The sequence below is a fragment of the Flammeovirga agarivorans genome, from assembly GCF_012641475.1.
In the GTDB taxonomy this organism is placed as follows: domain Bacteria; phylum Bacteroidota; class Bacteroidia; order Cytophagales; family Flammeovirgaceae; genus Flammeovirga; species Flammeovirga agarivorans.
In genome coordinates, this window is the sequence record NZ_JABAIL010000001.1 from 1038086 (window position 1) to 1095756 (window position 57671).

Here is a 57671-nt window from a genome sequence, read left to right on the forward strand (position 1 = left end):
CTTCTTGATAAGAAAGTGAAATTAAACTCTCAGATGACTGTGATTAGCAGATTTGCTGAACACTATGATGACCAGTTTAACTTTGCTGAAGGTTCTTTCGTTGATCATGTATTAAGAATCAATAAGCATGAACCAACTAAAGAGTTTGCTGAAGTATACTTCTCAGAAGTAAAAGTTTTCTTAAACGATATTGATAAAATCAGAAAACAAGATTTAGCTGCTGAAGAAGCATAATATATAAAAAGGTAAAAGCACAAGTAGTGTGTGATTTGTGCTTTTACCTCAATAATATTCTAAACTAAAAAGCATCGATCTCATGACAAAGACTATACAACCAGAATTGACATTAGTAGGAGCAGGAATTGGCGATCCAGATTTGATTACTATGAAAGGAATCAAAGCTTTACGCCGTGCGGACGTGGTTTTGTATGACGCTCTTGTTTGTGAAGAATTATTAGAATACGCACCTCAAGCGAAAAAAATATATGTTGGTAAAAGAGTTGGACAACACTCCTTTAAGCAAGAAGATATTAACCGTTTGATTGTTTCTAATGCCTTTGCAGGTGGTCATGTTGTTCGTTTAAAAGGTGGAGATCCTTTTGTTTTTGGCAGAGGTCATGAAGAAATGATTTATGCTCAAAAACATGGAATTAGAGTGAATTTAGTTCCTGGAATTAGTAGTTCAGTAGCAGCACCAGCCTTACAAGGTATTCCTGTTACAAGAAGAGGTGATAGCCAAAGTTTTTGGGTAATCACTGGAACAACTAAAGAAGGAGAAGTATCTAATGATATCGCTTTAGCAGCACAATCATCTGCAACAGTGATCATTTTGATGGGTACTAAAAAAATTGACCAAATTATGGATAGTTTTAAAGCTGCTGGAAAAGAAAATACTCCTGTAGCAATTATTCAGAATGCATCTACGCCGGAAGAGAAAATTGGTTTAGGACAAGTACACAATATTGCAGAAGTAATGAGGGAAAAACAATTGGGTTCTCCAGCTGTTATTGTAGTTGGTGAAGTTGTAAAACACCACGCTGAATACCCTCAGACTTTATCAAAAGTTGTAGTTCATGCACTAGCATAGAAATTATTTTACAATCAGTGAGTACGTGGCGTTTGTGTGTTTTTTTGAATTTTCATCAAATTAGCATTCATTCGGTTAGTGGTTCAACAGATTTCGTTACGTACCACTGATGGTAAAAATAAATTCAGTTTGCACTATATTTATGAAGAATGATATGCTAAATATCATTCTTCAATTTTTTTACACCACTTCCTAAAAAAATACTCTTATGAATACAATGTTCCCAATTTTCTTGAAAATGTCTGAAATCACTACGCTTATCGTTGGTGGAGGGAATGTAGGACATGAGAAATTAGCAGCAATATTAAAGAATAGTCCGGATGCAGTAGTTACCGTTGTTTCTATTGAATTTGGAGAAGAACTATTAGACCTAGCAAAAGATTTTCCTAGTGTGACATTGGAAAAAAGACCTTTCGAAATCAGTGACCTAGATGATCATCATATCTGTCTTTGTGCCACTGATGATTACGATTTACATGTTAAAATTCAGGAAGAGTGTAACAAAAGAAAGATGATCGTTAACGTAGCTGATACACCTCCATTATGTGATTTCTATTTAGGTTCTGTTGTCACAAAAGGAGATTTAAAGATTGGTATATCAACAAATGGAAAATCACCTACATTAGCTAAAAGAATGAGAGAGTTTTTAGAAGATGCTCTTCCTAGTGAAACTCAATCCCTACTAGATAATTTGAAAGATATTAGAGATAAATTAACTGGAGACTTTCAAGATAAAGTGAAGCAGTTAAATGATATTACTCAAAAAGTTTTCGATAAGAAAGAATAAAAAAAGCACAACTGAGAAAATCAGTTGTGCTTTTTTATGAGGCTGGAAAAAGGTATGAATTAATCCTTTTCCCATTCTACCAAGTTTCTCTTGCTACTTACAACCCCATCTTCATCGACATATACGTAGTGACCATCAATAAAATCTACACCAGCTACTTCTGCATGGTAATGGATTTCAATAGTGTCTTCTTTTTCTTTCGCTTTTTTGGGGTAGGCGTGTTTTGCTACGATTCCAGTTCTTAGCTTTGAAATAGTTTCATAGTGCCTGTAATTTGCGTTCGTAATAATTCCTTCCCATTCTTGGTGGAGTAGGGCAAAGGCTATCTCATCATCGATTAGGGCATCATGTTCTTCTGCTTCCCAATCCACGATAAGGACTTTACCTTTTCCATTCTCTTCTTCAATTCGATCAAGAATAAGTTTTACACTATTAGTCTTATAACAAACAGCCCTACCATAAAATGATTTCCGTCTACTTAGGCTTTGTAGATAGAAGGGACGGCCAATTTCTACTTCATCAGGGTAACGATCACATAGATTAGAAGTTTTAATTTTAGCACCACTATCAAAAGCTTCATTCTCCAAGAAATTAATGGTGTCTTCAACCGTTTTATCTGGAATTTCTTCCATTGGTATATGACCCACTTCTTTATATACAATAAGTGTTGAGTTAGGTAAGTTGAAATTAAAACGATATGCATTGGATAATGGAATCCATCGATCTTTTTCTCCCCAAAGAATAAGAGTTGGTGTTTCTAAGTCTTTTAGTCGGTCAGAATGATCTTGATGGCCACTTGTTGCTATATTTAAAAATGCTTCTTTATTCCCTTTCCTAGAAAACATCTCATGATACCTCGTCAATGTAGTTGGCTCAATACGTTTGGGGTCACCGTATGCATTTTTTAGGAAGAATTCATTAATTGTTTTAGGTGCTTTTACATATTCTGCCAACCCATGAAACATCTTAAATTCTTTGAGAATTGGATTTTGAACAACTTTGTAAATAAGAGGTGTTGAATCTTTATCATTAAAACCTGCAGCATCTAATAAGACAAGTCTTCTTACTTGTTCTTTATAACGGTAAGCATATTCCCAAGCAAGCCATCCACCTAATGATGAACCAACAAGGTAAAACTTCTTAATATCTATTCTTTTGAAAAAGGTTTCCAAAAACTTTAGGTATATCTCTACAGAGTACGTTCGATCTGGCCTTGGGCCAGTTAAGCCAAAACCGGGTAAGTCTAAGCGTATTACCTTATATTTTTTGGAAAGCACTTCTGTCCATCGATCCCATGTATGTAGTGAGGCAAACGTTCCATGTAGTAATACTATTGGAAATCCTTCCCCTTCAATCTTATAATGAACTTTCATTTCATCGATATCTAAGAAATGGGATTGTTCATCTGTATATTTTTCAAAAAGGTCTATTGCCATGATTTTATTTTTCTCTCGTTTTTTTAGTGTTAGTTAAATTTAATCAAAAAAATGTAAGAGCATGAATATTCATTTATTGAAAATTCACCAAGTTAAACCCGTTGCATTAATTAAAAGAGCATTATTGAAGTAATATTGATGATTGTGTCTGAAAATCACTGATTAATAGATTATTCTAAACAAATTTAAACTATTTTGGTAACAATGTAACTTATGTAGTATGTTTACAGCATAGAAAATGAAAAAACAATTGCTACTGATCAATTAAAAATGAGAAAGAATTACTGTTATTATCAAAAATCACAATCAAGAAATTAGTTTACTTCTTTATACCGATTGAAGAAGTTTACACTCCAATTGATGGACGAATAAAGAGTTCAAAATAGTTGATTTGCCCACTTGCCTTGATATTTAACTGTAGGCTGTGATAGAATTAATATTGAAAATACAGGAACTCAATGTGGTGTGTAACTATAAGGTTTAATAACTCCAATTCAGTTTTTTTCGCATTCAAATAATCCAGGAGTATTTGCTCCTGGGTTTACTTCTCAAAATTTGATTGATTATTTGTGTTACAGTCTCATGACCTATTTTCTACTATTAAAGAAACAATAATTAGGTGTTAGTTAATTGTATATGATTCTTTACAAGTGAGCGACTAATAAGTGAAGTATGGATGTCAAAAAAGGCATACATCAAGTGTAGTGTAACTTTATTAGTTTGATTGAGTGTTATTACGTTAAGTTTTATTTGTCAATAGAGATATCTTTATGAGGTATCTCTATTTTTTTATTCAAAAGGTATAAACTTTGGTTTAGTTGGCCTGAAATCTTTTAGAGGTAATGTGATCTCAGTATATACATTAAATCCAATTTTGGAACCATTATTTACGGTATTGGGGTAGTATTTCATATCTGCAGCGATAGTGTTGAAAACAAGGTTTTCATTTCTTGTTCTCACTCCTAAACCGAATGCTGAGAAAATATTATCAGATGAGAAAGAAACATTGTCATTATCTCTCATTAATCCTATTTCTGTTGTTTGATATATTGAGAACTTAAATCCATAAAAGTACCATGGAGTAAACCAAACATTTTCTTGTGCGATTTGAATTCTACTACTTCCTTTTTTGGTTAAAGGATTGATATTATAATCAGTGAAAAACTCGTTGTTTACAAAGTACAAATAGTCACCTGGTACCATGTCTTGGCCTTGTGTCAAATCAACATAAAGAAACATTCTTAGGAAGTTCCTATTAATTGCGATGAGATTTGTAAAGTATTGGAAGCGAACATTGACAATCTGCTGTTGGTATTTTGAATTGTAAAAAGTTCCGTAATTACCGTTGATTCTAAAGTATCCAATGGGTGTAAATTGTCCAACATCTAAAGAGGCACCAATGTAGGGCCGATTACCATAATACTCATTGTCTTCAAAGCCTGCAGTTACATCAAAGAGCCATCCATATGGAACGTCCTCCGTTCTACCAAAACCTTGTAAATAACTAAGCTTTCTATAATGCCTTTCATTTACTGTAATTGTGCCTATATAATGTGTCTTATCTTGGTAGTTATACAATGTGTCAGCAGAGACGTCAGCAGGTCTGTCTTTAAATTTTAATTTGTCGACCCCTGCACTAAAAGTAAGGTTTCTATTTTTTGACTTATTGAGTTGGATAGAATTACCAGCCCAAAAACCTAGGTAACTATAATGATGGGACTCCCAAAAGTTATCATAATTGACGGTGTCACCTAAGTCCATAAAAGCACTATCAGAGGTTGCATAACCATAGCGATCCCTGTTGTTATGATACTCTAATTGTCCTGCCCATTTCGTAGCAGAAGTAATGAAATCTCTTTTGGTCGATACTTCATAGAGACTTCGATCGTAACTGTCTACAAAAGATCCTTCAACATCGATAAAAGTACCTGATATATTACGGTAATTGTATTGTACGTCAAATCCTAATTTTCCTTTTGGAGAATCAGGTTGGTAAATTCCTCCAATGGCAACATATTGACCCATACCAAGGAAATTGGAATTGTAAACACCTGCACCAAAATCATTTCGATTATAAGTACCACCGGTTACACCAATCGTCCATTGATCTTTCGTAACGACATAGATATCTATGAGATTATTAGGCAATTCACAACCATAAATTTCAGCGTCCTTGATAAAGGGTAATGTACGGAGAATACGTTCACTTTCAGAAATTTCATTGTCAGAAATGAGATCACCCACATTGAAAATCAAGTTGTTGTCTATTACATATTCCTTGGTACGGTTATGAATACCATTGGCATACTTAGTGACCTTCGTTGTGATAATTGGATACGGCTGCTGAACATCTCCACCGAAAGGGGGAAGACGAATAAAGGTGATACTCCTAACAATTTTTTCATCAAAACACATTCCTGTGTTCAACAGATCTTCTTCTAATTCATCTGTTGTATCTGCAACAGCATTGTTTACTAGTAGTAGGTTAGAAAGTTCCCTAGTTAAACGTCTTTTTCCTAGAATTTTCTGTAGGTTGTTATAAAACTCAGTAGAATGTTGTCGGGAAAGGGAATCTTCCTCAAACATACCTTTTGGTATAAAAACAACTGTATCTTTTTTGTATTTGTATACAGAGTCTCCAACAATAAAAGGAACATACGCTTTTACCTTTATTTTTTGTAAAGACGTACTATCTTCTGTTTGTGAAAATGAAACCTTTGATATTGTAAGGAATAAAAAAGTAATACAAATTAGCCTTAGAGTCTCTCTATACATGAATTGAAATAGATACTATCACCGCAATTTACTAAAATCTTATCTGTTATTTTTTAAAAGTGATTTAAAATACAAAGATGAAATTTGTATATTGTTAAAAAAACTCTAACTCTACTCATGAAGAAACAACTGATATTTATTGATGATGATGAGCTACTCATTGAAATAGCTAAAATCATACTAAATAGCCTGGAAGTACTAAGAGAAATACCCACACTATTTTTTAGAAGCGGTGATCACTTTTTAAGTGAACATAACTTTAAAGAAGATACCCACAAAAACATCTTATTCTTGGACCTTAATATGCCAGGTTTGGATGGCTGGCAAGTAGTAGATAAATTGGTAGAGTCTGGGAATATAAAGAATTACACGATCTATATGCTGAGTTCAAGTATTCACCCTATGGATAAAGAGAAGGCAGATAACAATCCAAATATAGCTGGGTATATAGAAAAACCACTTTCTAAGTCTAAGGTGTTGGAAGCTACAGACTTAAAAAATGGTTAGTATGTTTTTAATGTACTTAACTAAACAATAGTTTAATTAGGCTTGTACATTACTTCAGCAATTTTCTCTAACATTCTGTTAATCTTTTCAATAGATTCATCTTTGGTAAAAAAACTATTGTTGATTGTAAAGAATGCTGTTTCTAATAATTCATGAAAACCAATTTCAATTAAATCATCAAAATCAATATATCTCATATTCCAATTTTCAAAAATTCGATCTGGTTTCTCGAAATACAACTCATTGATAAATGTATGTCGATCATCCCTTTTTAAGTTTTGAATTAATTGATCCAATTGACTTTTTGGACCTTCAATATATTGTATAAAAATACCCTGCTTAAAAGTAAGGTATCCCGTAATTCTGTGTTCTTTATTCTTTCTAGAAGAATGTTCCTGTAGCTTAGTTAAGCTTTCGTGGTCAAATGGTTCTTTGCTTTCGCTGCTATATATATATCCGTGAATCATATCTTTTCTTTAGGTATCGTAATCATAAATTTAGTGCCTTGGTTAACCGTAGAGTCTACAGCAATTGTACCTCCTGTAGCTTCAATTTGGTTTTTTGTAAGGAATAATCCTAAACCTCGGGCATCTTGGTTAGCATGGAATGTCTGGTACATACCAAATATTCTATGACTAAATTTATCTAAATCAATGCCAATTCCGTTATCCTTTATTTCAATAAATACGGAATGATCCTTTTCGTAAGCCTCAACTTCTATAATTGGGAGTCGCTCATTAGATCTATATTTAATAGCATTACTCATTAGGTTTAAGAAGATACTTTTCAGGTATTCTTCAGGGTAATTAATCCTTAAACCTCTTTCTATATCAAAGCTTACTAAAACACCATATTTATTGATTTGACCAGATAACACATCCATCACTTTCATCAATTCCTCTTTAATCAGCATGTCTTTACGTTCAAGACTAATATTTTGCTGTACTTTTATGGCATCTGATAAATTATTGACTGTTTTTTCTAACTGATGAAGTGCTTTTCTAAATAGATCAATAAAGTTCTCTCTTTCTTCTGCACTCTTCTCATTTTCGTATAACTCCATAAGAGCTAATAAGTTTGAGAGAGGTGAACGAATGTTGTGAGAAGCGATGTAAGTATAGCTTTCTAATTGCTCGTTTTGTAAGGCAAGGGTTTGTGTAGTTTTTTCTGCAATATTTACCGTTTCTTTCCATTGCATTTCTAGCGACTTACTATCACTAATATCAAATACAATGGCAAGTAGCATGGTTCTGTCTTTCTTTTCTAAAGTTTTATTGACTCCCTCGAACTTAAGGAAAAGAGTCTTTTTACTTTGAGTAATGAAACGAACGACTATACTAAATTTTTTCTGTTGAGTGATTTTAGCAAATTCACCTCTGTCTTCTGGATGGATATGTTCGATGATATCATCAAGGCTGTAGTTGTGTTCTTGAGAATTAAACTCAAACCAGTTTAACAGAGTATCATTGATTTTTACAGACTTTTCAGCGTTAGATTTCATCTTAAAAGTACCAAATTGATCTAAATCTGATAACTCAAGATATGTAGAAGCGAGTTGCTTTAGCTTCTTTCTATTTAATTCAGATTGAGTATTGTCTTTAATGGTACCATATAAGTGAGAAACTTTACCTTTGGTCATCTTAGCCATACAGGTAAATTCAATAATATATCGCCCAACTGATAGGCTCATAGTAAAGCTACTGCCATCTTTTATACTATTATTGATTTTACGGGTAAACTCAGTTTTATGGTATTCAGATAACTGTTCTTCGAGACTTCTCCAGAAGAAAGTTTCATATGAATTATAGTTGATGAATTTTTTAGCTTTTTCATCAATATGAAAACTGTTGTTGTCCTTTTGCCAACTCCAAGAATAAATCTGTTGATATTCATATAGTGCTTTAGTTCTTTCAATCACTTTACTATACAATTCAACATTTTTATTTAATTGAATAATAGGACTAAACTCACTTATTGGAATGAACGACAAGATGATGCCATCGCTCTTAGAATTATATGAACCAATTGGAGAAACTCTAAGTAAATAAGATAAGTTTTGTGCATTCTTAATTTCAATTTCCTGGATTTCTTTGCTCTTGATAGCTCGGTCAATAATAGAAATCAAACCATCTTCAATTTCAAAGAAAGTATTAAACTGAAGAATACTTCTACCAATATCTTCCTTTTCTATCCCGAAAAATTTGGATGCATTAGGAGCAATCCTTCTAATCTTTAAGTCTTTATCCAAGTATAGACTGGCAATACCGGCTGACTGGAATAAGTTTAAAAAGTCATCATTAAGGATGGAAATCTCATCCAGTTTATCTTTATATTCTTGGTTAACCGTATAAAGTTCTTCGTTGACGGATTGTAACTCTTCATTACTACTTTGCAGTTCCTCATTTGAAGACATCAGTTCTTCATTGTTTACCTGATAATCTTCGTTGATCATTTCAATCTTCTTATTGGCTCTTTTTAGTTCCAAGTGAAGTTGTTTGATCTCATTTTTGAGGTTATTGATATTATTGTCTTGATCGATAATATCTTCTTCTTTGTCATCATTACTGGTTGAGAATTCAATAATGATTAAGTTTTCGCCATCTGAAGTCCTCATCCTTCTGATAATAATATCAGATTGGTCCTGACTGTTGGCATTTATCTTTAACTTCTTCAGTCTTCTTGTATTACCATCAGCAATTACCTTTTTCACCTCTCTGATAATATCGATATAGATCTCGAATTCTAATGTTTCCTTAAGGACTAATTCAGATTTCGGAAACTTTAAGTATTTGCCTATATCATCAGTTGAAAAGATAATATTCTCATCTGTATCTAATACGATAAAAGAGTTACAGAAATAGTTGATAAGCCCTCTTTCTAATTCTGAAAAATACTTAGTTGGTAGAGGGGCAACTTTTTCCGTTTTCTGGTCTGCTTTTTTTACTTTTTTATTGATTTTTGAAGTGTTATCCATATCAATAATTTTGAACTTTTCTTTAAGTCTGAAGAACTTTCTTTTTACGTTGATTTCTTCTAAATATTTATCAGAGAAGTTTTTCTCCGAAGGGCCTAGGAAGAGGTAACTTCCTTTGTTCATAGAAAACTTAATGGTATTCAGAATTTTATTCTGAGTTCTTTGATTAAGATATATCAATAAGTTTCTACAAGTAATTAGGTCTATATTTAAAAAAGGAGGGGTAGATAGAATATCATGTTGAACAAAAGTGATAATGCTTCTGATATCCTCTTTTACCTCATAATATTTACCATTGAAGTCAAAATACTTTTCTTGGTATTTCTTTGGCAGATGTTGTATTTCACTATCAGAGAAAAAGCCTTCAGATGCTCTGTGAATGGCATTTTCATTAATATCTGTAGCAAATATTTTTATATCTTTAACTGCTGCATTATTACCTAACAGTTCTCTTACTAAAATTGCAATAGAGTAAGCCTCCTGACCAGTACTACAGCCGATAGACCAAATTCTAATAATATCTTTTGTGAGTATTTTTGGCAGAACAACTGCTTCTAAAAATTCCCATTCTTCAGGGTCTCTAAAGAATGTCGTCACACCAATCATAAAGCTATTGCATAGCTTTTTTACATCTTGTGGATGGTATTGAAGGTGATCGTAGTACTCTTTGATAGAATGAATGTCCTGGTATTCCATCATTTTCAAGATCCTTCTGTATAAAGTCTGACTTTTGTACAGGTTGAAATCGATACCTTCATTCGTAGAAACTAAATCAATGATATCCTCAATATTTTTGATGGATTCTTCTGAGGAATTACCATTTTCAATAACCGTTAGATCACTTAAAAGATTTGACATTTCCTTTGTGCTTAAGATATAGTCCGGGTTAGCTGCTTGAATTGCAGAAAAAGGCATCCCATTGAATTTAGCTAAGTCAGGGTGTTGTACCATTGTGATACCACCATAGTCTTTGACAGCTTTCAAACCTTTAGATCCATCACTCCCGGTCCCTGAAAGGACTATTCCAATAGCTTTTTTCCCGATTTCTTTTGCAAGACTATCAAACAGTAAGTTGATAGGATAAGTTAGCGTCTTGTTTTTATCAGATCTTTCTGTAACTACAATTCTATTGTTCTTGATTTGAAGTGTAGTGTGGTTATTGATAAGATAAATATGGTTTCTGAGAATAGCGTGATCTTGGTTTACCTCTACGATTTTTAAATGAGTTACTTTTTCTAAAAGCTCACTCATTAAGCTTTTATGATCTTGAGATAGATGTTGAACAACAATAAAACTTAAGTCATTGTCTGCATGGTAATTGATGAAGAAATCTTTGATGGCCTCTAAGCCTCCAGCAGACGCTCCAATTCCTACAATGTACTTTGGTTGTTCAGTTATCATATCAGTTATCTAGTAAACCGGTTTAAATGCACAAAAACTAAAAATACACTTTGTAATACCTTTTACCTAAATTTATAAAGAAAGAATGTAAAAACTATATTGAATTGATGATAAAATTTCCATTAATTTTGTCATCAAAATAATAACTAAACAATGAATGTAATTAGATCATTTTCTTTAGGTGTATTTTCTATTCTTGTTCTATTTTTTGGAGTAGGGTTATTCCTTCCTTCACATTATGAAGTAAATGAACAAGTACTGATACAATCTAAACCTTCCAAGATATTTTTTTATATAGATAATTTACAAAAGTGGGAAAAGTGGGCTTTTAAGTTAGAAGATCCAGAGAGTAGAGTAGACCCACAGTTTTTAGGTCCAGAAGAAGGAGAAGGAGCAGTACATTCATGGTTTGGAAATGATGGGTCAAAGGCACAATTGAAGATTTTATCTTCGAATCCTTATGATGAAATACAACTACAAATGATCACAAATGACGGGGCATTTATTTCTGATATAGTGTTCACACTAGAAGGAGGTGATCAAGGAACATTAGTTACTTGGAATGAGAAAGGTGATTTTGGATTTAATCCAATGGTGAGACTTGTAGCCTATATGTCTGACTATAACAAAAAAATAGCCACTCAATATCAAGTGGCTTTAGAAGAACTAAAACTGGTAGTTGAGTCTAGTAAAACTACCTCAATACAATAACTCCACCGAAACGCCCTGTTTCCATAGGAGCAGCTTTTCTTGCAGAGTAGAACCTATGATCTGTGTAAGTATCAAAAGGTAGAAATTGAATGTTTTCTGAAGGAATATTGAAAGCATTACACTGTGCCAGTTGAGCTGCTTCTATATTTAAAAATGCTTTGCCTTCAATTGGATGAGGTAAAATAACTTCATCTATAATTTCTGGATATGCATTTTTGAAAAGTTCAATAACGTCTTCACCTATTTCATAAGATTCTTTTTTGATGAATGGTCCAAAACAAATAAGAATATCTTTTGCTTCCGATTCAAACTCATCCATCATTTTTTGTAGTGCTACTGAAAGAATTTTTAATTCAGTACCTTTCCAACCTGAATGTACAACACCAATGACCTGTTTTTGAGGGTCGAATAATATGATTGGGGTACAGTCTGCAGCCAAGGTTAATAAACCAATGTTTTTGACATTAGTAATAATACCATCGGTTTCAGGAAAAGGGTTTTCTTCTTCAATTAAAGAAGGTAAGTGCTCTTCTTTTACGATGGCAACTGTATTCGTATGTTTTTGCTCTCCAACAAAAAGTCGTTCGCAACCAAGAATTTCTTTTACAATTTGTCTATTGGCTAAAACATCTTCTAATCTATCTTTATTGATGTTTCCCAAGTTTAAAGTATTGAATGGTGGTTGACTCATTCCACCTGTTCTGGTGGTTATAAAATGATTTATTTGGTGCTTATAGGGTTCAAGTAAATCGAATTGTAATTTGGGGATCATAGGCTTTTAATGGAGGTAAACAGTGGCCATGATAGCCACTGTTATAAATATTTTTATTTGCTGTTGTGTGCGTAGATCTGTTCGATCGATATTGTGCCTTCATAAATGGCCTTACCTACAACAACTGATGGTATTTTTGCTTCTTCTAAAGCGACTAAGTCTTCATATTTACTAACGCCTCCACTAGCAATTAATTCCATATTTGGGAATTGTGCTATAATTTCACGGTAGAGTTCAGTATTGGGACCTTGCATCATACCGTCTTTAGAAATGTCAGTACAAAGTACTTTAGTAATTCCTTTAGTAGTGTAATCTTGAAGATAATCAAAAAGTGGGACTTTCGAATCTTCTTGCCATCCACTAACAGCAATCATTTTATTTTTTGCATCTGCAGCAAGAATCATTCTTTCTGCGCCAAACTTCTCAATCCATGAAGTGAACTTCTCTGGCTCTTTAACAGCAATACTGCCACATGTTACCATTTCAGCACCATGATCAAATACTTTTTGAAGATCTTCGTCCGACTGGATACCTCCACCGAAGTCAACAACTAAAGAAGTATTGGAAACAATTCTGTCTAAAACACCATAGTTTACCACATGTTTCACTTTTGCTCCATCAAGATCAACTAAGTGTAGACGTTTAATTCCTGCATCTTCAAACTGCTTAGCAATGACTAAAGGATCGTCCGCGTAAACAGTTTTTTGAGCATAATCACCTTGTGATAATCTTACCAATTTACCATCAATTAGATCAATGGCAGGGATGATATCAAGTTTGTGAGACATGTTAGAAGTTTGTTATAAAGTTTTGAATGATTTTCTGTCCAACATCACCACTTTTCTCTGGGTGAAACTGTGCTGCAAAGAAATTATCCTTATGCAATGAGGCACTGTATGGATTAACATAATCTGTTACAGCAATAGTGTTTTCACAAAGTTCTGCAAAATAACTATGTACATAGTAAACATAATCATTTTCATGAATGCCTTTGTAAAGATCTGTTTTTAGATCATGAATATTATTCCACCCCATATGAGGAACTTTCAAAATTTCACTTTGGAATTTCTTTACGTTGGTATCGAAAATTCCTAAGCAATCAGTATCCCTTTCTTCTGAATGATTACACATTAATTGAAGTCCTAAACAAACACCTAAAGTCGGTTGTTTTAGGTCTTTAATTAATTGATCTAACTTACGTTCTTTCAAGTAATCCATTGCAGACTTTGCTTCTCCTACACCAGGAAAAATCACTTTGTCTGCTGATGTTATTTCTTCAGGATTGTCTGTTAGGATAGGATCAATTCCGATACGTTGTAATGCATAACGCACAGATTGAACGTTTCCTGCGTTGTATTTAATAATAGCAACTTTCATTCAACAGTTTTTTTGTTGGTGCTTGACAGCGTTTGATTTTACTTCAAAATTAAGATTCTTTCGACAGAATGAAAACACCATTGATAATTTTAATAAAAAAGGAGGGAATCAATGATAAATTTTCATCAATTCCCTCCCTTGTTAAAGCAAAGTGCCTAACTAAAATTCAATATAGTAAGCATCATTAGCTGGAATCGAAATACTAGTACCGCTTTCATCAGCACTGTTAAAATCAAGCTTAATGTTTTTGCCAGATATTAAGTCTTTAGCATCAATCACTTCATTACCTTTTAATCCTATTGCTTCTTGAACAATCGTAGGAATGATTACTTCTGTTGTAATTGCCTGATTCTCAAAATTGGCAACAACTAACACTCTTTGGTTTCCAACGTATCTGATAAAAGAATAAGTTTTTTCAGAGTTGTAACTAGAATTAGTATTATTGAATTGCTGAAGATCTATAAGTTGACCTTTTCGGATAGCAGCATCATTAGTAGATGCATGAAGGATTTGCTTGTATTTATTTCTTAAAGCTTTTTGAGCATCAGATAATTTTCCACCATCATATTTATGGTCATTGACCCACTTTTGATGTTCTGGAACACCCCAATAATCAAAAATGGTTGTTCTACCATCATCTCCACTAAAACCAGACTCACCAGCACCAGGTTCACCTACTTCTTGTCCAAAATAGACCATTACCGGACCACTACCTAGTGCTGCACTAACTGCCATGCCTGGAATACCTGGGTAAGGGTTTTTAGAGAATTCTTTTGATGCAATACGTTGCTCATCATGGTTCTCTAAGAATCTTAACATATGGTTGTTGAACCCATCCATATCTTTCCAAACCTTAGTTAGGTGTGCAAGTGAAGAGCCAGGACGGTCTTCCATTACAGCTCTTAAAGTATCGTAAACACCAACTTTATCATATAAGTAATCGAATTTACCAGTGAAGATATAGTTGCGGTATTCTTTAGGATTATAAACTTCTGCAATAAATCTAATATTAGGATTAATAGCTTTGATTTGAGGAATCATCCAAGCCCAATATTCAACAGGGACCATTTCTGCCATATCACAGCGGAAACCGTCAACACCTTTTTCTGTCCAATATTTTAAGATAGCAAGTGTTTTTTTCCAAGTTGAAGGCACATCTCCATTAATATCAAACACTTTTTCGCCATTTCCAGATAGGTGATTGACACCATAATTTAAACGCACAGTTTCAAACCAATCATTTACAGAAGGTGTATTAGTAACAGCTCCATTACCAGATACCTTAGCTGGGTTTTCGTTGAACTTGCCGTCTGCAGTTGGGAATTTATCCCCACCTAATGGAACATATCCTGAAGGAACAACAAATGGTTTTCCAGGGATATAATAGAAATTGTTGTTGGCTTCAAAGCCTACTTTTGTATTGTCATCAGCTCCTAGGTCTACAACACCTTTAGGCTTTTTGTCAGAATGATATTTTCTTGCTACATGATTGGGAACAAAGTCAATGATTACTTTTAAACCATTTTTGTGCGTTCTTTCAATCAATGATTCAAACTCTTCTAAACGGTTGTTGACTTTGTTGGATAAGTCTGGATTTACGTCATAGTAATCTTTAATGGCATAAGGAGACCCTGCTCTACCTTTTACAACATCGGCATCGTCAATATGGATTCCATATTTTCTATAATCAGTGATAACGGCATGCTCAATTACCCCTGTATACCAAACGTGAGTAGCCCCCAAGTCTTTGATGCCTTGAAGTGCATCGTCATTAATATCATCAAATTTACCAACGCCATTATCTTTCAGTGTACCCCAAAGTTTATTGGTAGAATTTGTGTTACCGAATAACCTTGTCATCATTTGGTAGATGATGATTTTATGATCTTGAATGTCTTCTGTGGAAGTAGAAATTTCGAATGTATGTTTCAATTTTTGTTCTTCTTGTTGCTGATTAGAGGAACAGTTTACGAATAAACTACCCATAAAAAGGTAAACGAATACACGTAAAAAGCTGTAGAATTTTGTCATTATTTACAATTTATGATAGGGTTAAAAAAAGCAAAACTCTTCCAAGTGTTTCTTAGAAGAGTTTGTTTGTGTTGTTAAAGCGTTATGATTTTTTGTTGTAAGGACGCTTTTCATTTAATTTTGTGGCTATTTTATACAAATCTACTTTTGATAAAATTGTATCATAAATTCCCTGGTGTTGATCTACTTTCTTAAGATCATCTTGCATTTGAACGGCAACTGTAAACGGATTTGTGTCTTTCAGTTGTTTTTTCAAAACGTTTAGATAATCCTTATCTTTTTTGATCGCATTAAATACAATTTCTTCGATTTCGTTCATTACGAGATTGATTTAAAATTTAAAGTAAAATTGGAAAATATTCTATGCTATATTAATCAAAAAATGTCTTGAAAAAAAATTCTTGTTATACAATTTATTCTGCAAAAGTCATTTTATTTAAGCATGGATAGTAAGGAAAATAGATACATTGGTAGTAAAGGTTCAACTCAATTGATTAATGGCCGAAGATTGAGAGAAATGATTTCCTTTTTTTATAAAAAAATGATTAAATTCAATTCGAATTAAAAAGCAAGAATAATAACAATAAACCAGATCAATGAAGACACTATTACTAATAAGACATGCTGAAGCGGAATCACCTTATTTTGGAGTAGAAGATAAATTAAGAGTATTAACCCAACAAGGATATATGCAAGCCATGCATACCTCAAAAAGGATTAAATCTGGCACATATATACCTGAAATAGTATTTTATTCTGATGCTGAAAGAACTAAGGCAACCACTCAGGTATTGTTAGAACAATTGGAAATCCCTGAAGAGGCATCTTTCGCAGAATCAGACTTTTATGATGCTACAGTGGGTAGGCTATTAGATTTTGTCAATGAAAGAAGTGATGAAGCAGATTGCGTGGCTATCGTTGGACATAATCCAACATTGTCGTTTTTTGCGGAGTATTTAACCGGAGAGGAAATTAATTCACTGTCGCCTGCAGATGCTTTGGTCATTACATTTGATTTTGACTCTTGGGCACTTATTTCACAAGCGACAGGACAATCTTTGGTTAGATATACTGGTCGCTAATTTTAAGGTAATAGGTCTTTTAATTCATTGAAATCATTAACGATTATATCAGGCTGAATGATCGCATTCTTCGTTAATTCTTCTCTGTATTTTCCCGTTTTGACTTGTATAGCGGTGAGATTTGCTTCTTTTGCACCCTGAATATCACCAATAATATCATCGCCAATCATTAATAAGTTATTCGGAGATATATTGATTTTTTTTATTGCTGATTCATAGAATTCTTTTTGTGGCTTACCAATACAAATAGATTCCTTGGATGTGGCAAACTCTAATCCTTTAATGAAGGCTCCAATATCAATTCTAAGCCCATCAGAAGACTTCCAAAATTTTCCTTTGTGAAGCCCAATAATATCGCTTCCATTTAATATTTTATTGAATAATGAATTCATTAATTGATAATCCCAATTCTTACCAATATCTCCCACAATAATTGCTTCTGGGTTGTCAATATCTTTTTTTAAGTCTTTGTAGAATAATTCTTTTATCGAGTGTCCACCTAATACTTCTACCGTATTATACTTTTTTTCTTTTACATAATTCAATGCAGCTAATGGAGGACTTAGAATTTCATCACTCGAGACAGGTATACCCATATTCGTTAATCGAACAAATAACTCGTCAGAAGTTACTCCAGAAGTATTGGTAACAAACAGGAATTTATACCCTCTATTTTTTAATGTGTTGATACTTTCGATTACTCCATCAATGAGTTGAGAGTCATTGTACAATACGCCGTCAAGGTCGCATAAAATACCTTGTATATCTTGAAGTTTCATGGTCAAAAAGGATAATTAATTTATTAGTTGAAATACATTTTAAATCGTCGAATTAGCTAACAGGCAGTGGCTTCTACATAAGTAGTTTTTTCTTGGATACCTTAATCATTGACTTTTGTCGCTATTTTTAACTAAACATAACACCTATTAGAACATACAAACAATGATAGTACTTACCTATGTATTACTTTTGTACTTAATAAAATTAAACTAGTATGAAGCTGTCATCTTCAAAATATCGGTTTTTCCTTTGTTTTGTTGGTGTTTTACTACAATCCTGTATCTCTGCAAATTTTAGAGAATATGAAAATGCTACTGTGAGGTTTATAAGATCTACACCTCTGCCACAGCCAAGAGCATATATGGGTTATTGTAGCAATGGGACATCAACGTTTGTAATAGGAGGGGAAAATAAATCGGGAGAAAACTTCGATAATATCTTACTATTTAATATAGATAGAGAAATATGGAGTGAATTGACTCCTATACATATACGTGCTGAAAAGAATATTAATGCAACGACTGTCAACGGTTCAATGTTTCTATTGAATGGAAATGAAAGTAAACACGACGAAAATATTGACGACATAGATATCAACGTTAGAGAAGTCAACTTTAACGCACAAATACCATTTTTAAAGGACGTATCAGTAAATCCTCAACCTTTATACAAATCTGGGTTGGCGGTATCAAAGAATATCATCTATGCTTTTGGAGGGATGTTAGATGAAGATACCTATTCAAATACCTTGTATTCCTTCAATCCGGAAAACAGTACTTGGAAACAATTGGCAAGTATGCCAAAGCAAATGATTACCTATGGAGCTACTGTTGATGGAAAAATATACACTTTTGGTGGTAGAAATGAAAAAGCAGTAGACGATATCTTTATGTATAATATAAAGGTGAATCGATGGGTAAAAGTGGGTAAATTACCAGAACCAATTGTCGACGCAGCTGTTACACAATACCGTCACTATATCATTCTTTTTAGTAACGAGCAGATTTTTATCTATGATACTTTAAAGGGTAGTTTGAAAAGATATCAAACAAATATTGGCAAGTTAAGAGGAATGGGAGCGACTATTTCTAAAGATAAATTGGTTATCTTTGGAGGTATCAAGCAAAATTCATCAGGAAAAGAACAATATTCATCAACAGTGTTTGTATTAGGTATTGATAAACTGTTGAATTAGTGTGCTATTAATACTGTTTCAATTGCAATCCAACTATGGAAAAAATTACTACTGATATACAAAAATTAATTAGAAATCACATTAAAGAAATGGAACCCTATTCGTCTGCAAGAGACGAATTCGAAGAAGTTTCAGATCAAAATGTATTTTTAGATGCCAATGAAAATCCATTTGGCACAGCTACAGGTGAGCCTTACAATAGGTATCCAGATCCATATCAAAGAGCAGTAAAGGAAAAGCTTTCGGTGCTTAAAGGTATTCCAACAGAAAATATTTTCTTAGGAAACGGAAGTGATGAGCCGATCGATTTGCTATTCAGAGCATTTGTTGAGCCTCAAAAGGAGAATGTTGTTATTCTTCCTCCTACTTATGGTATGTATCAAGTAAGTGCTGCATTAAATAATGTAGAATTAAGAAAAGTGGCTTTAACTTCAACATTAGATTTAGATGTTGAAGGTATATTAAATGCAGTTGATAATAATACTAAGATCATCTTTGTATGTTCTCCGAATAACCCTACAGGTAATGCAGTTTCATCGGATAAGATTATTCAACTATTAGAGCAATTTAAAGGTATTGTAGTGGTTGATGAGGCTTATATCGATTTTTCATCTGAGCCTAGTTTTATTGGAAAATTAGAGGAGTATGAAAACCTTGTTGTATTACAGACCTTCTCTAAAGCTTGGGGTATGGCAGGTCTAAGGTTAGGTATGATGTTCGCTAACAAACAGGTAGTAGATATCTTTAATGTTATCAAACCTCCATATAATATCAATCAACTGACACAAGAGAAAGCATTAGAGGCACTTGATAATGTTGATAAGGTAAAAGAGATGGTAGCTACTTTGCTTTCTGAACGTCAACGTTTAGAAAAAGAACTTAGTGAGATTTCAAGAGTGAAAAATATCTTCCCTTCTGATGCTAACTTTATTCTAATTCAAGTAGAAAATGCTACAGACGATTATAATAAATTGGTAGAGCAAGGGATCATAATTCGAAATAGAGCAAAAGTATTATTATGTGACGAGGGGCTGAGAATTTCTATAGGTACACCTGAAGAAAATAATCGATTCCTTGAAGCATTTAAAGCATTGTAGCTAGAATTACTTGCAAAAAATAAGCCACTGAAATTAAGATTTTCAGTGGCTTATTTTTTATTTGAAGTGGAATCTAATAGTGGTAAACACTTTCAAATACCTGTCTCCAACCATTTTTACTTTTATAGACTGTTTCGCCAATAGATTTAATTGTACTAACGCCAGTAACGTTGGTAGAGAGTACAGCATCAGCGTCAGCAAGGTCAGCTTTTCTTGCAAGTACCCTTTTTACCTTGTACCCTTTATTTTCTAAATCAGCGATAATATTCTTACGACTAATTCCAGAAACACATCCCACAGAAACTTTTGGAGTAAATATTATATTGTCTTTTACCCAAAAGATATTTCCGCTAATAGTCTCAGCTATAAATCCTTCTTGACTTAAAAGGATAACATCATCAAGAGACTTCTTTGTTTTTTCTATCCCTGCTAATGTATAAGTTAGAGAAGATAAGGTTTTACAAAACGAAACCGGCGAAGCTGCTACACAAACAGTTTCAGCAAAGTCTGTTTCTAAACCACATCGAGGAGGGGTTGGAATATATTCATCAACAATTAATGCAAACTCACATTCTTTTGAAGTAGGGGTGTATAATCCTCCTTCACCTCTCCAGAGCATCAGCTTTATTCTGCATTCTTCAGGTAAGTTATTTTTCTTTTTGAGTTGAAGAACTTGTTCGTTGATGTAGTCTGTAGTCAGAATATTCTCAGGAACTTCAAAAAGTAACTCTTTCGCACCTTTTGAAATTCTATCCAAATGATCTTGTAAAAAGCGGATGTTTCCATTGTTAGTGATCATGGTTTCAAAGATGCCATCACCATATTGTAAACCTCTATCTGTAATAGAAACTCCTGCTTTACTAGTTTTTATTATTTCATTATTTAGAAGGATATAACTCATCATCCTAGTAGTTTGTTAGTACCTTACTTTAGACATTTCCCTCGACTGGTCCTTTGCTTTTAAGTCCTGTCGTTTGTCATAAAGTTTTTTACCTCTAGCTAAAGCAACTTCAATTTTAGCTAAACCTCTGTCATTAATAAATAACTGAGTAGGAACAATTGTAAAACCGTTCTCTTTTACTTTTTTATCTAGTTTAGTTAGTTCTTTTCTAGTCAGTAAAAGTTTACGATCTGCTTTGGCTTCATGGTTATTATGACCTCCCATTTCATAGGGAGCAATATGCATACTTCTTACGATCAATTCATCACCTATAAAAAGACAGAATGCATCTTGCAAACTTACTTTTTGCATACGAATTGATTTGATCTCTGAACCTTTTAAAGCAACACCTGCTACGAATTTTTCAATAAACTCGTATTCATGTGACGCTTTTCGGTTCTTTATTTTAACCTTTTGTTTTATGTCTAGTTTTTTTCCTCCCATCACTAATTCTTCTTAATCGTAATTGCTTCTCCATTAAGGATAGGTAAGATACTACAATAATCCTCTTGTGCACAAAATGATAGATCAGATTTTGCTTTTAATCCGCTTAATCTTTTCGCGTGTGAAGCATAATTTTGTATTACGTCTGCCACCTTACCATTGGCTTGTTGGTATTGAGCTAATGCCATAAAGCTAGCATCGTCTGTTAACTCTGCTTGGTCTTGTAATCTATGAATTAAAGCACCAGCAAATAATGTGTCTTCTAAGCTAGGATTGCCTTTCCAGCCTGCACATATAATGACAATATCTTGGTTTTGTTCCTTGAGATATTCAGCAACAGTACCTACATTCAATAAAGCACCAATAATAACTTCTTTGGCAGTCTTCTTTGCTTCAGTAATAGCAACCGTTCCATTGGTAGTTGTCATGCAAATATCTTTACCATGATACTCTTCTTGCATATGCTCAAAAGGAGAGTTGCCAATCGTAAACTCTTCTACTTTTACACCACCTCGTTCACCGGCAGTGATAAAGCCCTTTTTTTGATATTCCAATGCTTCCTCTACTTTTATAACAGGAATAACACTATTCACACCAGCATTTAAACCGGCAACCATGCAAGAAGTGGCTCTTAAAACATCTGTAACTACGGCAATTTTGCCTTCTAATTGATGTAAAGATAATATTTCAGGTGTGAGACAAGTCTCAATTTTAATCATAACTAACCAATAAACTGTTGTCTGAATTCATTTGCTTTTTGCAATTCAAGTAAATTTAAGGTAGGAGTGATACCTTGGAAATCAGACAGTGCTTTAACTAAAGATTCTGTGGCAAGATTCCCTGTAAGGTCATCTTTTGCCATTGGACATCCCCCTAAGCCTCCTAAGGCAGAATCAATTCTTTTGCAACCTACATTCAAAGCGGTTTGAGCAAACTGATAAGCTTCAGACGGATGACAATGCAAATGTACACCCAATTCAGATTCTGACAATATTTTTGAGGCTTTTTCAAACAATACTTCAACATCTTTCACAGTTGCACTACCAATTGTATCAGCAAACGAAATAATTTTAACCCCCATATTGTGGAGTTTCTTCGCCATTTCTAATACCATATCAGCATTACTGAACTCTTGGTAGGGATTTCCAAAGCTCATAGACAAGTATACAACAAATTGTTTTTGATGTGAGTGACAGAGCTTTAAAATGTAGGCCACCTCATCCAGCGCCTCATTGATAGATTTATTTGTGTTTCTACGCTGGAACGTCTCAGATACAGATAAAGGAAAACCTATATATGAAATTTCTTTATGTGAAATTGCTTCTTGTGCACCTCTAACATTAGCTACTATAGCTAATAATTTTGTAGCGGTGGTTGATAAGTCTAGTTGAGATAATACTTCTTTGGTATCTCTCATTTGTGGAATTGCTTTTGGAGAAACAAAACTCCCAAAGTCTAAAGTGTGAAACCCTACTTTCAGTAACTTATTAATGTATTCGGCTTTAACGTTAGTAGGGATGAAGTCTGATAGTCCTTGCATTGCATCACGAGGACACTCAATGATGTTTACCATGTGTTTATTTATTGGTGATCAATTTTCTTTTTTAGGTGTTTTTTATAAAGCCATTCTCCAAGGAAACAAGTTCCGAAAATAGAGAAAGCGATGATAATGCCTGTTGCGTTTTCTTGAATTTGTTGAATGGTTAGTATGATGAAAGCTAGAATGCAACATATAAATCCAATGATTGTGATGGATTTATTAGCAAATATAGTTTTTCGTTTTTTAAAAGCTATGAAATTTACAATACCGAAAATTACAAGAAAGCCTGCAGAACCTGAAGTTGAAATACTTTCAAGGTCGATTGTGTTCGCAATAACCAATGTAAAAATGGATATGATTAGTAACCCTAGAGGCTTGCCCCATAATTGTTTGGTGAACTCTTCTGGTAACTCATGATATAATGCTACCTCATAATTCGTTCTGCTTCCACCTAATAATGTTGCATTGATAGCAGAGAAAGTAGAAATCATTGCAGCAATTGATATAATAGTAAATCCAATTTGCCCAAATTTTGGTTTTGCAGCCTCTGCTAATGCATAGTCCTGCGCTTTTCCAATATCAGCAAAGTCAAGAGATCCGACAGTAACAACAGCAATGGCAATATAAAGGAGTATCACAAAAATAACCGAGTAGTAATAGGCCTTTGGTGTATTTTTCATTGGATGTTTTATGTCTGGAGCAGAGTTAGCAATTAACTCAAATCCTTCATATGCGACAAAAATAACCATTCCGCCGGCTATTAATTGTACAGGACTTTCCCAGTTTTCTGGTGAAAGCTGTATAAAATTGGGGTTCTCTGTAATTCCCCAAAAACCTGCTGCTACAAACGCCAATAGAATAATCAGTTTAATGATCACAGCAAAGGACTCAACTTCCCCTACGACTTTAATACTGTAGTAATTGATAAAGGTAGAAAACAGGATGATAGCTGATATGAAAATATGTTTATCTACAATATGATCTCCGGTGATATCAAACATTCCTGAGGCATAAGCCCCAAAGGCACTAGAGTATAGTGAAAGCATAATAATGTAACTTACCCAAAGCATATTATTTAGCCCACCACTTAAAACGGAATACCCAAAACCTTCATAAATAAAACGAACAGTACCTCCTTCATCTGGATAGGCGACAGAAAGTTTTGCATAAGAGTAGGCTGTCATTAAGGCAATACACCCTGCTACTAAGAATGATATCGGAACACCTCCTTTAGCTAATTCTACAGATAAACCAAGTACGGCAAAAATACCTCCACCGACCATTCCTCCAATACCAATTGAAACTGCGTCTTTTAAGCCTATTTGTTCTTTTTCTTCTTTCTTGTCAGTCATTTATTGAAGTTTTTTAGAAATGTTGATTATATAATATAAAGGAAATTGTCTATGAAATACAGAATTACTTTTCGATAAGGAATAAGTTCTTGTTTAAGAAAAGTATTTTTTAATAATAGTTATATTTTAAAAACTAACTCAACTATTTCTATGTCATACTTAAAGGCTAATAACCAAGAAATTTACTTTGAAGACAGAGGGGAGAATAGTGCTCCTGCTGTTATTTTTTTGCATGGTTTTCTTATGGATTGTACCATGTTTTTATCACAAATGGAAGCATTGGAAGATGAATACAGAGTGATAGGTATTGATGCAAGAGGATTCGGAAAGACACAATGGGATGGCAAAGCATTTACACTATACGATACTGTGAATGATACTATTGCTGTGATGGATCATTTAGAGATTGAAAAAGCATCGATAGTTGGTATGTCTCAAGGAGGCTATGCTGCATTAAGAATGGCATTAAAAGCTCCGAATAGAATTAATTCTCTTGTGTTAGTGAGTACATCAGGGCATCAAGACTCAAAAGAAGTGAAAGCGGGGTATTTAGAAGTGAGAGATACTTGGCAATCAGTGGGATTGGTACCTCCATTAAAAGAGGGATTGATGACAGGTATTTTAGGGCCACAAGAAAAGTATAAAGAATATTGGGACATGTGGTCTGATAAATGGGAAAGTAGGACTGCTGAACAAATCTTTCATGCCATGAACAACTTAATTGAGAGGGATGATATTCTACATATAATCGAAAAAATTAATATCCCATCTTATGTGATACATGGAGAGTTAGATAATGGTGTTCCTTTTGAACAAGGAGAATATTTAAGTAATCATTTACCCAATTGTAAGGGGCTGTTGATTGTAGATGGAGCAGCTCATGCCGCTATTATGACAGATGCTAAAAAGATAAACCCAAGCTTGAAATCATTCTTGCATAAGACCAATATGGTGACTTTGTAAAGAGTAGTATTATGTAGTGTGAATAGTAAATTTGTGAAGTAAAAAAGGCCATCTATGAAAATAGATGGCCTAATTATTTATTCTTTAATAGAAAGATTAGATTACTCCGTACGCTAATAATGCATCAGCAACTTTAACAAAGCCACCAATGTTAGCACCTTTTACATAATCTACCCATCCGTCTTCTTGACCGTATTTTACACACTTAGAGTGGATTTTCTTCATAATATCTTGAAGCTTCTCGTCCACTTCTTCAAAACTCCACTGTAAACGCATAGAGTTTTGTGTCATCTCAAGACCAGAAATAGCAACACCACCAGCGTTGGCTGCTTTACCTGGGCCATACATGATGTGATGTTTTTCAAATACCTTAATTGCACCAATTGTAGAAGGCATGTTCGCTCCTTCACAAACTAGGATACAACCATTTTTCATTAGAGTTTCAGCATCGTTTTCATCTAACTCATTTTGAGTTGCAGAAGGGAATGCTAAGTCAACTTTTACACTCCAAGGTCTCGCATCTGCTGTATATGTTGCAGAAGGATATTTTTTTGTGTATTCAGCTAATGAAGCTCTTTGAACATTTTTTAAATCTTGAATATGAGCAAGTTTCTCTTCGTTGATACCTTCTGGGTCATGTAAGAAACCGCCTCTATCAGACATTGTTACAACAGTTGCTCCTAATTGGATAAGCTTTTCAGCTGTATATTGTGCAACATTACCTGAACCTGAAACCGCAGCAATTTTACCTTTAAAGTCATCGTTACGTACAGCTAGCATTTCTCTAGCGAAATATACTGACCCATATCCAGTTGCTTCAGTTCTTGCATTTGAACCACCAAAAGCAAGGTTTTTTCCAGTAAGTACACCTGTAAATTCGTTTTTAATACGACGGTATTGACCGTACATATAACTTACTTCTCTACCACCAACGCCAATATCGCCAGCAGGTACATCGGTGTCTTTACCAATATGTCTGTAAAGTTCTGTCATAAAAGCTTGACAGAATCTCATGATTTCTCCATCAGATTTTCCTTTAGGGTTAAAGTCGGAACCACCTTTAGCTCCACCCATCGGAAGTGTTGTTAATGAGTTCTTTAGTACTTGTTCGAACCCTAAGAATTTAAGTGTACCCAGAGTAACAGATTTGTCAAAACGTAATCCGCCTTTGTATGGACCAATAGCTCCGTTAAACTGAACACGATGTCCACGGTTAACACGAATGCTACCTTCATCATCTTGCCAAGTTACCCTAAAGCTGATTACTCTATCGGGTTCTGTCATACGCTCTAAGATTCTAGCGTCTAAATACTTTTGGTTTTCGTTGATGAAAGGAATTAATTTCTCAGCTACTTCTTCCACTGCTTGATGGAATTCAGGCTGCCCAGGGTTTCTTCTTACAAGACCCTGCATGAAGCTTTGTAATTCGAGCTTTTGCATTTAACTAATAATGGTTAGTAATAATTCTAATATATGTGTTTATTTCCTACTTTTTTGAAAGATCCACCTTACAAGATAATAAAGTTATATCATCTGCATAGGCTTGGTGACCTTTAAAAGTGTTTAATAGAGCGATCAAATTTTTGTGCATTTCTTTCTGCTGAAAATCAATATTAGCAGTAAGGAATTCCTCTAATTTGTCATCTCCTAGCTCTTCGTCCTCGTCATTGTAAGTCTCCGTAAAGCCATCTGTAAAGCCAAAAACGAAGAACTCTTGCAAGTTATTAATTTCTCCGACTTCTAAGAAAGGTAATTCAGAAAAAGAACCTAATATTGTTGTACCATCTTCTAACCTAGAGAATTTATTTTTATGGTATAGAAAAGGAGGGTTATGTCCAGCATTAATAAAACGGAGATTGGATGTCTCCATATCATATTCCATAAAGAAAGCAGTGATGAAATTTTCACCTTCCGCACTTTCTAAAATCTGATAGTTGGCCTCATGTACTATACTTTCCAAATCAGTACCTCTTCTTGCCATTGCTCGAATTGTTCCTTGGAAATTGGACATCAAGATTGCTGCAGGTACACCTTTACCCGAAACGTCAGCAATAGACATTAAAAACTTGGTGTCTGATAATGGAATATAATCGTAGTAATCTCCTCCAATAGAGTGGTGAGGCATATAACTTGCATGTACCGAAACAGGAACATCATTCCCGTAAGGTAATTCTTTTGGGAAAAGCATTGTCTGAACATGAGAAGCAATTGTTAATTGTTTCTTCATTTCCTTTTGCTTTTCTTCTTTTCTAGCAAGCTTTTTATTTTCTATCGCTACAAGTATAATGTTACTTAAAGCTTCTGTAAAACCTTGGTCAATAAAGTCACTATGTTGATCTGCAGTACCTACCAATGCATAAGCCAATACTTCATTTTTATGTTTGATTGGTATGATAGTATCAAATTTTTCAAATCCATCAGGATGATTGATAATATTTGTAGTACTGATATAATCTTTAAATGCTTTTGGGAAATTGACAGTTTCATCATGGTCATGCGAACCATAGTTAACAAACCTCTCAAATTCTTGTGATTCTTCATCGATTACAAACAGAATAAGATTGGTGATACTAGGGTTAGACGATAATGTAAGTTTGTAGATAGTATATAAATCCTCTTCAGATTTATTGGCGTTAATGGCACTTATAGTCTCAAAAAGAGATTCTAATTGCATTTCTTTTAGCATTAAGCGCTTTTGATCAGGATTCGCCATTGTTGTTAATATAAATTGTCTTAATTGTTCGAATTTGAATGTGGATCATAGGCATCACGTAACCCATTTCCAATCAAGTTAAAAGCCAAAACAGTAAGGCTAATAGCAAGACAAGGGAAAATAATAAGATGCCAATGTCCGGTAGGGGTTAATTCACTTAAACCCTCTTTAATCATTGTTCCCCAAGATGGCATAGTTGGAGGTCCTCCTAAACCTAGGAAACTTAATCCTGCTTCAATAAGGATCGCAGAAGCAAAATTTGATGCACATATTACAGCTAAAGGCCCCAAAATATTGGGTAAAATATGGTGCATAATGATTTTATAGTTGGAGAAGCCTAATGCTTTAGTTGCTTCGATATAGTCTTTCTGTTTTATAGAAAGAATTTGCCCTCTTACAACTCTGGCCACATCGACCCACATTGTAATACCAACTGCTACAAATGTGACCCATATATCTTCACTTTGGATGGCAAGGCGAACAGCAACTACTAACATAATAGCAGGAATAGACCAAGTGATGGTCATTAACCACATTGCAATTCTATCAATCACTCCTCCAAAGTAACCTGAAGTAGCTCCTATTAATATACCAATACTAAGTGAAATAATCAGCGAGATAAAACCTATGGTCAGGGATACCCTTGTGCCGAAAATTAGTCTACTAAGGACATCGCGACCAATTTTATCGGTACCCAAAACAAATGTGCGCATTTGCAAACATTTCTCATTGAACTCATTCAAAAGTTCTTGTTTACTGACGGTCCTAACATTCTGTAATCCATCTAGGTATATCACGTCATCTTTTCGAATGACATAATTGTGAGCCAAGTTAATACCAAGCTTTTGTGAAGGTGATGCATAAATTGATTTTACAACATCAATCAGTGGTAAACTTAATTCTAGGCGAGTGGTTGTATGTAAAGATCTTTTTTCCAAGCCAGGGTAGACGATAAAGAAAACGGAGTCTCTTTCAATTATTGGATCACCTACAATTGGAATATCTTGATAACGATTTTCTTCACCTTCTATAATTTTTTCAAAAACTGAAGGTGTAGGAATATGTATGTTTTTGCGTTGTTTTAAAACCTTCACTGTAAACATTGGAGGTTTCTTGGGTACTTCAAGTAAGCCGTCATTAGCGAAATGCGAATCATCGGGCATAATGAGATAACCCAACACTGCAACAAAGCTCAAAGCAATAATATATATTGTTGAAACTACAGCAGGTTTGTTTTTCTGAAATCTCTTTTTGATGAAGTGAGAAGGTGACTTATGTACTTCGTATATACTCATCTATGCGTTTTCGATCCGTTGGTTATTGAGCGTTGTGTGCGAATAAACCTTTTTTTGATGCCAAATAAAAAAAAGAAGTATAATGTTCTTCAAAATCATCCATAGTGATTTCTATTTCTTCTTCTGGGCTGTTAAAACATCTTACCCAACCTTTTTCAATAGTTGTTTTTAAGGTCAGTTTAAGTGATTCCTCACTCAAATTTGTTTCTTGCTTTAAGTTGTCAAAAGAAGTGACAAAATATAATTCATCAAGAACAAGGTATTCTTCTTCAGTCATAAAAAAATAATTCTGCTTTACTCACTCAAAAATAGTAAAAAGTCTATTAAACACTAAATTTTCTATCTTTCCATGTATAATTTGAGAAAGTAGCCATTAAACCAATAATAACGGCATATAAAGGATAGAAAATTGATATTATAGGCACAAGCCAAAGATTATTTTGATCTCCTTGCCATTTTAATATTCCTTTCAAGTAGTAAAGCTCTATTCCAATTCGAAGCATAAAAGTAACAAAAAAGAGCATTAAATTACCATTAAAAAAGAATGTTGAAGCTGCTGAAAGGTAAAAAAATAAATGAAATAGAAAAATAAAGATACTCGTTAGTTGTGGTCCTCTATTTTTATAGTGCTTCCACTTACTTGCCCAACGTACTCTCTGCTCAATGAATGTCTTAAGATTATTTGGTGGAGGTGTATTGACAATGGATTCTTTATTTTTAAGAAAAATGATTTGATTTGGGTTGTTTCGAGCAAGCTGATGTAAGAAAAACTCATCGTCACCAGTTGGAATATGTGCATGCTCTTTATAGTTGTTTTGTGATAAAAAAGCCTTTCTCTCAAAGCATAGGTTAGCCGCATTACACATATTGGCTCTCTTTCTGCGTATACTAGCAGCTCCTGTGATGATCAATGATGAAAATTCAACATTTAATATTTTTTCCCATAGAGAATTCCCATTTTGGAATCGAACAGGACCAGAAATCATTTTTGCACCAGTTAACCTATGTGCAGAGACAAATCGATTGACCCAATGCTGATGATGAAGGCAATCAGCATCTGTGGTGATAATCAGCTTTGTTTTTGCCTTTTCTACAGCAAGTCGTATAGCTTGCTTCTTTCCTGATAGTTTACTTGGGAGACGATAAACTTTTAATCTTTCAGATTCAAAAGACTGAAGTAGTGTATAAGATTGATCTGTGGAATGATCATCAACAATAATGAAATTTATATACTTGTAGGTCTGATTTTTTAAGGACTGAATAAGTTGAGGAATGTTTTTTTCCTCGTTTCTAACTGCAATGACGACAGTAACATCTGTTGAAGCACCTTCAATAGGTGTATCTAAATCATAAGGATAATTTCGGTTCCATCGTAATCTTAATTGAAGTAGTCCAAAAATATAAATGATTACAAGAATAAAAAAGATATTTTCCAATAGATGTGTTTGTCTATGTTTGATGAAAGATGCAATATTGTAAAAGAAATTATTACATCATCTAAAAGCATTGAAAATGTCATTAGAAATAGGACAAAAAGCACCTGATTTTAAAAGTGTAGATCAGGATGGAAATGAGATTACTCTTTCTCAGTTTAAAGGGAAAAAAGTTGTTTTATACTTTTATCCAAAAGATATGACTCCTGGTTGTACAGCTCAAGCTTGTGATTTAAGGGACAATTATGAAAAACTTCTTGCTGAAGGATATGTAGTGCTTGGTGTAAGTACTGATTCTGCGGAAAGACACCAAAAATTTATCGCAAAACATGAACTTCCATTCCCTCTAATTGCTGATACTGAACACGTAGTACACAATTTATACGGTACTTGGCAATTGAAAAAAACATTCGGAAAAGAGTATATGGGGACAGTTAGAACCACTTTTGTAATCGATGAAGAAGGAAATTTAACGGACATTATAAAAAAGGTGAAGACTAAAGAGCATACTAATCAGATAATTAATTAAGTTTGCATTCGGAAAAAAATTAAGGAGAAATCCTTATCATACATAAAACAATAGCTTACGTCAAAAAAGATGGCAGAGATTGCAGAATTGAAAAGAGTAGCGTCCCAAGTGAGACGTGATATCGTTAGAATGGTTAACGCAGCAGGAAACGGTCACCCAGGTGGTGCACTAGGTTGTGCTGACTTATTTGTTGCTCTTTACTTCAAGCACATGGAACACAACAAAGAGTTCAAAATGGATGCTAAAGGTGAAGATGTTTTCTACCTTTCAAATGGTCATATTTCAGCTGTTTTTTACAGTACGTTGGCTAGAGCTGGGTATTTCCCTGTATCAGAGTTAGCTACTCATAGAAAAATCGATTCAAGATTACAAGGTCACCCGACTCCATATGAGCATTTAGAAGGTGTGCGTATGGCTTCAGGTTCATTGGGTCAAGGTCTTTCAGTAGCAGCGGGTACAGCGTTAACTAAAAAGCTTAACAACGATGACAAGTTAGTTTACTGTCTAATGGGTGATGGTGAGCAACAAGAAGGTCAAATTTGGGAAGCTGCAATGTATGCTGCTCATAACAAGATTGATAACTTAATTGGTGTGATCGATTACAATAACCGTCAAATTGATGGTGACGTATCAGACGTATTAAGCTTAATCGATATTGAAGCGAAGTATAAAGCATTTGGTTGGGAAACTATCGTAGCTGATGGTAACGATATGGAAAAATTGGATGCCGCTATTACGAAAGCAAAAGAGCTTTCTGGAAATGGTAAGCCAATCATGATTATCATGAAAACTGAGATGGGCTTCCCTATCGACTTTATGGTAGGTACACACAAGTGGCATGGTGTTGCTCCAAATGCTGAGCAAACTGAGTCAGCTTTATCTCAATTAGAAGAGACTTTAGGTGATTACTAATCACAAAAAGCAATAAAATAAAAAGCCTGTCCTTTGCATTTACAATCGACAGGCTTTTTTATTTTGTACTATTTATAGATTGAAAGTCAGTAGTTTATATTATTGTTTTTTGAAAAGATAATGTTGTAGTATTCAGATAATTATTAGTCAGCTGTTATAGATATTAGTATTATTATATAAACTAATAATTCTTACTAAACTGTAACGGTAACAATGAGTTTTGCTGAAAAGAGTCAGACATTGGAAAATGTGCTGACAAACCAATTCGATATATATTATAATACTTTTCCAGACATGTTAGTATCAATCAACCCATTTGATGCTACAGTGGTAAAATGTAATGCAACCTTTGAGAGAATGATGGAGTACGAGAAAGGAGAAGGAAGCAATAAAAGTATTTATGAAATATATCACCCATCATGCCACTTACAAGTCTCTCAATTAGTCAATAAATTTGCTGAACAAGGATTTCTCCAAAATGAACGATTAAAACTGATCTCTAAAAGAGGAAAAACGATTCCTGTGCTTCTAAGTTCTGAGGCGATTAGAAACGATAATGGAGAGATACTCTTTAGTAACTCTTGTCTTCGTGATATTTCTACGATCACAGATCTTGAAACTTCATTACAACAAGCGAATGAAGAACTTGAAGATAAAATTGACAAGCTAAAACAAAAGAATCAGGAATTAGAGCAATTTGCTTACATCGTATCGCATGATCTTAAAGAACCTGTGAGAAATATAGATGGAGTTCTAGACCTTGTTTATGAAGAGTGTGATGAAAAAAATGATCAACTCAATCAATATTATGAGTACATCAAAAGGAGTACAACGAGAATGAGTAAGTTGATTCATAGCATTCTTGATTTTAGTAAAATTGGTAAAAAAGGAAACTTCCAAATTGTGGATCTAAACAATATCATGAAGAATGTGCTTGATGATATGTGTTTAAGGATAGAAAATGAAAAAGTGAAAATTTACTGTCCAGAGTTGCCTGTAGTTTATGGTTTTGAAATAGAGTTACATATGTTATTTCAAAACATAATTTCCAATGCAATTAAATTTAAAAACCGGAGAAGATTGCCCGTAATTAAAATAGAAGTAGACGAACAAGAAGATTTTTGGCTGTTTCGTATTACTGATAATGGAATTGGAATAGAGAAAGGTCATGCAAAACGCATCTTTTCAATCTTTAAAAGAGTACATACCAATATTGAAGGTACCGGAATAGGCCTTGCGGAATGTAAAAAGATTGTTGAGCTCCATAAAGGAAGAATATGGCTAGATCATAGTGATAAAAACGGAAGTGTATTCTGTTTTACACTTACAAAAAAATACTAATACTACTAATATTGCCCAGAATCAGATAAACTTGAATTACTATATTTAATCTTCATTTTATTAAATCCCCTTTAATTCTTCACCTTCGGGAGTTGTTGTTTACTTCCTTTAAAATAATTCGTTTATTTTTGCAGCAGAAAAACGAAGAATTATATGTCAAAAAAGAAAACTATTTTAAGAGTAGATGGCTTCAGTAAATCTTACGAAGAAGGGAAAATGGCTGTAGACCATCTTTCTTTTGATGTAAAGGAAGGTGAAGTATTTGCACTTATTGGACGAAGCGGGTGTGGAAAAACAACAACTTTAAAACTATTATCCGGACAAATGAGACCTGATGGCGGATCAGCTTATATCTTTGGAGAAAGAATTTTAGGTCCTCATGAAAGACTGTTAGCCGGTCATGATAAAATAGCATTAGTAGAACAAGATTATAATTTATTTGATTATCAGACTGTTGCGGATAATATTAAATACCCAATTAGAAGATCAAGTAAAAAATATCAAGAATATAGATTAAACGAACTCTTAAGAATTTGTCAACTAGAAGACTATAAGGATGTACGTCCGAAAGAATTATCTGGTGGACAAAAACAAAGAGTAGCGATTGCAAGAGCGATTGCCGATGAACCTCCTGTGTTATTACTAGATGAACCATTTTCTCACTTAGACATGGCACTGAGAAGTGATCTAAGAAGAATGGTGAAAAATATTGCAATTGAAGCAAATATTTCTGTTGTATTTGTTACGCATGATACACATGATGCACTTTCTATGTCAGATAGAATTGGTGTGATGTCAGCAGGTCAACTTATTCAAATTGCTACACCTGAAGAAATCTACAAAAAACCATTAAACAGGTATGCTGCACATTTCTTCCCTCATTGTAATGTTCTTACTTCAGATCAATTAAAAGACCTTGATGTGAACGTTGAAAAGGGACATTATATGGCAAGACCAGAATGGGTAAAGGTTGTGGATGCTGTTGAAGGAGCTCATGAAGCTACTTTAATACATATCGATTATTTTGGAAATGCGAGTTACGGAGAATGGAAAGTATCTGATAAGTGTCATATTTGGGTACATCATGATAGTTTCTCAACTTTCCAATTAGGAGAAAAAAGAAGCATTATTCTAAAAGACAATGTAGAGTGGTGGAAATTAGATGACTAGTTCCATTACGACCAAAAAATAACAAAAGATAAATAGAAAATTACAGGAACGTATTCCAACCTTTTTCCTGTAATTTTCTTCTATACTAGAGATAATCATACGCTAACTTATTCAATATTTAACCTAACAAAATGCATTTTATCAGACTACTATTAGTATCTATTTTCATAATTTCTATATCATGTTCAAGCCCTACAAAAGAGGTGAAGGAGGAATTAAAAGTATCCAACTGGAGAGCTTTAATTGTTAATGATCATGGTAAGGAAGTACCTTTTTATCTTCAAGTGGAAGGAGAAGGCAAAGACCAAGTTTGGACAATCATTAATGGAGATGAAAGAATGAGGTTGGATGACAGTTATTATGAAAACGATTCATTGCATATACCATTATTGATCTATGAGGCAGAAATCATTGTAAAAGAAAGTGATACGACTTTAAAAGGTCAATTTTTAAGAAAAGGGGCTTACCGATTACCATTTATTGCAGAGAAAGGCAAAGCTCCTCGTTTTGTAGATTATGAGAAAGCAACGGTAAATTATACAGGAACCTATGCAGTGAAGTTGGGTGAGACCGATGCCATTGGTTTATTTAATCAAAGTGGAGATTACCTTACAGGGACATTCCTTACGGCAACTGGAGACTATAGATATTTGGAAGGCGAAGTAGATGGAAACAAGATGTTTTTATCATCATTTGACGGAGTTCATATCTTAAGATTTGAAGCAGAGTTGGAGGGAAATAGACTTCTAAATGGTAAAATGTGGTCAGGTCAGAAATCAACAAAAACTTGGCAAGGAATTAAAGATAATAGAGCAGAGCTACCTGACCCTAAAACCTTAACTCATCTAAAAGAAGGGTATGATAAGGTGAGTTTTACTTTCCAAAATGAAAAAGGAGACACGATTTCTTTAGATGATCCAAAATACCAAAACAAGGTAGTAGTGATACAAATTATGGGTTCATGGTGTCCAAACTGTCTGGATGAAAGTAAGTTTATGGCTCCTTTCTATGAAAAAATGAAGGATAAAGATTTTGAAGTGATTGGTTTGTCTTATGAAAGATCAGAAGATCCTGAAGTAGCATACAAGCGTATTAATCGTATGAAGCGTAAGTTGAATATAGGTTACGATATTTTATATGCAGGTACACCTTCTAAAGCTTCAGAATCTTTACCGATGTTAAATAAGATCATGTCTTTCCCAACATCGATTATCTTAGATAAAAAAGGAGAAGTGAGAGAAATACACACAGGTTTCTCCGGACCAAGTACAGGCCATTATTACGAAGAACATATTAGTGAGTTTACTTCTCTCGTCAATAACTTGTTGATGGAGCATGAAACTTCTAAATAAATTAGAGATATAGGAGAACAAAAATCGAAGTAATACATAGGTGTAGGACTTCGATTTTTGTTTTTTAGTGAAAACTGAAATAAATGCAATTTCACTCCATGTATAATATTTCTTTTTTAACGATATTTGCCCCATGTTAGCATCAAGTTTTACAGAAGATAAAATAGAAGCCGGATTAGATGAAGCAGGTAGAGGATGTTTGGCAGGGCCAGTAGTGGCAGCTGCAGTAATTCTACCAAGAGACTTTTCTCATCCAGATTTAAATGACTCCAAGAAACTATCTGCCAAAAAAAGAATGGAACTTCGAGAAGTAATTCTTAAAGAAGCCATAGATTATAAAGTAGTGGAGGTACAGGCAGAAGAAATAGATAAAATTAATATTTTACAAGCTTCATTTACCGCTATGCACAGATGTGTAGATGGGTTAAAAGAGAAGCCAGAATTATTATTGATTGATGGTAATCGTTTCAGGCCCTATAAAGGAATTGAACATGAATGTATCGTCAAAGGTGATGGAAAGTTTTTGAGTATAGCAGCAGCCTCAATTTTAGCAAAAACTCATAGAGATATGCTGATGGAGAAACTTTCTGAAGATTATCCACAGTACGGTTGGGAAAAAAATGCAGGTTATCCTACCAAAGCACATAGGGCAGCTATCGCAGAATTTGGAACAACGCCATGGCATAGAAATTCTTTTAAGTTGTTGCCAGAACAAAAGACAATAGACTTTTCATGAAAATAAGATCTCATATATACCTACTTCTACTTTTTTTATCTTTTGCATGTGAAAAACCTACTCCATATGGGGATTTATATGTACAGGTAAGAGATGAACAAGGTAAAGAAGTAGCTGGTGGTAATGTTATTCTTTATGGTAATGAAGAAGACTTCGTAGATCAGATAAATCCTATATCTGTACCTCAGCAAACAGATGAAAACGGTTTAGCTTTTTTCCTTAATCTGGATTCAGGTACCTATTACGTAGCGGCTTCATATACCAACCAAGAAGAGGGCATTGAAAAGAATAATTTCTTAGTAAATACTTCAGTGAAAGTAGTTGCCACAGAAATTGGTTACAGGAATTCTATCACAGTAATTATATGGGATTCATTTATTACACATTTAACGGCTACAAACGGTAAAAAGTGGCAGGTGTATAAAATGATAGAGGTGACAACAGAAGAAGAAATAGAAGTACCAGAATGTATTCAGGACGATCAATGGGTATTTTATCGTAATGGTAATTTTGAATACCTAAGTGACTCACTGAACTGTGAAGAAGGCCAAGACGATAATTTTACAGGAAGTTTTGCTCCCGTAGGAAACGGTTCATATATCGTTATTCAAGACCTTGATGATCAGATTAGGTATGGATTATATATTATTTCTGTATCCTCTACACAAATGCTGGCTCAGTACGGGCCTCATTTAATGTATTTTAAAACAGTAAATTAAGAAAAATGAACATTGGAGATAAAGTAAGAAGTTTACATGACAACATGGATGGTATTGTTGTAGGCTTCAAGAAGAATAATATTATAGAAGTTGAGGTAGATGGTTTCAGAATGGATTTTGTTGAGGGAGACCTAGCCATTGTTTCTCAAGTAGAGTCTGATGAATTCGGAAGCGTTGAAGAAGAAGAAAGAGTGGTTGTTCCATCACAAAAGAAAAAGTTAAAAGCTAGACCTCAAGCAGCATTACCACTAATTTCAGAAAGAGGTTTATTTATTGCCTTTGTTCATCAAAATGATAAAATTTTAGATGTTTACGTTTGTAATAACTCAGATCTTACGATACCATTTGTACTTGGTACGGAAAGAAAAGGGGAATACAAAGGGGTGCATGCTGGAGTACTAAATACAAGAACTCAATTAAAAGTAGATCAAGTATCATTACAGAATTTTGAAGAATGGCCAGCTTATGTTTTTCAATCTTTATTCTTTTATTCAGGTCCAAGTGTTAATCATGAACCATTAGTTAAAAAGTTAAGATTCAAAGCATCAACTTTCTTTAATAATAAAAAAGAAGTGCCTGGAATGAATGCAGATGGTTATGTATTTCAATTAGACGTTCAAGCGTTAACAGAAGTAGATGCATCAAAACTAAAAGATGGTATTCTTGATAAAAGTGCTGTAGTTGAAAAGGTAGAAAAAGTTGTTCAGAAGCCGGCATCAGAAATCGATTTACATGCTGAAGCATTAGGGTTAGACCCAAATATGGGAAACTCTACATTGAGCATGCAGATTCTTCATTTTGAAAAGGAATTAGATGCAGCTATTGTTACTGGAATGGATCATATCACTTTTATCCATGGTATCGGAAGTGGTAAATTGAAAAATGAGATCCAAAAACGACTTTCTAAGCATAATGATGTAGATTATTATGAAGATGCCAGAAAGGAAAAATTTGGTTATGGGGCAACTTATGTGAAGCTAAAATAATGAATGTTAGATTAGTTATAGGAATTATTCTTACCGGAATTGCTCTAACACTTTATGGTGTTGGTAAGCCTAAACTGTCCAAAGAATCGGATTACCTCACAGAAGCATTACAAGGCTCTGAGAATAAATATATTGTTGAAGGAGTAGTCGCAGATGATAACCCAACAGTGGTTGACTTTCTGGTATTAGCTTCTAAGGAAGAATTTACGGGCGCTGGAAAACACAATGGTTTTAAGTCTGTAGAAACGAAGCTTCAACCCATTAAAGTGAAAACACCAAAAGGTATCGAAACTTTAATTTTTGAAGATGTTCCTTGGAGAGGAGAAAAAGTAGCTCATATTCTATTAGATGAGAAAACACAATCGAATGCACCAATACAATGGTTAGGTTTAAAAAAAGGGGTAAACATTATTGCCCTTGGAGAAAAATCTAATAGTGAGGTACATGTTAAGTACGCCTATGTTGGTACTTTGCCAGACTATCTTACTCTATTGGAAGAAGGAGGAACTTGGTTAACTTACATCTGTTTAGGCTTGGCAGTAATCGGTATTCCTCTATTGATTTGGGGGAGTGTAAAAAAATAAATAGTCACTTTTTCTTAGCCTTATTTAGATAGAGAAAAGAGAATGACTTAATTGTCCCTTTGTTAGTAAAATAATAAAGGGACTTTTTTATGGAGAAAAATACTTTACTGTTGGATGGTGGACTTTCTAATGCATTGGAAGACCTTGGATATGACCTGAACCATGAATTATGGTCGGCAAAATTATTAATTGAAAACCCGCAAGCGATTATAGATGCTCATCTTTTGTATCTAGAAGCAGGGGCAGATATTATTATTACTTCAAGTTATCAATCAACAATTGAGGGGTGGGAAAAGCAAGGTTATACTTACCAAGAAGCTATAGAGTTGTTGGAGAAGTCAACGACATTGGCTTTGGAAGCTCGAAAGGTGTACCATCAAAAATATAATAGCGATAAGCAAATTTGGATTGCAGGAAGCATTGGACCTTATGGAGCATATTTGGCAGATGGTAGTGAATACAGAGGAAATTATTCTTTATCTATTAAAGATTTAATTGAGTTTCACACCGAAAGAGTAAAGGTAATAGACCATACTAAAATAGATCTGTTAGCTTTTGAAACTATACCGAGTTTTGATGAGGTAAAAGCGATATCAAGCTTATTGTCAACAACACAGCATAAAGGATGGATTACAGTTTCCTGTAAAAATGAGAGAGAATTGAATGATGGAACACCTATCAAAGAGGTTGCGGAGTATTTAAGCAATCAAAAGAACTTATTTGGTTTTGGAGTGAACTGTACAAAACCTGAATTTATCCTTGAATTAATCCAAGATATTACTTCAACAACATTATCAACAAGAGTGATAGTTTATCCAAATGCAGGACTAGTTTATGATCCAAATGAGAAAAAATGGAGAGGAACTGCAGAACCTTTAGGCTGTGAATTTATGGCAAAACAATGGAAAAAAGCAGGAGCTAATGTAATAGGAGGGTGCTGTCAGATGGGGCCAGACCATATATCATCCATGAAAAAAGGATTAAGTTGAGAAATAATATCAAATTTCTAATAGAATTGAAGTGCTTAATATTTTTGTAAAACCATAGCCTAATTTTTGCCGTTTCAAAATTAAGATTTGTTAATATTGCAAAATATTTGCATTTTAAGGACTGCTTTATGTGATAGTTTGGTTTTGGATCATTAATTCAAATCAAACTTACTTTATTCTTAATTTGCATTACATCAACACTTTAAATTAGACACTCAATACAAGCATGAGTTTTATTTCGGCTTTAGACGCATTCCAAAAATGGGAGAAAAACACACCTAACCTTCCATTCCTTCATCAGAACATTCATGGTGAAAAACTTACAGTAACCTATCAAGAAGCAGGTGAACAAGCAAGAAAAATGGCATCTGCTATCAAAGGGCTTGGCATCGAAGAAGGTAGTCATGTTGCTATTCTATCTAAAAACTGTTCACACTGGATTATGGCAGATCTTGCTATTCTAATGGCAGGGTGTGTAAGTATTCCAATTTATCCTACTACCGATAAAGATACCATCAAGTTAATCTTAGAACACAGTGATTCAAAAGCAGTGTTTGTGGGTAAATTAGATGACTATGCTTCACAGAAAGAAGGAGTAGATGCAGTAGATATTCCTAGAATTGGAATTGAAATGCATGGTGTCAATGAACAATATGGATGGGATGAGTTGGTGAAAAAAAATCAACCATTACAAGAGGTGTTCAAACCTAAGTCGGATGATTTAATGACCATTCTTTATACATCTGGTACAACAGGTAACCCGAAAGGAGTGATGCATAAATATGGAAGTGTTGAATTTGCAGTAAAAGAATTTGAGCATCATTTTTCATTACCGAAAAACCCTAGGTTCTTTGCTTTCCTTTCATTAGCACACATTGCAGAAAGAGCAGCTTACGAATTTATTGGTTTATATTTAGGTGGTTCAATAGCATTCCCTGAGTCTATTGAAACATTCCCAGCAAACTTGGCAGAAGCGAAACCACACATGTTCTTTGCTGTACCAAGAATCTTCCAGAAATTCCAAGAAAGTATTCTTAAGAAGATGCCTCAGAATAGATTGGACTTTTTATTAAAGCTTCCAATTCTTAATTCTGTAATCAAGAAAAAAATTGTAGGTGCTCTTGGTTTACAAGAAGCAGTTTCTGTTATCTCTGGAGCCGCACCAATTTCTCCTGATCTACAGCATTGGTTTAAGAAATTAGATTTGGATGTAAACCAAGGTTACGGAATGTCTGAAGATGTATGTGTATCACATATGAACTTCCCAGGCCAAAATAAAATTGGAACAGTAGGACAAAAATATGATCATATCCAAACAAAGCTTTCAGGTGAAGGAGAAGTTTGCTTAAAGAGTGATTGTTTGACATTAGGTTACTACAAAGAACCAGAAAAGACTGCAGAGCTTTTTGATGAAGAAGGGTTCTTGAAAACAGGAGACCTAGGTGAATATGATCATGATGGTTATTTGTCTATTGTTGGTAGAGTAAAAGATCAATTCAAAACAGACAAAGGGAAATACATATCTCCAAACCATTTAGAACTTCCATTATCTGATAATCCAGATATTGAGCAAGTTTGTGTTGTAGGTACAGGAATTCCACAGCCAATTGCTTTGATAGTACCTTCTGAAACGGGTAAAGAGTTGTCTCAAGATGCATTAAGAGCATCAGTAGAGAGCTCATTAAACAGTCTTAACCCGACGTTGCCTAATTATGAGAAAATTGCAAAAGCAATTGTCATGAAAGAAGATTGGACAATCGATAACGGATTGTTAACGCCTACTTTGAAATTGAAGAGAAATAACCTCGAAAAAATACACCAACCATACTACAGTGAGTGGTTTAGTAAAAACGATACGGTTATTTTTGAATAAAATAATAGGCCTACAAATCATATTGTAGGCCTTTTTTATGTGTTTATTCTGCTCTATAACCTATTGAGGAAGAATAATCTAAGTTTTTTTGAAAAAAAATGAGTGCAGAGGTGACCTTTTATTTTTTCTGTTGTCTTTATAGTAGAATTTTTAATCGACACCTGTAACTATGAAACTATTATACTATCTCTCGATCTGTCTATTCTTTGGCTCGTGCAACTTTAAAGGTATCACTTTTGAGACCGAACAATCAAAACAAATCAAAGAACTTGAAGAGCAAATTCAATTACTCGAAATAAAAAAGGATTCTATTCAGAATAGTACGTCTTTTACTAGTTTGTACAAACAAAAAAACCGAACTATTGTTGTGCAATAGATCGGTTTTAGATGATTGATTTGGGTGTATGTATTCCCTATATTGTTTGTACTTTGAAATCGATATCAAACTCATCAGCAATTGCTTTGTCACCTAAGTTGTCAAAGAATGAGTCAGAACCATATTTTAAACCAAATTTAGTTCTATCAATTTTTAATTTTCCTTCTAAAGTATGCTTTTTACCTTCAGATTTTAATTTTGAATCAAAAGCTACTTCCTGAGTAACTCCTTTGATAGTTAAGTCACCTTTTAATTTGTGAACATCTCCATCAACAGCTACTTCTTTTAAAGTAAATGTTGCTGTAGGGTGCTTTTCAACATCAAAGAAATCAGCACTTTTTAAGTGACCATCTAATTTTTGTTGCCATTCACCTTGTAGATCTAAAGAAGTCAATGATGTTAAATCAATAACGATAGTACCTTCTTTAACTACACCTTTCTTTACTTTTAATTCGCCACCTTTGACAGCTACAGTTCCATTGTGTTGTCCAGTTACTTTGTAACCTGTCCATTTTACCTCAGATTGATCTGGAGAGATTTTTTGAGCGAATGTAGATGCGAAAGCAAATAATAAAATACCAAGTGTAAGACTTAACTTTTTCATAATGTATAAGTGTTTCGTTTAAATTTGTTTATGCAAACATATGTATAGAAAATATTTGTTCAAACAAATTACTCAATATTTTACAATTTTTAACATTATTCATCGTCATAGTGTTTTGTCACCTCTTTGCCTTTTATTGAAAACACTTTTGATACATTTACTTGTTCTTTTTTATGATTATCAGGGTTAATGTTTTGTGACTCGATTTCTGTAACATATTCTTGGTAACCCCAGCAGTTAGGACAGTCTTTATAAGAGCTCATAGTGATTATTGTTTAAAGTGTTATTATTAATTGATGCCTCAAAATTACGTTTTTTATCCTCTCTTGTAAAATCAATAATATTTATGTCACTATAATCTATTTCTATATAAATGACATTAATTGATACATTGTTAGTTGTTTATGATTATTGTGTCGATTTCTCTATTACTTTTTTTGATGTTTCTTTGTTAATCAATTTTAATAGTTTGATATAAAACAAAATTATATTTTTTACTTTGTTGTGTCGACAATGAGAGCAGGCTCAAAAAATACTATCAACGAATAGATACGCCTATTTAATAGGCCATAACATCAATTAATAATGAGAAAAGTTTTACTTATTTTATCGTTACTAACATTTGTTAGTGGTGCTACTTTTGCACAAAAATCAAAGAAAAATAAACGTCCGAACATTCTTGTAATCATGGGCGATGATGTTGGATATGGTAACATTTCAACATATAACAATGGCATGTTAGCTTACCAAACGCCAAATATTGATAGAATTGGTAAAGAAGGTGTGGTATTAACTTCTGAATATGCTCAACAATCATGTACTGCTGGTAGAGCTGCATTTATCACTGGTCAATCTCCATTAAGAACAGGTTTATCTACTATCGGTATGCCAGGTTCTAAAATTGGTATCCAAAAAGAAGATCCTACAATTGCTGAGATTCTTAAGCCACTTGGTTATACATCTGGTCAGTTTGGTAAAAACCACTTAGGTGATAGAGATGAATTCTTACCTACAAATCACGGTTTCGATGAATTCTTCGGTAACCTTTACCACTTAAATGCAGAAGAAGAGCCAGAAGATCCAGCATATCCTACAGATCCAGAGTTCAAGAAAAAATATGGACCAAGAGGTGTAATTCACTCGTATGCAGACGGACGTATCTCTGATACAGGTCCATTGAACAAGAAAAGAATGGAAACAGTAGATGCTGAATTCATGGATGCTTCAATCGAATTCATGGAGAAAGCTGTAAAAGACGACAAACCATTCTTCGTATGGTTCAACTCAACTCGTATGCACGTTTTCACTCACTTAACTGAGGAATCTAAAAAATTAGTTCATGATTACGGTTTATATGGAGCTGGTATGACTGAATTAGATAATCAAGTAGGTACATTATTATCAACTTTAGAGCGTTTAGGTATTGAAGATAACACGATCGTAATTTTCACTACAGACAACGGTGTTGAAAAAATGACATGGCCTGACGGTGGTATCTCTCCATTCCGTGGTGAAAAAGGATCTACTTGGGAAGGTGGTGTAAGAGTACCTTTCGTAATCAAATACCCTAACGGTATCAAAGAAACTGGTCGTAAATTAAATGGTATTGTTTCTCATGAAGATATGATGCCTACATTATATGCCGCTGTAACAGGTAAAGATGACTTAAAAGAAACTTTAAAAACTGGTTACAAAGGTGAAGAGTCTACTTTCAAAGTACACTTAGACGGTTACAACCAATGGGATTACTTCACTGGTAAAGAGGAGAAATCAAGAAGAGATACTTTCTTCTATGTAGCTGACAATGGTATGATCCAAGCGATGCGTTGGAATGATTGGAAAATCCACTTCATCATCCAAGAAGGTGAAGGTCCTGATATGTGGTTCTCAGGTCACAGATTTGCATTATCATGGCCAAGAATTTATAACTTAGGTCAAGATCCATACGAAATGGCAGATCACTCTGGTATGTACTTAAAATGGTACGGACAGAAAATGTGGTTATTCGTTCCTGCAAAAGAAAAGTTAGGAGAATTCTTTATGTCATTCAAGTCGTTCCCTCCAAGACAACGTCCTGAATTATTATCTCCTGGTAAAATGCAAGAGATGTTATATCAAATGATGGATAGAACTCCTAAAAACTAGAAATAGTTGAAAGAATTTGAATAATGTTGATTTTATGCCCTTACACTATGCAAAGTGTAAGGGCATTTTTTTATTTCCTAAGATCAAAATCGATATATAAGCTAAATCTAAATACATTACTTGTCGCCGTTTGATTGTAGGTCCACATATGTCCGGCAGTGAAACTAGTCGTTTCATTAAACTTATATCCAATAGCATTGTATATCCTTAAATCTTCAAGACTATGAGTATGGTTATCTTGCATAAATAATTCTACAGATGGAGAAACAAAGAATGTACCTGGAGACATATGCTTATTATTAATAGGAATATATGCGTACAGTTTATATCTATACCTATTACTGTATTTTGTGTAATCCACTTTATCTTCCCATCTATGCTCTATTCTCACCTGATGGTAAATTTTAGCTCTACCAATGTAATGATGATATAAATATTGATGCCAAATACGGTATTCCATTAATGTAGTCTGATCATAAGGATCCTGTTCACCATAACCAGTATCTTGATTAAACTTTCCGATAATTGCAGGTCCAACAACAATATCAAAATGATCGTTGACAAAATAATTCAGACCCATTCTGTTATAACTTTTATGAAGGTAGAAACCATTTCCTTCATCCGTATATCGAATATGGTGTTCACCGTAATATCCTAATTTATCGCTTATTCTGGCTTTTAAATATAATCCTCCCCATTGCCCATCATTTTGTGCATATATTGTTATAGACCCTAAGATTAGGATCAGTGTAATCAAAACTTTTTTCATGTTATTTAGATTTTTGCTTAGTAGATATTCCTTACAAGGCTCTGAAGTGATTTAACAATGAGCACAAGTATTATTTAGACATACCTTTCCTGTAAGACTACAAGACCGGTAGTTGGTTGTGTACTTTGTTTATAAATCCTTGTAAGAATGATAAATTAATAGAAGTAGTATCAGTGTAGTAATTTTTAAATTGAGATTGTTTGGTTTACTAATTATTAGGTATATCTGTCTAAAGACACACAACTGCTTATATCTAGCTTTTTAGAATGTCACCGCTTTTTTGAAAAAAAAATTATAAAATTTAAAATTCTCTGTTTTTTTCTTCTTCTAACATCAAGCATAAACCACAAAAACAGTATGTCATTAATCTTATTTTGAATAGAATTTTTTTAATGTTTTTATATAAAATCTTATATATGTAATTATTGAGGTAGAATAGTTATTTTTCAATATCTGACCTTATGTAAGATGTGTTTTGTTGAGTATTTATTGTTATATTTACTCATAAACTATCCTACATCAGCTATTTAGGTAAATTAAACTTATGAAAAAGATAAACATATATTACACGATTTTATTGCTATCAGTTGTATCGGTAGTAGTGATTTCATATGTAGTGATTCCTCAGATAAACTTCTCAAAAGAAGCTGTTTTGATTTTTCAAGCGATTTGTATCGTTCTTTGCTTAACCATGCCTTTTAAGATTTACGACGAACGCCAAAAAGGTAGGAAAAAAGTTATTTGACCATGTTGTCAAAAATTTTTTAAATTAATTTTGACTTATCGGTCAACTAATTTACATTTGTAGTGTAATAATAAAAACACAATGGCAGGTAGACCAAAAATTTTTAATCAAGAGGAAGTATTAGATAAGACAATCAATCTTTTTTGGGAGAATGGTTATGAAGCAACTGGTACAACAGCTCTTCTAAAAGAAGTCAACTTAAACAAGGGCAGTTTATACCATACCTTTAAATCAAAAAAGCAGTTATTTCTAGCAGGGTTGAATCATATGGAAAGAAAAGCTTTACAAGGATTTGAAGAGGCTTTAACGAATAGTGAACAGCCTATAGAAGTAATTAGAGGATTGTTTCTTGGTATTGTTGATTCATCTTATGATGAAAACTGTAAAGGGTGTATTCTAGGAAATACGTTAATGGAATTTACAGGTAAAGATGATGAAGCAAAAGATGTAGCAGCAGGTTTCCTTAGAGAATTGGAATCACTGTTTGAAAAAACAATCACTCAAGAACAAGAAAAAGGAGTATTGACATCTACTGAAAACGCATCTGATCTTGCTAAGTACTTGATTAACTTTTGGAACGGAATAAATATTTCTAGACGTATCTACACAGACAAACAAGAATTATTACAAATGATTAATTTTCACCTAAAAATCATCAAATAAACACTACACCATTATCATGAAAAACATTTCTAGACTAACCCAAAATGTCGGGATCGAAATTTCCCGATACGGACTCGTATTAATTTTACTTTGGTACGGTATATTTAAATTTACCAATGCTGAAGCACAAGCGATTTTAGACCTTATCGAAAACAGTCCTTTGTTTAGTTGGATGTTGTCATTTATGACCATTCAGCAAGTATCTAATATGATTGGAACTGTTGAAATCATTACTGCAATAGCTATTGCTGCCAGACCATTCTCTCCTTGGGCAAGTGTAGTTGGAAGTTTTGTAGGAATCGTTACTTTTGTAGCCACATTATCATTTTTAGCCACAACTCCAGGGATGTTTAAATTAGTGGACGGTATGTATGTTCCAAACGGTTTTATACTTAAGGACCTACTACTTTTAGGTTTTTCTGTGTGGAGTTTCGGAGAATCATACGCTGCTTTAGAACAAAAACAATCAAAAGTAGTTGACACTAAATATCAATTCTCATAAAATTATTTTGTGGGAATACTTTTATCAAGGTAAATAAAAATAAGTATTAGAGATAAATGAATCTTCTCAAAGAATATAGAGACCGTAGAGCTGCTCAAAACGAGAAAGTGCTTGAGAATGCGGATAAAGTAATTAAACGTATCTATAGCTTGGATACCGTTACTTATCAAGATGGTGCATTGGATGCAAAAACTAAAGAGATGATAGGTTTAACTACTTCTCTAGTTTTACGTTGTGATGACTGCGTAAAATACCACCTTGAGAAATGTATTGAGTTAGGATATACAAAAGAACAAGTAATAGAAGGAATGGCTGTAACAAACGTTGTTGGAGGAACAATAGTGATCCCACACTTAAGAAGAGCTGTTGAATATTTAGAAGCTTTGTTTGAAGAAAAAGAAAATCAATAATATTGTATCTATTGATATTAAGAAGAGGTATTCGTCATGAATGCCTCTTTTTTTTCTGCCTAAAAACTCTTAATTTATTAATATGATCGAAGTGATTGGATGAATGACCATTACTTCTCTCAGCTGAAACTACAATAAAATCACCCAAAACTAACCCTAAATGACTAAACAAGAAGTAATAGATTTACTAGAAGATAGCAGGCACAATAAAGTAAAAGTAGCTATTGTTGATATCGACGGTGTTTTAAGAGGAAAGTACATGCATATCAAAAAGTTTATATCAGCTTTAGAATCTGGTTTTGGCTTTTGTGATGTTGTATTTGGTTGGGATATGGTTGATGAATCCTACGATAATGTTAAAGTTACAGGTTGGCATACAGGTTACCCGGACATGCCTGCAAGAATCGATGTAACAACGTTTAGACAAATCCCATGGGAGAATGAAACTCCTTTTTTTCTAGCTGATTTTAGTCGAGAAAATAAAGACGAGGAAACTGTTGGTCCTAGAGCGTTATTGAAACGTATTCAGGCAAAATCTTTAGAACTAGGCTTTTCACCAGTTTTTTCTCAAGAATTTGAATGGTTTAATTATCGTCAATCGTCATCAGAACTTTACGAAAAAGACTTTAAGAAAGTAACACCTCTAACTGAAGGGATGTTTGGCTATTCAATTCTCCGATCTTCAGAGAATAGTGAGTTTTTTCATGACCTTTTTGATTTATTGGAAGACTTTAATATTCCATTAGAAGGACTACATACTGAGACTGGACCAGGTGTCTTTGAAGCTGCCATACAATATACCAATATCGTTGAAGCTGCAGATAGAGCAACTTTATTTAAAACATCAGTAAAAGAAATCGCTTATAAACATGGAGTGATGGCTAGTTTTATGGCCAAACAAAATATGGAATTACCAGGGTGTAGTGGACATATCCATCAGAGTTTATGGGATGCTGAAGTAAAGAAAAACCTCTTCTTTGACGCTTCAAATAAAGATAATATTAGCAAAACAATGGAGCACTATATGGCCGGCCAGTTGTTTTGTCTGCCTTTTATTTTACCAATGCTTGCACCTACTATAAATAGTTATAAAAGACTTGTAGAAGGGGCGTGGGCTCCAACAACATTAACTTGGGCTGTTGATAATAGAACTACTGCTCTTAGAGCATTGCCGCATGGAGAAAAGTCTTCAAGATTAGAAACCAGAGTAGTGGGATCAGATGTTAATCCATATCTGGCAATGTCTGCTTGTTTAGCAGCAGGACTATACGGTATCGAAAACAAATTATCACTTGATACTCCTCAAACGATTGGAAATGGCTATAAAGAAACCCAGTATGGAACACTGCCCGCTAATCTTTGGGACGCGACGCAAGCAATGAAAAATCATGAACTACCAAAAGAACTATTTGGGGAAGAGTTTGTAGAACATTTCACCCTGTCTAGAGAATGGGAATGGAGAAGGTTTATGAATACAGTAACAGATTGGGAAACGAAACGTTATTTTGAAATCATATAATCATGTTAGATATACATTCTACTTATACCTATAATTTTCCTACAAAAATCCGCTTCGGTGTAGGGGTTATTAATGAACTCGGACCGTATCTAAAGGAGAACAATATATTCCGTCCCTTAATTGTTACAGATGCGATAATATCTGAGCTGCCTTTTTTCTCTAAAGTGATCTCTGACCTTGAAAGACAAGGAATTTCCCCTTCTGTTTTTAATGAAATGCACAAAAACCCGGTAAAATCGGATGTATTGAAAGGAAAAAAGAATTATCAGAATAGCATATGTGATGGAGTTATCGGTATCGGAGGGGGCGTAGCCATGGATGTCGCCAGAGCAATTGCATTAAGTATCAATCATCACAGAGATTTATTTGATTACGATGATTTAATAGGGGGTGATAAATACGTTACAGAAGAAATACCGCATTTTATTACTATACCTACAACTGCTGGTACTGGTAGTGAAGTTGGTAGATCAGCAATAATCTCAGATGATATAACAAAACAGAAAAAGATACTATTTTCACCAAGTTTGTTAGCCAAAATAGTTTTTGCAGATCCAACCTTAACGTTAGACTTGCCTGCTTTTGTAACAGCAGCAACAGGCATGGATGCAATTACTCATAATATTGAAGCTTACCTATCTCGAGGTTTTAATCCAATGTGTGATGGTATCGCTTTACAAGGACTGAAGTTGTTAGCACAATCCATCGTTCAAGCTACCAAAGAACCTGATCTGTTTTCAAGGTCAAAGATGCTGATAGGTTCATTAATGGGAGCTGTAGCATTTCAAAAAGGACTAGGTATGGTGCATAGTATGGCTCATCCATTATCAAGTTTGTTAGACATGCATCATGGGCTTGCCAATGCTATTTGTTTACCAATTGGTATGGAATACAACTACGTTGGATTTGAAGGGAAATTCAATGTAATGGCATATACGATGGGGTTAGGAGGGAATCAAGGGAAAAACTTAGTGGATAGTGTAATGGTTCTCAATGAGCAATTGGGTTTACCTCAAAACTTATCTCAAGTTGGAGTGAAAGAGGAACATATTCCAGAGTTGGCTAGATTAGCTAAACAAGATTTCTGTTTACCATGTAATCCTAAAGAAGTTACAGAAGAGGACTTTGTTCAATTGTATAAAAAAGCATTATCGTATGATTAAGATCGGTATTACACCATGCTTCTTTTATCCAGATATGAGTCGATCTACATTTGGTCCAAAGTCACTGACATATGTGGAAAATAACATGATGGAATATGTCGCTCAAGAAGGGATTCTGCCAATAGTAATTCCAGATATAGATAAAAAACTATTGAATAAGGTCTTAGATACATTAGATGGAGTAATACTTCATGGAGGATCGGATGTAGCTCCTGAAACGTATGGAGAACAACCGATTGGCCCATGGTTGGGAGATGCATACAGAGATCAATTTGAACTCTACGTTATCGATTATATGATAAAAAAAGGGAAATCGATTTTTGGTATTTGTAGAGGTTTTCAATTATTGAATATCTATTACGGAGGTAGTCTTTACCAAGATACAATCACTCAAAGAGAAGGGGTGAAGGAGCATCGTTCTGCTGAAAAATATGATACGATTTATCATCCAATAAATATATTAGAAAACAACTTTCTAAAGGAAATCTATCCATCGGAAAAACAACAATTCGTCAATACTGTCCATCATCAATCTATTAAAAAATTAGGTGATGGACTTCAAATATGGGCAACTTCAGATGATGGTATTATTGAAGCATTTGGGGATCCAAATAAACCTAAAGGAAAAGTGATGGGTGTACAATGGCATCCAGAATTTTCAAAAACACTTGGAGACAAAATAATTAACCCACAGCCTTTATATAAGGCATTTCTAACTCACATATACGATTAACATGGATATATTTAACCCATCAAATGGAATGGTTATCGCGACCGTTCAAGAAGATACAAGAGATATTTTATCAGATAAGTTAGACCATTTAAGAATAGGGCAAAAGGCATGGGCTAAAGTTTCTTTAGAAGAAAGGTTAGCAGTAATTGTCAAGTTTGGAGAATTGGTACAGGAGAACATTGAAGAATTAGCAAATACATTAACAGAAGAAACAGGAAAGCCAATTCAACAGTCTATCAATGAAATTGAGGGAGCAAATAATAGAATAGAACATTTAAAAAGAGATGCTCTGAAATATTTACAAGAAGAGATTATCGAAGATTTAGAAGGAACTTATGAAAAGATTGTTTACGAACCTTTAGGGGTTGTTGCCAACATTTCAGCTTGGAACTTTCCCTATAATGTAGGATATAATGTTTTTCTATACGCTTTAGTTGCAGGTAATGCTGTAGCTTATAAACCATCAGAATTTGCAACTCTTACCGGACTAAAAATTCAAGAGTATTTATACAAAGCAGGTTTACCTGAAGATGTTTTTCATTGTATGATCGGAGGTCCCAAAGTAGGAGAGTTTATCCTCCAAAATGATCTTAATGGTTATTTCTTCACCGGATCATATAAAGTAGGGTTACATGTAGCATTTAAGACTTTCCAAAAGCTTGTACCTATTCAATTAGAACTTGGAGGCAAAGATCCATTATATGTTATGGATGATGTTCAAGATATTCGTCAGGCGGCGATCAATGCGGCAGAAGGAGCTTTCTATAATAATGGTCAGAGTTGTTGTGCTGTGGAGAGAATTTATGTTCAGGAAAATATATATGATGAATTTGTAGATGCTTTTGTAGAGGAGGTTAAAAGTTATAAAGTGGGGGACCCTCAGGATAGGGAAACCTTTATAGGTCCATTAACACGAAAGGAGCAATTAACAGTGTTGGAAAAGCAAGTGGTTGATGCATTACATAAAGGAGCAAACCTACTGTTGGGAGGAAATCAACCTGAAGGTGAAGGTTATTACTTTTTACCGACCATATTTAAAAATACAAATCATGATATGTTGATAATGAAAGAAGAATCTTTTGGTCCTGTGATTGGCATACAAAAAGTATCTTCAGATGAAGAAGCCGTTGAACTCATGTCTGATACTAATTATGGATTAACTGCTGCAGTTTTTTCTACGAGTAAGGAAAGAGCAGATAATATCCTATCACAGATGAATACAGGAACTGTATATTGGAATTGCTGTGATCGGGTAAGTCCTAATGTTCCTTGGTCAGGAAGAAAAAATTCAGGACTTGGGTCAACTTTATCTTCACAAGGAATACGTACCTTTACACAACCTAAAGCTTATCAGTGGAGAAACCCCACATGATTTGAAAAATAGATAACTCATTATAAAATTATGTCATCAACAATTATCAACTTTAATAATCGAAGTGGCGAAAGCATCACTGCGGGTTTATCGTTGCCTGCAGATGAAAGACCAAAAGCATATGCAATTTTTGCGCATTGTTTTAATTTAATATCACATACAGCGGCTGTAAATAGTACAGTTAGAGCATTAAACCAAAAGGGAATTGCTGTATTCACCTTAGATTTTACAGGAGCAGATACTGATTTTCAATACCATGCTGCCTTAGAAGATTTATTAGACGCTGCAGAGTATTTAGAGAAGAATTATAGATCACCTCAAATGATTATTGGTCATTCATTAGCAGGTTTGGCTAGTATATTAGTGGCTAATAGAATTGCGAGTATTGAGGCTGTAGTGACTATTAGTGCTATTGCAAAAGCAAAAAGCATTACAAAATTAGTAGAGAGAAAGAGAAAAGGTTTAGCTGAGGTTACTTTGGGTGAAAATACTTTTGGAGTAAAAGAATCACTGATTGATCAATTAACATTCGCCAGTGTGAAGGAGGCAATTCATAAAATGAAACTTCCGATATTGGTATTTCATTCCCCTCAAGATAATATCGTTGATATTAATAATGCAGAGAAAATTTATAAGCTATCTTTTCACCCTAAGAGTTTTATTTCTTTAGATGGGGCTGATCACTTTCTTACCAATGTAGATAATGCTTATTATACAGGGGACATGATTGGTTCTTGGTCGGCAAGGTATGTGGAAATGGTGAAGGAAAACCCTTTAGTAACCCAACATCAAACGGCAGTGCGTATTGGTACAACAAAATACGTTACAGAAGTAAAAGCGGGTATACATCATCAAATTGCTGATGAACCTATTGAAGATGGAGGAAAAGACTTAGGTCCGAATCCATATCAATTTTTATTGGCAGGTCTAGGAGCATGTACTGCAATGACTTTACGTATGTATGCGAATCATAAGAAGTGGCCATTGGAAGAAGTGACTGTTCATTTAAATCATGAAAATGAATATTTGAAAGATGCGAATGAAATGAATAAAAGAACTGCTAAGCTGGATAAATTAGAAAGAGCAATTCAGGTGAAAGGGGACCTTACTGACCAACAAAGAGAAAGATTACTAGAAATTGCTAATAAGTGCCCTGTACATAGAACATTAGAAAATAATCCAATCATAACTACCAAATGGGTAGAAGAGTAAAGCAAAAGCTCCAATAATACTTTACAAATTATTGGAGCTTTTTTTATAAATTATTTTTTGTGCTAGGTCCTCCACCAATTTGAAATACAAACTGAATATATGGACTAAAGTAGTTGATTGGAGTTGATACTATGTGATCTTCAAAACCATCATCTAATAGACTTTGCCAGTAGTCATCCCAACCTTGTGTCGGATCTGTTTTATTTCCTATGTTTTGGTTATTTAGGTAGTTCATTTGTGATGAACCATTGAAGTTGCATCCTAGGTTAATAGAACACTTAGTATTCAATGAGACAGCTGCTCCAATTCCTATGGCATATCCTAAGCCATTGTCTTGATTGGTAATAACGTCCTTATGTGGAGGAATATCTACTAGATTAAATCTGAAATCACTTATATTTTCAATTCTTCTCCACCCCACTTTAAGGTCCAAATAGGGACGAATAAAAGAAGCCTTGAAAGGAGAAATTCTTGTAATCGCAGATATATTTAAAGAGTTGGAAGAAGACGAATGTTCGAAATGATTTTGTTGATCAACTTGTTGTTGTCTGTCGATAACAGCGTAGTTGATATCAATACCAATTAGAATAGGTGAGTTTTGCACTTGCTGCATAAAGTATGCTCCTAGTCCCCATTGGAAATTTTGTGATGTATAATTTGAGAATTGCCCAGTGCTTGAAACACCCATGGTAGAAATGCCCACTAAACTTTGAGCGTGTGTGGACTTTGAATAAAGGCAAGTTAGCAGTACTAGTATAAAATAAAATCTTTTCAAGGTGATAATAAAAATAGGTGTTCTTTATTAATACCATTACAAAGTTAATTATGGGTAAGTTTATAAAACAGAAAGAATCTTAATTTCACTGTAATGGTTCACCTAAAAATACAAAACTCCTACCAATTTCAAATGGTAGGAGTTTTTTAGTCTTATAATTTTACAACTACTTCGTTGATATCTTTTCTTACTTTCGCAAGATGTTGGTAGGCATCGTCCTCAGCTCTATAACCGATTGGAAGAATAACTGTTGATTTTAAGCCATGCTTATCTAAGCCTAAAACTTCATCAAACTTCTCAGGAACAAATCCTTCCATAGGCGTAGAATCTACTCCTAATTGTGCACAAGCAGCAAGTAAGTTTCCTAAAACAATATAAGCTTGCTTACTTACCCAAACATCTTTAGCCTCTGCAGGAAGAGTATTTACCGTATTTAGCATCATACCTTTGTAATCTGCTAAAGCTTCTTCTGGTAATTCTCTTGTAGTGGCTACATTTTTTACAAAAGCTTCAACGTCTTCTGCAGTTAAGTCAGCATCTCTAGCAATAACAATTAGGTGAGAAGCATCTGCTACTTGTTGTTGTCCCCAAGCATGCTCTACTAACTTTTGTCTAAGTTCTGGAGTTTCTACTAATACTAATTTCCAAGGTTGTAAACCATATGATGAAGCAGATAGGTTACCAGCTTCTAAGATAGTATTTACTGTAGCTTGATTGATTTTTTTTGATGCATCAAATTTCTTTGTTGCATATCTCCAATTTAGTGATTCAATTAAGTTCATTTTGAGTTAAATATATGTTTAAACAAATAATGTTGTAATGATAATTAAAAGTTTTGTGATCTTCAAGAAAAAATGGATTCTATCAGAACAATTTTCCAATTATTTCAGCAAATAATATTCCCCAATAATTAGCAACAGCATAACCTAAAGTTCCTGCTGTCATTCCTGATAAAATTACCTTTTTATTTTTTAATGAATTAGCGATTGGTCCAACAAAAGCAGGTCCATATAAACATGCTGTGGAAGTAATAATAAAAGTGTCAGTATCTATTTTGAAGATTTTTGCTAGAATTAGATGAATGATAATTCCTGTAAACATCACTACACCGGTGAAACCAATATATAGTGATCCACTATTTAATAATTCTTGGAAATTGGAAAGGCTACCCAATCCAATACAAAAGAGTAGAACAAAATATTCCCCAACTAAAAAACTTCCTCTTATATTTCTAATTTTTTGATTGAAAGAAACAGCTAAACTCACGGTAGTTACACCAAGAATGATAAATATTTCATCCATTTTATCGAATAGCAAAATAGAAATACCAACACATACGCCTAATATGAGGAGTGTCACCCCTATACTATAGGCAATACTTTTTGGATTGGGGCCTTTTAATGCCTCCACCTTTTCAAGATCATCACTTTCTTTACTTTCTGAAAAAGGAGGTAATATAAACCCAAATACTTTTTGAGCGATGGATAACAAGAATAGCATCCATAGCCCTCCAAGAACCATATCGGCAGTATTCATTAATATAAATGACTCATCATTAGCTTGTAAGGCTAGGCCTATAGCTGACATATTGGGTGTGCCTCCAATATATAATCCAATAGACATACCTGCTAGCTTATTGATTTCATCTAATTGATTATTGAATAAAGTATAGGCAACTGTTGCCCCTATTGTAATAGCGATAAGACATAACACAAATGAAAGTATAGTTTTTCTAGCTTCTACGGCCCATTTTTTTATATCTGATGATATTAATAAAAGACCTATTGATAAAGGCACTGCTGCTTCAACAAGTGATTTTGAAACTTGGGTATCAATTTCTATAAAAGAATTACCCATGATAATACCTGTTGCATAAGCAAGAATAACAGTACCAATTTTTTCAATCCAGGTAAATTTTCTAGCTCCAATAGTTAAGAAAATAGGAGCGATTAGCATAACTAATGCTTGTATCATAGCTGTTAATTAATTTAGCGAAGACCAAAGGTAATAAATATTAGGAGGTGTTAAAACGAAAAAAAGTCACCTCAAGGAGGTAACTTTTTAAGATGATAAATGTGATATATTTTGATTACTTTCTAATAACTCTAAAGATTTTTTCTTGATCCTTAGTGTTAACTTTTATAAGAAAGAGTCCACTAGTTAAGTTTTGGGTGTCGATACTTAGTGTGTAATTTCCGCTATTTGTATATTCGTTAACTTTGTGTTCTAAAATATTTCCTTGTACATCATATACATAGAAATCGATAAAGTCATTCTCTTGAAGTGTAACATCGAATTTCAAATCATGATGGAAAGGGTTCGGATAAGCATTACCGATATTACTGGTAAGTTGTGAGGCTAATCCTTTTTTAACCAACTTTCTTGAATTTGAAGCACCAAAGAAAGAATCATACGATGCCGCATATTCATAAGCTGTTGTTTTATCCCAGTTGATTGACCATGTCATCATTCCTCTTAACTCTGGGTAACCTTCACTTTTTACTAAGGTATAATCGCCTCCAAATGAAACACCATTGACCAAATAGTTTAGTGCTTTTTGAACTTCAGCTGGTGCAGTATAACCTCCAGCAGGAGCAGCAGGCTTATTGGCAGGTAGACCAATGGCAACTTGGTCTTCTCTAAAGGCAGGGAAGAAACCAGCTACACTTTTCGTTTCAAATCCTTGTAAAAGCATTTCTGTCATTGCGACAATAAAGTCAGCTGAACCTTGAGTGTAGGCTTTTCCATCTAAAGCACCTAGAGAACCTGTGTTATAAAGCTGCACATGAACATAATCTAA

General features: G+C 34.0%; 56 protein-coding genes (2 of these 56 running past the window's edge). 29 read left to right on the top strand and 27 right to left on the bottom strand.

Features of this window, described 5'->3' with window-relative positions:
• From HGP29_RS04220 to HGP29_RS04230, 3 genes are all read left to right on the top strand, one after another.
• Positions 1-234, top strand: partial view of a HEPN domain-containing protein gene (locus HGP29_RS04220; protein WP_168881097.1) — the end only. Its footprint begins 1884 nt before the window's first position; the window shows 234 of its 2118 coding nt (coding positions 1885-2118); its start codon lies beyond the left edge, outside the window; it ends in the stop codon at positions 232-234.
• Positions 235-316: 82 nt separating this feature from the next.
• The gene (gene cobA / locus HGP29_RS04225; protein WP_168881098.1) at positions 317-1087 is read left to right on the top strand and encodes a uroporphyrinogen-III C-methyltransferase; all 771 of its coding nucleotides are present in this window, start codon (positions 317-319) and stop codon (positions 1085-1087) included.
• A gap of 208 nt (positions 1088-1295) precedes the next feature.
• A complete protein-coding gene (locus HGP29_RS04230; protein WP_168881099.1) occupies positions 1296-1874 on the top strand; it encodes a precorrin-2 dehydrogenase/sirohydrochlorin ferrochelatase family protein in 579 nt (192 codons plus the stop codon).
• A gap of 59 nt (positions 1875-1933) precedes the next feature.
• Here HGP29_RS04230 and HGP29_RS04235 read toward each other — a convergent pair whose 3' ends face one another.
• Both HGP29_RS04235 and HGP29_RS04240 read right to left on the bottom strand, forming a co-directional pair.
• The gene (locus tag HGP29_RS04235; protein WP_168881100.1) at positions 1934-3310 is read right to left on the bottom strand and encodes an alpha/beta fold hydrolase; all 1377 of its coding nucleotides are present in this window, start codon (positions 3308-3310) and stop codon (positions 1934-1936) included.
• Between the two features lie 789 nt (positions 3311-4099).
• Entirely contained in the window at positions 4100-6085 is a 1986-nt protein-coding gene (locus tag HGP29_RS04240) for a hypothetical protein (RefSeq protein ID WP_168881101.1), read from the bottom strand.
• A gap of 117 nt (positions 6086-6202) precedes the next feature.
• On the opposite strand from HGP29_RS04240, the gene HGP29_RS04245 reads away from it, so the two are divergent.
• Positions 6203-6592 (top strand): response regulator, encoded by a 390-nt coding sequence (locus HGP29_RS04245; RefSeq protein ID WP_168881102.1) that lies wholly within the window; start codon positions 6203-6205, stop codon positions 6590-6592.
• Between the two features lie 32 nt (positions 6593-6624).
• Here the strand turns inward: HGP29_RS04245 and HGP29_RS04250 are convergent, their stop codons facing one another.
• Both HGP29_RS04250 and HGP29_RS04255 read right to left on the bottom strand, forming a co-directional pair.
• Entirely contained in the window at positions 6625-7059 is a 435-nt protein-coding gene (locus tag HGP29_RS04250; RefSeq protein ID WP_168881103.1) for a BLUF domain-containing protein, read from the bottom strand.
• Positions 7056-10967, bottom strand: a complete 3912-nt coding sequence (locus tag HGP29_RS04255) for a CheR family methyltransferase (RefSeq protein ID WP_168881104.1) — start codon at positions 10965-10967, stop codon at positions 7056-7058. The genes HGP29_RS04250 and HGP29_RS04255 overlap by 4 nt, the downstream gene beginning before the upstream one ends.
• A gap of 153 nt (positions 10968-11120) precedes the next feature.
• On the opposite strand from HGP29_RS04255, the gene HGP29_RS04260 reads away from it, so the two are divergent.
• A complete protein-coding gene (locus HGP29_RS04260) occupies positions 11121-11678 on the top strand; it encodes an SRPBCC family protein (RefSeq protein WP_168881105.1) in 558 nt (185 codons plus the stop codon).
• Here HGP29_RS04260 and pgeF read toward each other — a convergent pair.
• From pgeF to HGP29_RS04285, 5 genes are all read right to left on the bottom strand, one after another.
• Complete coding sequence (gene pgeF, locus HGP29_RS04265) at positions 11662-12369, bottom strand: peptidoglycan editing factor PgeF (RefSeq protein ID WP_211093195.1); 708 nt, start codon at positions 12367-12369, stop codon at positions 11662-11664. The genes HGP29_RS04260 and pgeF overlap by 17 nt on opposite strands.
• Positions 12370-12503: 134 nt before the next feature.
• The gene (hisA, locus tag HGP29_RS04270; RefSeq protein ID WP_168881107.1) at positions 12504-13238 is read right to left on the bottom strand and encodes a 1-(5-phosphoribosyl)-5-[(5-phosphoribosylamino)methylideneamino]imidazole-4-carboxamide isomerase; all 735 of its coding nucleotides are present in this window, start codon (positions 13236-13238) and stop codon (positions 12504-12506) included.
• Between the two features lies 1 nt (position 13239).
• Positions 13240-13827 carry an imidazole glycerol phosphate synthase subunit HisH gene (gene hisH, locus HGP29_RS04275; RefSeq protein WP_168881108.1) on the bottom strand — a complete coding sequence of 196 codons (588 nt, stop codon included), beginning with the start codon at positions 13825-13827 and terminating at the stop codon, positions 13240-13242.
• Positions 13828-13986: 159 nt separating this feature from the next.
• Positions 13987-15858 carry an alpha-amylase family protein gene (locus HGP29_RS04280; RefSeq protein WP_235958253.1) on the bottom strand — a complete coding sequence of 624 codons (1872 nt, stop codon included), beginning with the start codon at positions 15856-15858 and terminating at the stop codon, positions 13987-13989.
• A gap of 82 nt (positions 15859-15940) precedes the next feature.
• The gene (locus tag HGP29_RS04285) at positions 15941-16177 is read right to left on the bottom strand and encodes a hypothetical protein (RefSeq protein ID WP_168881109.1); all 237 of its coding nucleotides are present in this window, start codon (positions 16175-16177) and stop codon (positions 15941-15943) included.
• 277 nt (positions 16178-16454) lie between these two features.
• Here HGP29_RS04285 and HGP29_RS04290 point away from each other — a divergent pair, with 277 nt between their 5' ends.
• On the top strand, positions 16455-16940 hold the full coding sequence (locus tag HGP29_RS04290; RefSeq protein ID WP_168881110.1) for a SixA phosphatase family protein: 486 nt from the start codon (positions 16455-16457) through the stop codon (positions 16938-16940).
• Positions 16941-16942: 2 nt separating this feature from the next.
• Here the strand turns inward: HGP29_RS04290 and HGP29_RS04295 are convergent, their stop codons facing one another.
• Positions 16943-17719, bottom strand: a complete 777-nt coding sequence (locus tag HGP29_RS04295) for a TIGR01458 family HAD-type hydrolase (protein WP_168881111.1) — start codon at positions 17717-17719, stop codon at positions 16943-16945.
• Between the two features lie 215 nt (positions 17720-17934).
• Between HGP29_RS04295 and HGP29_RS04300 the strand changes: the two genes are divergently transcribed.
• Together HGP29_RS04300 and hisC are read left to right on the top strand one after the other, a co-directional pair.
• Entirely contained in the window at positions 17935-18915 is a 981-nt protein-coding gene (locus HGP29_RS04300) for a Kelch repeat-containing protein (protein ID WP_168881112.1), read from the top strand.
• Positions 18916-18950: 35 nt separating this feature from the next.
• Positions 18951-20012, top strand: a complete 1062-nt coding sequence (gene hisC / locus HGP29_RS04305; RefSeq protein ID WP_211093196.1) for a histidinol-phosphate transaminase — start codon at positions 18951-18953, stop codon at positions 20010-20012.
• 73 nt (positions 20013-20085) lie between these two features.
• Here the strand turns inward: hisC and HGP29_RS04310 are convergent, their stop codons facing one another.
• From HGP29_RS04310 to HGP29_RS04330, 5 genes are read right to left on the bottom strand one after another with little or no spacing between them, the layout of a single operon-like run.
• Positions 20086-20916: an aminotransferase class IV gene (locus tag HGP29_RS04310; RefSeq protein WP_168881113.1), complete on the bottom strand. Its 831-nt coding sequence runs from the start codon at positions 20914-20916 to the stop codon at positions 20086-20088.
• A 12-nt stretch (positions 20917-20928) separates the two neighbouring features.
• Entirely contained in the window at positions 20929-21396 is a 468-nt protein-coding gene (smpB, locus tag HGP29_RS04315) for an SsrA-binding protein SmpB (RefSeq protein WP_168881114.1), read from the bottom strand.
• A gap of 2 nt (positions 21397-21398) precedes the next feature.
• The gene (locus HGP29_RS04320) at positions 21399-22115 is read right to left on the bottom strand and encodes a 2-phosphosulfolactate phosphatase (protein WP_168881115.1); all 717 of its coding nucleotides are present in this window, start codon (positions 22113-22115) and stop codon (positions 21399-21401) included.
• A gap of 2 nt (positions 22116-22117) precedes the next feature.
• Positions 22118-22969: a beta/alpha barrel domain-containing protein gene (locus tag HGP29_RS04325; protein WP_168881116.1), complete on the bottom strand. Its 852-nt coding sequence runs from the start codon at positions 22967-22969 to the stop codon at positions 22118-22120.
• A gap of 8 nt (positions 22970-22977) precedes the next feature.
• Positions 22978-24288: an APC family permease gene (locus HGP29_RS04330; protein WP_168881117.1), complete on the bottom strand. Its 1311-nt coding sequence runs from the start codon at positions 24286-24288 to the stop codon at positions 22978-22980.
• Positions 24289-24438: 150 nt separating this feature from the next.
• Here HGP29_RS04330 and HGP29_RS04335 point away from each other — a divergent pair, with 150 nt between their 5' ends.
• Positions 24439-25251: an alpha/beta fold hydrolase gene (locus tag HGP29_RS04335; protein ID WP_168881118.1), complete on the top strand. Its 813-nt coding sequence runs from the start codon at positions 24439-24441 to the stop codon at positions 25249-25251.
• A 96-nt stretch (positions 25252-25347) separates the two neighbouring features.
• On the opposite strand, the gene gdhA is transcribed toward HGP29_RS04335, so the two are convergent.
• From gdhA to HGP29_RS04360, 5 genes are read right to left on the bottom strand one after another with little or no spacing between them, the layout of a single operon-like run.
• A complete protein-coding gene (gene gdhA / locus HGP29_RS04340; RefSeq protein WP_168881119.1) occupies positions 25348-26691 on the bottom strand; it encodes an NADP-specific glutamate dehydrogenase in 1344 nt (447 codons plus the stop codon).
• A gap of 46 nt (positions 26692-26737) precedes the next feature.
• A complete protein-coding gene (locus HGP29_RS04345; RefSeq protein WP_168881120.1) occupies positions 26738-27964 on the bottom strand; it encodes a PP2C family protein-serine/threonine phosphatase in 1227 nt (408 codons plus the stop codon).
• Between the two features lie 20 nt (positions 27965-27984).
• Positions 27985-29259, bottom strand: coding sequence for an ABC transporter permease (locus HGP29_RS04350; RefSeq protein WP_168881121.1), 1275 nt, complete (start codon positions 29257-29259; stop codon positions 27985-27987).
• Positions 29260-29281: 22 nt separating this feature from the next.
• On the bottom strand, positions 29282-29536 hold the full coding sequence (locus HGP29_RS04355) for a hypothetical protein (RefSeq protein ID WP_168881122.1): 255 nt from the start codon (positions 29534-29536) through the stop codon (positions 29282-29284).
• Between the two features lie 46 nt (positions 29537-29582).
• Positions 29583-30695: a glycosyltransferase gene (locus HGP29_RS04360; RefSeq protein ID WP_168881123.1), complete on the bottom strand. Its 1113-nt coding sequence runs from the start codon at positions 30693-30695 to the stop codon at positions 29583-29585.
• A gap of 76 nt (positions 30696-30771) precedes the next feature.
• On the opposite strand from HGP29_RS04360, the gene bcp reads away from it, so the two are divergent.
• The 11 genes from bcp (at position 30772) to HGP29_RS04415 (ending at position 41883) form a co-directional block, all read left to right on the top strand.
• Positions 30772-31221 carry a thioredoxin-dependent thiol peroxidase gene (gene bcp / locus HGP29_RS04365; RefSeq protein WP_168881124.1) on the top strand — a complete coding sequence of 150 codons (450 nt, stop codon included), beginning with the start codon at positions 30772-30774 and terminating at the stop codon, positions 31219-31221.
• Between the two features lie 69 nt (positions 31222-31290).
• Positions 31291-32133 carry a transketolase gene (locus HGP29_RS04370; protein WP_168881125.1) on the top strand — a complete coding sequence of 281 codons (843 nt, stop codon included), beginning with the start codon at positions 31291-31293 and terminating at the stop codon, positions 32131-32133.
• 213 nt (positions 32134-32346) lie between these two features.
• Complete coding sequence (locus tag HGP29_RS04375; protein ID WP_168881126.1) at positions 32347-33474, top strand: PAS domain-containing sensor histidine kinase; 1128 nt, start codon at positions 32347-32349, stop codon at positions 33472-33474.
• A 153-nt stretch (positions 33475-33627) separates the two neighbouring features.
• The gene (locus HGP29_RS04380) at positions 33628-34644 is read left to right on the top strand and encodes an ABC transporter ATP-binding protein (RefSeq protein ID WP_168881127.1); all 1017 of its coding nucleotides are present in this window, start codon (positions 33628-33630) and stop codon (positions 34642-34644) included.
• Positions 34645-34775: 131 nt separating this feature from the next.
• Positions 34776-35996 carry a peroxiredoxin family protein gene (locus HGP29_RS04385; RefSeq protein WP_168881128.1) on the top strand — a complete coding sequence of 407 codons (1221 nt, stop codon included), beginning with the start codon at positions 34776-34778 and terminating at the stop codon, positions 35994-35996.
• 133 nt (positions 35997-36129) lie between these two features.
• Positions 36130-36732 carry a ribonuclease HII gene (locus HGP29_RS04390; RefSeq protein WP_168881129.1) on the top strand — a complete coding sequence of 201 codons (603 nt, stop codon included), beginning with the start codon at positions 36130-36132 and terminating at the stop codon, positions 36730-36732.
• The gene (locus HGP29_RS04395) at positions 36729-37451 is read left to right on the top strand and encodes a carboxypeptidase-like regulatory domain-containing protein (protein ID WP_168881130.1); all 723 of its coding nucleotides are present in this window, start codon (positions 36729-36731) and stop codon (positions 37449-37451) included. Before HGP29_RS04390 ends, HGP29_RS04395 begins: the two co-directional genes overlap by 4 nt.
• A 5-nt stretch (positions 37452-37456) precedes the next feature.
• On the top strand, positions 37457-38437 hold the full coding sequence (locus HGP29_RS04400; RefSeq protein WP_168881131.1) for a Smr/MutS family protein: 981 nt from the start codon (positions 37457-37459) through the stop codon (positions 38435-38437).
• Entirely contained in the window at positions 38437-39021 is a 585-nt protein-coding gene (locus HGP29_RS04405; protein ID WP_168881132.1) for a hypothetical protein, read from the top strand. The genes HGP29_RS04400 and HGP29_RS04405 overlap by 1 nt, the downstream gene beginning before the upstream one ends.
• An 89-nt stretch (positions 39022-39110) precedes the next feature.
• Entirely contained in the window at positions 39111-40010 is a 900-nt protein-coding gene (mmuM, locus tag HGP29_RS04410) for a homocysteine S-methyltransferase (protein ID WP_168881133.1), read from the top strand.
• Between the two features lie 226 nt (positions 40011-40236).
• On the top strand, positions 40237-41883 hold the full coding sequence (locus HGP29_RS04415) for an AMP-binding protein (protein ID WP_168881134.1): 1647 nt from the start codon (positions 40237-40239) through the stop codon (positions 41881-41883).
• A 413-nt stretch (positions 41884-42296) separates the two neighbouring features.
• Here the strand turns inward: HGP29_RS04415 and HGP29_RS04420 are convergent, their stop codons facing one another.
• Positions 42297-42863 (bottom strand): YceI family protein, encoded by a 567-nt coding sequence (locus HGP29_RS04420; RefSeq protein WP_168881135.1) that lies wholly within the window; start codon positions 42861-42863, stop codon positions 42297-42299.
• A 95-nt stretch (positions 42864-42958) separates the two neighbouring features.
• Positions 42959-43126, bottom strand: coding sequence for a hypothetical protein (locus tag HGP29_RS04425; protein ID WP_168881136.1), 168 nt, complete (start codon positions 43124-43126; stop codon positions 42959-42961).
• 322 nt (positions 43127-43448) lie between these two features.
• On the opposite strand from HGP29_RS04425, the gene HGP29_RS04430 reads away from it, so the two are divergent.
• Positions 43449-45008 (top strand): arylsulfatase, encoded by a 1560-nt coding sequence (locus HGP29_RS04430; RefSeq protein ID WP_168881137.1) that lies wholly within the window; start codon positions 43449-43451, stop codon positions 45006-45008.
• A 70-nt stretch (positions 45009-45078) separates the two neighbouring features.
• Here HGP29_RS04430 and HGP29_RS04435 read toward each other — a convergent pair whose 3' ends face one another.
• Positions 45079-45777 (bottom strand): DUF2490 domain-containing protein, encoded by a 699-nt coding sequence (locus HGP29_RS04435; protein WP_168881138.1) that lies wholly within the window; start codon positions 45775-45777, stop codon positions 45079-45081.
• Positions 45778-46603: 826 nt separating this feature from the next.
• Here HGP29_RS04435 and HGP29_RS04440 point away from each other — a divergent pair.
• From HGP29_RS04440 to HGP29_RS04475, 8 genes are all read left to right on the top strand, one after another.
• The gene (locus tag HGP29_RS04440) at positions 46604-47185 is read left to right on the top strand and encodes a TetR/AcrR family transcriptional regulator (protein ID WP_168881139.1); all 582 of its coding nucleotides are present in this window, start codon (positions 46604-46606) and stop codon (positions 47183-47185) included.
• 16 nt (positions 47186-47201) lie between these two features.
• Entirely contained in the window at positions 47202-47687 is a 486-nt protein-coding gene (locus tag HGP29_RS04445; RefSeq protein WP_168881140.1) for a DUF417 family protein, read from the top strand.
• Positions 47688-47743: 56 nt separating this feature from the next.
• A complete protein-coding gene (locus tag HGP29_RS04450; RefSeq protein WP_168881141.1) occupies positions 47744-48097 on the top strand; it encodes a carboxymuconolactone decarboxylase family protein in 354 nt (117 codons plus the stop codon).
• A 160-nt stretch (positions 48098-48257) separates the two neighbouring features.
• Complete coding sequence (locus tag HGP29_RS04455) at positions 48258-49616, top strand: glutamine synthetase family protein (RefSeq protein ID WP_168881142.1); 1359 nt, start codon at positions 48258-48260, stop codon at positions 49614-49616.
• A 2-nt stretch (positions 49617-49618) separates the two neighbouring features.
• Positions 49619-50779 carry an iron-containing alcohol dehydrogenase gene (locus HGP29_RS04460; protein ID WP_168881143.1) on the top strand — a complete coding sequence of 387 codons (1161 nt, stop codon included), beginning with the start codon at positions 49619-49621 and terminating at the stop codon, positions 50777-50779.
• A complete protein-coding gene (locus HGP29_RS04465) occupies positions 50772-51512 on the top strand; it encodes a gamma-glutamyl-gamma-aminobutyrate hydrolase family protein (RefSeq protein WP_168881144.1) in 741 nt (246 codons plus the stop codon). Before HGP29_RS04460 ends, HGP29_RS04465 begins: the two co-directional genes overlap by 8 nt.
• A gap of 1 nt (position 51513) precedes the next feature.
• Positions 51514-52884: an aldehyde dehydrogenase family protein gene (locus tag HGP29_RS04470; protein ID WP_168881145.1), complete on the top strand. Its 1371-nt coding sequence runs from the start codon at positions 51514-51516 to the stop codon at positions 52882-52884.
• A 30-nt stretch (positions 52885-52914) separates the two neighbouring features.
• Complete coding sequence (locus HGP29_RS04475; protein ID WP_168881146.1) at positions 52915-54096, top strand: bifunctional alpha/beta hydrolase/OsmC family protein; 1182 nt, start codon at positions 52915-52917, stop codon at positions 54094-54096.
• 43 nt (positions 54097-54139) lie between these two features.
• Here HGP29_RS04475 and HGP29_RS04480 read toward each other — a convergent pair whose 3' ends face one another.
• The 4 genes from HGP29_RS04480 to HGP29_RS04495 form a co-directional block, all read right to left on the bottom strand.
• Complete coding sequence (locus HGP29_RS04480; RefSeq protein ID WP_168881147.1) at positions 54140-54784, bottom strand: hypothetical protein; 645 nt, start codon at positions 54782-54784, stop codon at positions 54140-54142.
• Positions 54785-55023: 239 nt separating this feature from the next.
• Entirely contained in the window at positions 55024-55653 is a 630-nt protein-coding gene (locus HGP29_RS04485) for an NAD(P)H-dependent oxidoreductase (RefSeq protein ID WP_168881148.1), read from the bottom strand.
• An 82-nt stretch (positions 55654-55735) separates the two neighbouring features.
• A complete protein-coding gene (locus HGP29_RS04490) occupies positions 55736-56845 on the bottom strand; it encodes a DUF819 family protein (RefSeq protein WP_168881149.1) in 1110 nt (369 codons plus the stop codon).
• Positions 56846-56960: 115 nt separating this feature from the next.
• Positions 56961-57671, bottom strand: partial view of an Ig-like domain-containing protein gene (locus tag HGP29_RS04495; RefSeq protein ID WP_211093197.1) — the end only. Its footprint extends 2088 nt past the window's final position; only the last 711 of its 2799 coding nucleotides appear in the window; its start codon lies beyond the right edge, outside the window; the stop codon is at positions 56961-56963.

Excerpts from the sequence above, each read along its gene's own strand:
- HGP29_RS04250 (WP_168881103.1), bottom strand. The coding sequence starts at position 7,059 with ATGATTCACGGATATATATATAGCAGCGAAAGCAAAGAACCATTTGAC.
- HGP29_RS04255 (WP_168881104.1), bottom strand. The coding sequence starts at position 10,967 with ATGATAACTGAACAACCAAAGTACATTGTAGGAATTGGAGCGTCTGCT.
- HGP29_RS04345 (WP_168881120.1), bottom strand. The coding sequence starts at position 27,964 with ATGGCGAATCCTGATCAAAAGCGCTTAATGCTAAAAGAAATGCAATTA.
- HGP29_RS04290 (WP_168881110.1), top strand. The coding sequence starts at position 16,455 with ATGAAGACACTATTACTAATAAGACATGCTGAAGCGGAATCACCTTAT.
- HGP29_RS04465 (WP_168881144.1), top strand. The coding sequence starts at position 50,772 with ATGATTAAGATCGGTATTACACCATGCTTCTTTTATCCAGATATGAGT.
- HGP29_RS04470 (WP_168881145.1), top strand. The coding sequence starts at position 51,514 with ATGGATATATTTAACCCATCAAATGGAATGGTTATCGCGACCGTTCAA.
- HGP29_RS04355 (WP_168881122.1), bottom strand. The coding sequence starts at position 29,536 with ATGACTGAAGAAGAATACCTTGTTCTTGATGAATTATATTTTGTCACT.
- bcp (WP_168881124.1), top strand. The coding sequence starts at position 30,772 with ATGTCATTAGAAATAGGACAAAAAGCACCTGATTTTAAAAGTGTAGAT.
- HGP29_RS04245 (WP_168881102.1), top strand. The coding sequence starts at position 6,203 with ATGAAGAAACAACTGATATTTATTGATGATGATGAGCTACTCATTGAA.
- hisA (WP_168881107.1), bottom strand. The coding sequence starts at position 13,238 with ATGTCTCACAAACTTGATATCATCCCTGCCATTGATCTAATTGATGGT.
- HGP29_RS04330 (WP_168881117.1), bottom strand. The coding sequence starts at position 24,288 with ATGACTGACAAGAAAGAAGAAAAAGAACAAATAGGCTTAAAAGACGCA.
- HGP29_RS04380 (WP_168881127.1), top strand. The coding sequence starts at position 33,628 with ATGTCAAAAAAGAAAACTATTTTAAGAGTAGATGGCTTCAGTAAATCT.
- HGP29_RS04320 (WP_168881115.1), bottom strand. The coding sequence starts at position 22,115 with ATGATTAAAATTGAGACTTGTCTCACACCTGAAATATTATCTTTACAT.
- HGP29_RS04230 (WP_168881099.1), top strand. The coding sequence starts at position 1,296 with ATGAATACAATGTTCCCAATTTTCTTGAAAATGTCTGAAATCACTACG.
- HGP29_RS04325 (WP_168881116.1), bottom strand. The coding sequence starts at position 22,969 with ATGGTAAACATCATTGAGTGTCCTCGTGATGCAATGCAAGGACTATCA.
- HGP29_RS04485 (WP_168881148.1), bottom strand. The coding sequence starts at position 55,653 with ATGAACTTAATTGAATCACTAAATTGGAGATATGCAACAAAGAAATTT.
- pgeF (WP_211093195.1), bottom strand. The coding sequence starts at position 12,369 with ATGAGTCAACCACCATTCAATACTTTAAACTTGGGAAACATCAATAAA.
- HGP29_RS04440 (WP_168881139.1), top strand. The coding sequence starts at position 46,604 with ATGGCAGGTAGACCAAAAATTTTTAATCAAGAGGAAGTATTAGATAAG.
- HGP29_RS04490 (WP_168881149.1), bottom strand. The coding sequence starts at position 56,845 with ATGATACAAGCATTAGTTATGCTAATCGCTCCTATTTTCTTAACTATT.
- mmuM (WP_168881133.1), top strand. The coding sequence starts at position 39,111 with ATGGAGAAAAATACTTTACTGTTGGATGGTGGACTTTCTAATGCATTG.
- HGP29_RS04405 (WP_168881132.1), top strand. The coding sequence starts at position 38,437 with ATGAATGTTAGATTAGTTATAGGAATTATTCTTACCGGAATTGCTCTA.
- HGP29_RS04445 (WP_168881140.1), top strand. The coding sequence starts at position 47,202 with ATGAAAAACATTTCTAGACTAACCCAAAATGTCGGGATCGAAATTTCC.
- HGP29_RS04420 (WP_168881135.1), bottom strand. The coding sequence starts at position 42,863 with ATGAAAAAGTTAAGTCTTACACTTGGTATTTTATTATTTGCTTTCGCA.
- HGP29_RS04450 (WP_168881141.1), top strand. The coding sequence starts at position 47,744 with ATGAATCTTCTCAAAGAATATAGAGACCGTAGAGCTGCTCAAAACGAG.
- HGP29_RS04310 (WP_168881113.1), bottom strand. The coding sequence starts at position 20,916 with ATGATGAGTTATATCCTTCTAAATAATGAAATAATAAAAACTAGTAAA.
- HGP29_RS04415 (WP_168881134.1), top strand. The coding sequence starts at position 40,237 with ATGAGTTTTATTTCGGCTTTAGACGCATTCCAAAAATGGGAGAAAAAC.
- HGP29_RS04435 (WP_168881138.1), bottom strand. The coding sequence starts at position 45,777 with ATGAAAAAAGTTTTGATTACACTGATCCTAATCTTAGGGTCTATAACA.
- HGP29_RS04295 (WP_168881111.1), bottom strand. The coding sequence starts at position 17,719 with ATGAAACTTCAAGATATACAAGGTATTTTATGCGACCTTGACGGCGTA.
- smpB (WP_168881114.1), bottom strand. The coding sequence starts at position 21,396 with ATGGGAGGAAAAAAACTAGACATAAAACAAAAGGTTAAAATAAAGAAC.
- HGP29_RS04375 (WP_168881126.1), top strand. The coding sequence starts at position 32,347 with ATGAGTTTTGCTGAAAAGAGTCAGACATTGGAAAATGTGCTGACAAAC.
- HGP29_RS04280 (WP_235958253.1), bottom strand. The coding sequence starts at position 15,858 with ATGACAAAATTCTACAGCTTTTTACGTGTATTCGTTTACCTTTTTATG.
- HGP29_RS04335 (WP_168881118.1), top strand. The coding sequence starts at position 24,439 with ATGTCATACTTAAAGGCTAATAACCAAGAAATTTACTTTGAAGACAGA.
- HGP29_RS04260 (WP_168881105.1), top strand. The coding sequence starts at position 11,121 with ATGAATGTAATTAGATCATTTTCTTTAGGTGTATTTTCTATTCTTGTT.
- HGP29_RS04385 (WP_168881128.1), top strand. The coding sequence starts at position 34,776 with ATGCATTTTATCAGACTACTATTAGTATCTATTTTCATAATTTCTATA.
- HGP29_RS04455 (WP_168881142.1), top strand. The coding sequence starts at position 48,258 with ATGACTAAACAAGAAGTAATAGATTTACTAGAAGATAGCAGGCACAAT.
- HGP29_RS04400 (WP_168881131.1), top strand. The coding sequence starts at position 37,457 with ATGAACATTGGAGATAAAGTAAGAAGTTTACATGACAACATGGATGGT.
- HGP29_RS04430 (WP_168881137.1), top strand. The coding sequence starts at position 43,449 with ATGAGAAAAGTTTTACTTATTTTATCGTTACTAACATTTGTTAGTGGT.
- HGP29_RS04240 (WP_168881101.1), bottom strand. The coding sequence starts at position 6,085 with ATGTATAGAGAGACTCTAAGGCTAATTTGTATTACTTTTTTATTCCTT.
- hisH (WP_168881108.1), bottom strand. The coding sequence starts at position 13,827 with ATGAAAGTTGCTATTATTAAATACAACGCAGGAAACGTTCAATCTGTG.
- HGP29_RS04235 (WP_168881100.1), bottom strand. The coding sequence starts at position 3,310 with ATGGCAATAGACCTTTTTGAAAAATATACAGATGAACAATCCCATTTC.
- HGP29_RS04460 (WP_168881143.1), top strand. The coding sequence starts at position 49,619 with ATGTTAGATATACATTCTACTTATACCTATAATTTTCCTACAAAAATC.
- HGP29_RS04475 (WP_168881146.1), top strand. The coding sequence starts at position 52,915 with ATGTCATCAACAATTATCAACTTTAATAATCGAAGTGGCGAAAGCATC.
- gdhA (WP_168881119.1), bottom strand. The coding sequence starts at position 26,691 with ATGCAAAAGCTCGAATTACAAAGCTTCATGCAGGGTCTTGTAAGAAGA.
- cobA (WP_168881098.1), top strand. The coding sequence starts at position 317 with ATGACAAAGACTATACAACCAGAATTGACATTAGTAGGAGCAGGAATT.
- HGP29_RS04395 (WP_168881130.1), top strand. The coding sequence starts at position 36,729 with ATGAAAATAAGATCTCATATATACCTACTTCTACTTTTTTTATCTTTT.
- HGP29_RS04425 (WP_168881136.1), bottom strand. The coding sequence starts at position 43,126 with ATGAGCTCTTATAAAGACTGTCCTAACTGCTGGGGTTACCAAGAATAT.
- HGP29_RS04300 (WP_168881112.1), top strand. The coding sequence starts at position 17,935 with ATGAAGCTGTCATCTTCAAAATATCGGTTTTTCCTTTGTTTTGTTGGT.
- HGP29_RS04285 (WP_168881109.1), bottom strand. The coding sequence starts at position 16,177 with ATGAACGAAATCGAAGAAATTGTATTTAATGCGATCAAAAAAGATAAG.
- HGP29_RS04480 (WP_168881147.1), bottom strand. The coding sequence starts at position 54,784 with ATGGGTGTTTCAAGCACTGGGCAATTCTCAAATTATACATCACAAAAT.
- HGP29_RS04390 (WP_168881129.1), top strand. The coding sequence starts at position 36,130 with ATGTTAGCATCAAGTTTTACAGAAGATAAAATAGAAGCCGGATTAGAT.
- hisC (WP_211093196.1), top strand. The coding sequence starts at position 18,951 with ATGGAAAAAATTACTACTGATATACAAAAATTAATTAGAAATCACATT.
- HGP29_RS04370 (WP_168881125.1), top strand. The coding sequence starts at position 31,291 with ATGGCAGAGATTGCAGAATTGAAAAGAGTAGCGTCCCAAGTGAGACGT.
- HGP29_RS04350 (WP_168881121.1), bottom strand. The coding sequence starts at position 29,259 with ATGAGTATATACGAAGTACATAAGTCACCTTCTCACTTCATCAAAAAG.